Origin of the sequence: Trichocoleus sp. FACHB-40, assembly GCF_014695915.1 — a bacterium.
Classification (GTDB): Bacteria; Cyanobacteriota; Cyanobacteriia; order Cyanobacteriales; family FACHB-T130; genus Funiculus; species Funiculus sociatus.
Genome location: NZ_JACJPF010000036.1, coordinates 1 through 57,671, shown reverse-complemented (window position 1 = coordinate 57,671; position 57,671 = coordinate 1). Strand labels below are relative to the sequence as shown.

Sequence of the window (57,671 nt, the reverse complement as noted above, 5' to 3'; positions counted from 1 at the left end):
AAATGATGTGAACCTTGACTTTAACTGGCCCTTCACTTCCAATACTGAAGACACCAATCCAGCAGACACAGAAAACGGGTCAGCAGCCGACTTGGCGTGGGATACAATCGACAACCCAGTTCTATCAGAATCAACCTCAGCAGACGAAGATCCAAACAGCCAGGAATTTAATCAAACTCAGCTTGAAGATCCATTATCAGCTTTAGATAATCTGGAAATACCCAGTGAATGGGCAGCAGGCGATCCATTTGCACTCTCTGAAACCTCAGAAACAGCAACCACAACAGATGCACTGGAATTGCTTGATTTAGACAGTCCTCACCCCAGTCCCTTCAACATGGATTGGGATAGTGCAGCCGAAAGCGCGACACCAGAGGAAAATGTTAACGAATATCTAGACGAACCGCTGAACTTAGACTTCACCGAACTCAACGAAGAAACCCCCCATACACCACTGGATAACTTCTTTAGTGAAGAACCAGAAGCAACTGAAACTTCTGACTGGGATAGCAGCCTAGACTTAACGGGCTTTAACCTATCCGAAGCAAATACAGATGAGGATGCTTTTGATACTACCCAAGACGAGAATATCACTGAACTGTTTGACACAAACTTAAGTGAGTCAGCAACCCTTCCATCCTCCGATGACTTATTTAATAGAGCCGACACGTCTTTAGAATCATCAGTTTTTGATGACGCAGAAAATAGCCTGGTTGTGTTTGATACCGAACCATCTTCAAGTACAGATGCGTTGGATTGGAATGAACAAAACCTGTTATCTACTGAAACTGACCCAGACTGGGAAATTCCCTCAGCAACCGTGCCACCAATAGAAGCCGAAAACATCGAGTCGATGTTCGGTGAGGATTTGTCAGCAACTACTGAGGCACTGGAACTATCAGATGAGGATTTATTTGCCAGCGACGACATGAACGCTGAGTGGGATATGTCTTCAATGGCACCAGTCGAAGCCGAAAATCTGGACAATATGTTCGGTGAGGATTTGTCTGCAACACCAGCCGAAATGGACAATATGTTCGGTGAGGATTTATCTGGAACTACTGAGGCGTTGGAACTATCAGAGTCAGGTTTGTTTGCCAGCGATGACATGAACGCTGAGTGGGATATGTCTTTAATGGCACCAGTCGAAGCCGAAATGGACGATATGTTCGGTGAGGATATGTCTTTAATGGCACCAGTCGAAGCCGAAATGGACGATATGTTCGGTGAGGATTTGTCAGCCACACCACCAGTCGAAGCCGAAATGGACAATATGTTCGGTGAGGATTTGTCTGCAATGCCAGCAGCCGAAGCCGAAATGGACGATATGTTCGGTGAGGATTTGTCTGGAACTACTCAAGCGCTGGAACTCGACAATCTGGACGATATGTTCGGTGAGGATTTGTCAGCCACACCAGCCGAAATGGACAATATGTTCGGTGAGGATTTGTCTGCAATGCCAGCAGCCGCCGAAATGGACGATATGTTTGGTGAAGATTTGTCAGCCACACCTACCGAAATGGACAATATGTTCGGTGAGGATTTGTCTGGAACTAGTGAGGCGCTGGAACTATCAGAGTCAGGTTTGTTTGCCAGCGACGACATGAACGCTGAGTGGGATATGTCTTCAATGGCACCAGTCGAAGCCGAAATGGACAATATTTTCGGTGAGGATTTGTCAGCCACACCCACCGAAATGGACAATATGTTTGGTGAGGATTTGTCTGCAACTACTCAAGCGCTGGAACTCGACAATCTGGACAATATGTTCGGTGAGGATTTGTCAGCAATACCAGCAGCCGAAGCCGAAATGGACGATATGTTCGGTGAGAATTTGTCTGCAACTACTCAAGCCCTGGAACTCGACAATCTGGACGATATGTTCGGTGAGGATTTGTCAGCAATGCCTACCGAAATGGACAATATGTTCGGTGAGGATTTGTCTGGAACTACTGAGGCGCTGGAACTATCAGAGTCAGGTTTGTTTGCCAGCGACGACATGGACATGAACGCTGAGTGGGATATGTCTTCAATGCCAGCAGCCGCCGAAATGGACGATATGTTTGGTGAGGATTTGTCAGCCACACCAGCCGAAAATCTGGACAATATGTTCGGTGAGGATTTATCGGGAACTACTCAAGCGCTGGAACTCGAAAATCTGGACAATATGTTCGGTGAGGATTTGTCAGCCACACCAGCCGAAATGGACGATATGTTCGGTGAGGATTTGTCTGGAACTACTGAGGCGCTGGAACTATCAGAGTCAGGTTTGTTTGCCAGCGACGACATGGACATGAACGCTGAGTGGGATATGTCTTCAATGCCAGCAGCCGCCGAAATGGACAATATGTTCGGTGAGGATTTGTCAGCCACACCAGCCGAAATGGACGATATGTTCGGTGAGGATTTATCTGGAACTACTGAGGGGCTGGAACTATCAGAGTCAGGTTTGTTTGCCAGCGACGACATGAACGCTGAGTGGGATATGTCTTCAATGCCAGCAGCCGCCGAAATGGACGATATGTTCGGTGAGGATTTGTCAGCCACACCCACCCAAATGGACGATATGTTCGGTGAGGATTTGTCAGCCACACCCACCCAAATGGACGATATGTTCGGTGAGGATTTGTCAGCCACACCTCTAGTTGAAGCCGAAAATCTGGGCGATATGTTTGGTGAGGATTTGTCTGTAACTACTCAATCGCTGGAACTCGAAAATCTGGACGATATGTTCGGTGAGGATTTGTCTGGAACTACTGAAGATTTGTTTGCCAGCGACGACATGAACGCCGAGTGGGATATCTCACCAGCAGCAATGTCACCCACCGAAAGTCTGGAAGATATGTTCGGTGAGGATGTGTCTGCAACTAATGAGGCGCTGGATTTGGATGCAGACAATTTGTTGGGCAGTGAACTGGATGCAGACTGGGATATGCTGTCAGCAGCCGTGCCTGAAGATGCGGACTTGACCCAAGCGGATTTGTTAGGTGTTGAGCCAGCCGAAATCGGAGATATGCTAGATTTTGAGGAGGATCTGTTTACTGCCCAGATGCCTTCACAAGATTTAGCGATCGCTACAAATCAGCTGAATCAGATAGAAGCTCTTTGGGGCTTGACAGCAGAAGAAGAAAATGAGATTGAGACTTCTGAAACGACTGAAGGACTAAGCACCGCTGATTTTAACTCTCTGTCTTTTGAAGAAGACAAGGTATCAACCGCCGAATTTTTGGGAGCAGATGAGTTTGACGAGTTAGATTCCTTGCTGGGTGAGGATGCAATCGGGGATCAAATAACCCCTGACCTGGTACTAAACAATGAGTTTGACGAGTTAGATTCCTTGCTGGGTGAACAGGAGACGGCATCAGCAGATATACTCGATGAGTTTGCTGACCTGGAAGCCTTACTAGGAGATGAACCGCAGGCCATTACTCCCAAAGCGAAGCAGGCATCCAAGAGCGCTGCACCCGCAAGCAACACTATTGATGATGAATTTGGGGATTTGGAGATACTGCTGGGGCAAGCTGAGGAGACAATGGGCGTACCAAGGAGTGCGAAAACCAGCTCTAGTCCAGTTCGCCCGGTGAATCGTACCCGCCAAATTAAGGTGTTCGAGCAAACAATGCGGGTGCCAGTCAAACATCTGGATAACCTCAGCAACCTGGTTGGGGAATTGGTCGTGAACCGCAACACCTTGGAGCAGGATCAAGAACGCCTGCGGCAATTCTTGGATAACTTACTGCACCAGGTACAGCAACTCAGCGATGTGGGTGCGAGAATGCAGGATCGGTATGAGCGATCGCTTCTGGAAAGCTCCCTCCTCGCCAGCCGTCAGGGTAATCGGTTCAACCCACGCGGCGATCGCGATTCCCAATCCCAAGATAATACCCCCCCAAATAGCCGATTTGGTTTGGGTGAGCTAGAACTCGATTTGTTTACGCCTTTCCACACCTTATCCCAGGAAATCATTGAGCTGATTGTCCGAGTCCGAGAGTCGGCTGCTGACATCGAATTCCTGGTCGATGAAACCGATCAGGTGGCTCGGATGCTCCGGCAGATAACCTCTCAGCTGCAAGAAGGGCTGACGCGAAGTCGAATGGTGCCTTTTGCCAATACAGCCGATCGCTTACCCCGTGCCGTGCGCGACATTTCTATCCGTTGTGGCAAGCAAGCAGAACTGCACATCGAAGGTCGGGAAACCTTGCTCGACAAAGTGATCCTAGAACACCTCTCCGACCCGATGACGCACCTGATTAACAATGCCATTACCCACGGTATTGAAACCCCAGAAGTGCGTAAAGCTGCTGGTAAACCGCCCGTAGGTCGGATTACCATCCGCGCTTTCCACCAAGGCAACCAAACCGTGATTTCTGTATCTGATGATGGAGCAGGTGTTGATGCCGAAAGGGTGAAAAGCAAAGCGATTGAAAAGGGTTTGATTACCCCAGATCAAGCCACAACCATGACCCGCTTGGATGTGTACGATCTGCTGTTCCACCCCGGTTTTACTACCAAAGACAAAGAAGACGAATTCGCAGGTCGTGGTATTGGGATGAACGTAGTTCGGGAAAACTTGACCGAAATTCGCGGTGTCATTAACACAGACTCCACGTTGGGCAAGGGAACCACCTTTACCGTCCGCCTACCCCTCACCTTAAGTATCTGTAAAGCCCTCTGCTGCTTGATCGACAGAACGCGCATTGCCTTTCCAATGGATGGGGTGGAAGATATGCTGGATGTGCCTCAAGAACGCATCCAAACTAACGCTGAAGGTCAGACCTGTATCTACTGGCGCGATTCATTAATGCCCTTCCAACCTCTTAGTGAATTGCTGACATACAATCGTCACCTCAGTCGAGGCAACGTTTACGGCGGCAAACGGGACGACGATATGATTTCGGTTGTAGTGCTACGCAGTTCTGGCAACTACATTGCCGTCCAGGTCGATCAGGTGTTAGGCGAGCAGGAAATTGTAATTAAGCAACTGGAAGGCCCCGTACCCAAGCCCCTTGGCGTTGCTGGTGCTACTGTCCTGGGGGATGGTCGGATTATGCCTATTGCCGACGTTCTAGAGCTGATTGACTTAGCAACGGGACGAATCGGAAAAGACCGTGGCGTGTCTCTGTGGGATAAGAGTGGTGTTCCTGCGCCTGTGGAAGTTCCAGAGGTTAAGACCGATCCGATGGTCTTGATTGTGGATGACTCGATTACGGTGCGCGAACTGCTCTCTATGACCTTCAACAAGGCGGGATACCGCGTGGAACAAGCCCGCGACGGTCAGGAAGCCTGGGATAAGCTCCGCTCTGGTCTACCTTGCGAGATTGTCTTCTGTGACATTGAAATGCCCCGCATGGACGGTCTGGAGCTGCTCTCGCGGATTCAGAAAGACCCCACACTTAGCCATCTGCCAGTGGCAATGCTGACCTCTCGCGGCGCTAGCAAGCACCAGCAAATGGCAGCTCAATTCGGAGCTAAGGGTTACTTTACCAAGCCTTATTTGGAAGAGGTGCTTCTCGATGCAGCGCAGCGAATGATTAAAGGTGAGGTCTTGCTGAGTATCAATAGCAACGCTTAAGAAAGTATGGGCAATATGTAGAGACGTTGTATACGTCTCTACATATTGCCTGCATTTTTATATTGGTTATGAGAAAAAGGACGCGATCGCATCTTTTGGACATCAGTTAAAATCGCATCTTTTGGACATCACTTAAAAATGATGGCATTTTGGCTCAACAAAATTAACCCGTACACCTGATAAGCTTATGAGGTTGTATTGAAGTAAACAGATCGCCAATTTCTTAAAAATGAAAACTTCCAAACTCTTGTCAGCATTTGTATTATTTATACTTTCTCTATCATTCGTATTTATAGTAAATCATATTCCTCTAACTAACGCCATTCCCGTAAGTAATGCTAACGAATCAGTTTTAAATGCACTTTTTAAAGATACTGAGGGTGCTTTTGTTCTATACGATCTCAAGAATAATAAGTATATTCGATACAATGAATCGCGCTGTCGCCAAAGATTTAGCCCCCACTCGACCTTTAAGATTCCTAACGCATTAATTGCCTTAGAAACTGGTGTTGTTAAAGACGAAAATGTTATAACTCCTTACGCTAGTGACAAGCATCCATCTGAGGCATGGTGGCCTGCCGAGTGGCAACAGGATACCAACCTTCGTTCAGGAATAAAATACTCGGTTGTCTGGTACTATCAAGACATTGCTAAACAAGTAGGCAAGGAAAAATATAACAAATATCTCCAGCAATTTCAGTATGGAAATGAAGATATTTCTGGGCCAATCGACCAGTTTTGGCTTGGCAGTTCCTTGGAAATATCGCCCAATGAAGAAGTGGAATTCTTAAAGAAGTTCTACAATGAAGAATTATCTGTATCCAAGCGCACAACTGATATTGTCAAAGATATTCTGGTTTTAGAAAAAACTAATTCTTACAAATTTAGTGGGAAAACAGGTTTAAGTGGGGTAGTTAATGGAAAAGCTTTAGGTTGGTTTGTTGGTTATTTAGAAAGAGAAGACAATGTTTATTTCTTTGCTACTAACCTAGAAGCTACTTCTACAGAAGCACTCATGAAAAAACGAATCCAGCTAACTAAGCAAATTTTGACAGAATTAGGGCTGCTGTGAAACCAATAATCTAGGGCGCGTGAACATAGAGTAAATCTGACGCTAGACTGGACAGTGTTGCCTAAAGTCTAACCCTATGTCATATTCAGATAAACCCCTAGCCTACCCAACTAGCCAAAAAGTCGATCAAGTTGATGACTATCACGGTACAAAAGTAGAAGATCCTTACCGATGGCTGGAAGATCCAGACTCAGACGAAACAAAGGCTTGGGTGGAAGCACAAAACCAAGTCACTTTTGAATACTTAAATGAAATTACAGTCCGCGAAAAGATTAAGCAACGGCTAACCCAATTGTGGGATTATGAGAAATTTAGTATTCCTTTTAAAGAAGGCGATCGCGCACTTCGCTACTTCTATTTCAAAAACGATGGTTTACAAAATCAAAGCGTCTTATACACTTTAATTTCCCTCGACGCTGAACCAAAAGTTTTACTCGATCCCAATAAGCTTTCAGAAGATGGCACAGTCGCGTTGTCTGGTGTTTCCATTAGCGAAGACGCTAAACTGATGGCCTATGGTTTATCTACCTCTGGTTCCGACTGGCAAGAGTGGAAAGTACGCGACATTGAAACAGGCGAAGACATATCAGATCATCTCAAATGGATTAAATTCTCTGGCGCATCTTGGACTAAAGACAATCAAGGGTTTTTCTACAGTCGCTACGATGAACCCAACGAAGTAACAAAATTAGAAGACGTTAATTATTACCAAAAACTCTACTACCACCAGTTAGGTAAACCACAGTCAGAAGATATCCTGATCTATCATCGCCCGGATCAAAAGGAATGGGGATTCAGCGGTGGCGTAACCGAGGACGGACGTTACCTAATTATCAGCGTTTGGTTAGGAACTGACCCGAAAAATTTGATTTTCTACAAGGATTTGGCAAATCCAAATGCTGAGGTAGTAGAACTTATTAACGAGTTTGAGGCTAACTATAGCTTTATCGACAATGATGGTGATGTGTTCTGGTTCCGCACTGATCTGGATGCGCCACGCGGTCGTGTTATTGCTATTGATACCAAAAACCCAGCGCGATCGCAATGGCAAGAAATTATCCCTCAGACAGATGAAGTCCTTGAAAGTGTCGGACTGCTAAATAATCAATTTGTGGTTGATTATCTAAAAGATGCCCACACACAAGTTAAAATTTTCGACCTAAATGGCGCATTTGTCCGGGAAGTCGAATTACCGGGAATTGGTTCTGCTGGTGGTTTTAGCGGCAAGCGCTACGACACGGAAACCTTCTACAGTTTCACCAGCTTTACCACACCAGCAACTATCTATCACTACGACATGGTAAGCGGAGAAAGTACAATTTTCCGCCAACCCAAGGTTGATTTCAATCCCGCCGATTACGAGACAAATCAGGTATTTTACAGCAGCAAAGATGGCACCCAAGTGCCTATGTTTATCACCCACAAAAAAGGGTTGCAACTGGATGGAAATAACCCAACATATCTTTATGGCTACGGTGGTTTCAATGTCTCTCTAACACCAAGCTTTTCTGTTGGGAGTTTGATCTGGCTGGAAATGGGTGGAATTTATGCGATTCCCAATCTGCGCGGTGGCGGTGAATATGGTGAGGAATGGCACCAGGCAGGAACGAAGCTAAATAAACAAAATGTTTTTGATGATTTCATCACCGCAGCCGAGTGGCTGATTTCTAATAAGTACACAAAGCCTGCAAAACTAGCTATCGGCGGCGGCAGTAATGGGGGATTATTGGTGGGTGCTTGTTTGACACAACGCCCGGATTTATTTGGTGCGGCATTGCCTGCTGTCGGCGTGATGGATATGTTGCGCTTCCATAAGTTTACGATTGGCTGGGCTTGGTGTTCTGAGTATGGTTCTGCGGAAAACCCAGATGAGTTTAAGGCGCTTTATGCTTATTCGCCGCTGCACAATCTAAAAAGTGAAACGTCCTATCCAGCTACGATGATCACAACAGCCGATCACGACGATCGCGTCGTGCCTGCCCACAGTTTCAAGTTTGCTGCTGCTTTGCAAGAGGCACACGCGGGTAAAAATCCGGTGTTAATTAGAATTGAGACTAAAGCGGGACATGGTGCTGGGAAGCCAACAGCTAAAATTATTGAAGAAGTTGCAGACAAGTGGGCTTTCTTAGTGCGTTCTCTGGACATAGCAGTTGACATTTAACATAAGGTAGGGTGGGCATTGCCCACCTTACTAACTAACTAATACCTAACAAATATAGGGAGCAATACGCTGGAAAAAATAATAAAAAAAATTAGACGTATGATTTCAAAATCAGCCGGAGTTATTGAGCAATCGGGGGTAATTCCATACCGGATCAAAAACGGTAAAATCGAAGTTTTGTTAATTACTTCTTCGACAGGGAAACGTTGGGTGATTCCCAAAGGAATGATTGAGTTTATGATGTCACCGCAAGATTCGGCAGCAAAGGAAGCCTGGGAAGAAGCTGGAGTTATTGGTCAGGTACTGCCTACAACAATGGGTACTTACGACTATCAAAAGTGGGGGCGTACTTGTCGAGTTGAGACCTTTTTGTTACAAGTCGAAACGGTACTGGAAGATTGGCCGGAAGCTAAGTTAAGAAAGCGAGAGTGGCTTAGTGTTAAACAAGCAGTTAAGCACATTCAGGAAGCAGAATTAAAGCAAATTCTTATGGCTTTGCCTGATACATTATCAACTTTACAATCGCCTCCGGAATAGCTTAAGCTATTGCTGATTCTATAAGGATAGCGGTAGCGTGTTTATTGCTCACCCTACTTACCTAAATGTATCTTTTGATATCAATAGATAGACATAACTAGCTGAGTATGCCAGAGCGCAAACAACCAAATGGCTGCCGTAAAATGTTGCGGCGCACTTTCCTATTTTTAATAGGTCTAGCACTAGCAAAAGTCTTAACCGAATTCTTTTCAATTGCTCAAAATCGCAGCAAATTTATCAATTTTCTTGGTCAATTATGGGAGAAAGCGATCGCTCTCTGGGAAAAGTCTCAACAAGACGTAACTCAACAGCCTATACCCCAAGCTATTGCCACATCAGCGCCTTTACCCAGTAGTACGCCTACACCAAAACCTACTTCTACACCTAAACCAACTCCTACCCCGAATTTAAAAGGAAAACCTGTAAAAGTTACTAAAAAAACTGTCGCCGGAGTGTATTTTTATCAAACCACAATTGACCTCAGCGACCCGGAAATTTTTCTGACCATTGGGTTAGCTAATAATGCTACTTATGCTAACACTCAAACTGCAACCACTGGAGATGAACCTTTTGCAAAGCTGGTGGCGCGTCAGAAGGCCGCAGTGGTTGCTAACGGCACCTTTTTTAGTAAAAATGAAAAAAAGGTGGTTATGGGTAATATTGTAGCTGGCGGCAAGTTTCTGAAATACAGCCGTTGGGAAAATTATGGGACTACTTTGGGGATTAAAGCGGGTAATCAACTAGAAATGATTACAGCGCGATCGCAAGGTAAACCAAATTGGGATCAACACTGGTTTTCTCTTACTTGTGGGCCAAGACTAATCAGGGATGGAAAAATCTGGCTTTCCCCATTATCAGAAGGGTTCTCTGACCCCAATGTTTTAAATAAAGGCTATCGCACCGCTATTGGTTTTCCAGCCAATAGAAAACAACTATTTTTAATTAGCTTTCTGGCTAGTTTAACATTGCAACAAGAAGCCGAAATCATGAAGGCAATTGGCTGTGTTGAAGCAATGAATTTGGATGGCGGTGCTTCAGAAGCTTTAGCCCATAACGGTAAAATTTTACTTCCGGCTGGACGGAACCTCACAAATGTAATTGTCGTTTATGACACTAATTATCCTGCTCCTAGCGCTTTAAAAACATCTTGGCGACGCTTTCAAGATGGCGAACGTCCTTATATTCCCGGTTAAGTTTCATCCAATAGATAGGATTATTAACCTCTCCCCAACCCCTCTCCTTGTAGGAGAGGGGCTTTTCTCCTTCCCGATTCTGGGAAGGGGTAGGGGTTAGGTCTGTATTATTGGACAATTATTAAAGCTGTATCTGTTAAGCATTCGCTGAAAGAAGTGGAATATTTTCAGCAAGGGGATCTTTAACATCTATCCCCTGTTTTATTGCCCAATACTCGCTTAAGAAATGAATTTGTCTCAAGCCGACAATTAAATTAAAACCTGGTATAAAAATCCACCAAACCACAAGCGGTTCTTTCATTCCAGCTTGGCGATAAAGTTCGTTTACAGTTCTATAAAGCTTGAATTGCACAATGTAAATCCAGGCAATACCGACTAAGGAAAACCAACCAAACCACCCCGGAACATCAGGATCGAATATCCATAAAAGCTGCGGAATTGCTACCCCCAAGACAAAAGGCGATAAACACAACGTTCCCGACCACCCAAACCCGTTGTAGCGGCGCAACTCTTCTTGAATAATCCATTTGTACCAGCCGTAGTACAGCATCAGCGTGGCGACGGAGAAGAGTATCACTTGCCACAAGGGACGGGGTTTACCAAGGAGTTTGTCTGTCATATTTGTAGCTAGGGATAAAAGGTTTTTCTATCTTGTTTACATTTCATAATATATAACAAATCGTAGGTTTGCTTAGTGGAAACTCATCCAATATTGGTGTAAACAAGCGTGAGTTGTTGGGTTTAACGATAGTGAAACTCAACTTACAAATTACTAAATAAGTGACTTTTTAGTTTAGCTATTAAACGAGATTAATTCTCGAATTGCTATTGCGGTTGCGGGTGCGAGTAAGACACCGTTGCGATAGTGTCCGGTGGCGAGAAGGACGTTGCTGTAACCGGGGAGATGACCGATGATGGGTGCGGGGCGACCTTCAGGGCGAGGGCGCAAGCCTGACCAAGTTCTGATGATGGTGGCTGTGGATAAAGGCGGGCAAAATACTAACGCATCCTCCAAAACCTTCTCCAGCATTGCACCAGAAGCCACGACATCACCCGCATCTGGGGGAAATTCAACAGTAGCACCTACCCAATATTCTCCTGGGCCGCATGGCACTATATGAACATCATCGCCAGTAATTACGGGCTGAAAGTCTGGATTACCCAAAGGCTGCGCCAGCCGCAGATGCAACGCTTGTCCCAACACTGGTTTAATATCAATAGACTCTTTTAAAGATGCCGTGAGGGGAGTTGAACCTAAACCAGCGGCTATAATTAGCCAATCACAATCTAACTTTCCAGATGTTGTTTGAATCGGCTGGCAAACACCATTACTTGTTAATTCATTCTCCAAAACAGTGACACCAAATTTGAAGTTAACGCCGTTACGTTCTGCACCGTCAACCAAAGCTAAAGTTAAAGCAGTTGGATCGAGTTGTCGATCTTGGGGTGAATAGATAGCGCCGATAATTTTATCTTTACTCAGTTGAGGACAGTTTGACTGTAGTTTGGCAGCATCCCAAATTTCCAGATTCCAGCCTTGAGAAGAGCGAATTTCTACCAATTTTTCCCAATTAGCTAAATCTTCTCCTTCAAAACAAAGCATGATAATTCCCTGTTTATTAAAGGGAATCTGCCGTCCTGTAAGTGCCTCTAACTCTGGAATTAGAGTTTCATAGCGCTGGATGCTACTTTGCCGCATTTTCCAGGCATTGCCTTTAAGTTTGCGGCTGATAACGCCCATTAAAACGCCCAGTGCCGCTCCTGTGGAGGCTTGGGCGGGTTGTTGTTTATCCAAAACTGTCACGCTTAGCCCTGAAATTTGACTCAGTTCATAAGCGATCGCAGCCCCAACAACACCGCACCCGATTATGACTACATGACTCATTTCAATTAAGGCAAAAGGCAAAAGGCAAAAAATAAGAATTCTTTATTTTACCTTTTACCTCCCCCTTTTTAAGGGGGGCAGGGGGATCGCCTTTTGCCTTTTTTTTAGGCTTTGGGAATTAAATTCAAGAAAGCATCAAACTCCTGCAATACAGATCGGAAGTTACTCACGGCTTTCTGAGAATTCGCCTCTTTAGCAGCTTGGTCAATCCTTACGAGATCGCTATAGATATCTTTTGCTGCTTCCCGCGCCGCCTCTTTGTCCTGGGGGGACAGGTTCGCCGCCACACGGTTCATGCTTAGCCGCAATTCTCCGAGGGGCCCATGAATGAACGTACCTACATCTACCCATCGCCGTTGTTGGATCATGGTTTGCAGTTCACTCATGCGAGCGCGAAATTCCTCAAGCGCTGGAACATACTGCTGAATCTGCTCGATCTGAGCAGGGGTGTACTTGGGAGCCGTTTTTGTTGCGGCAGTTACACTACTGCAACTGATCGTGAATGTGGCTACCAGTGCCAGCATCAAAGCCAAAATAGACCGAAAACGTGCTTTTAGCATTCTTTTTGCAATCAACCTCTCAATTAAGCGTCCTTAAAAATATTAGCGGCGAAGAAAGCTTAAAAGTGCATCACTTACCTTTACTGACCAATGCTCTTGCGGATAATGCCCCACTTCTTCCATTTTCGTCAGTTTGGCATCCTGAATGGAACTGGCGAAGCTTTGCGCTTGGCTCAAGGGTAGCCAAGGATCTGCCGTTCCCCAGGCTATCAGAGTAGGCTGCGTCCAGCTACCAAAGCCGGATTCAATTTCTGCCATTGACTCCTTTAGCTGGAGATTCCGCACGGTGTAAAGAAGGCTCCGCCCCGCATCAGAACTTTTGAGGAAGGGACGGCGGTAAATGTCTAAATCTTTGTCTTCTATCCTGTAACCGCTTCCACCTTCTAGGGTTCTGTCCACTAAGAGGGGGTCTTGGGTCATCATATCACCGACCAAAGGCAAACCTAGTTGTTGGATTTTCCAGGGTAACTTGGCGGTGGTTGATACTGGCGCGTTGAGGATTGCCAAGCGTTCGATTTGCTCTGGATGACGCAAGGCATACTGTAGACCGACAGAACCCAAAAATCCCTGGACTACCAGGGAAAATTGCTCAATTTCCAGATTTTTGATAAATTCTTCTAGGGCGTTAATAAAAGCATCGGGTGTATAGGCAAAGTCTCGCTTGTCGGGTTTTGCCGAGAAGCCAAAACCAATCCAGTCGGGCGCGATCGCTCTATATCCTTTCTCTGCTAAAGCGGGCATTACCCCACTCCAACTGTAACTCTGCGACGGCAACCCGTGCAGCAGCACCACTGGCAGTCTATCCGTCCTCCCAAGCGGATTCTCTTCCCGATAAAACCACTCCAGCGAACCTACTTTAATTAATTGCTCGTTCGTTGACACTATCTTTGCCTGCACATTTTCCGGTTGGAAAGAGCTTACCGCCCAACGCGATCTACAGGCAAGTCGAATCGATGCAAGGATTTTATTTAAAATTATAAAGTTCACATATTATCCAAAATATGCGATTTTTTTCTCTCCTTTGTTTAGTATCGTGGTAATATTTATTTATACCCTATTTCTTAATAATAAAAATCTATTTGTTTTTCGAAAAAATGCACATATTTCCATTATCTAAGTATACATCCAGAGGGGGAAATCGCATAGTATAACAAGTTACCATTTTGCATCGATTTAATAATTAAACTTAAAGAAGGATGCACCAAAGGTTGCTTCCGAAGGAACATCCTGATATATTAAAACCCCAAAACAACACAGAGAACTAAGTGAACGCAGCTGAACAAGCCACAAATATACAAGTCGCTAGTAAGATTGCTGCTGTTGTCAATCTGTATAAGTCTGAGTTTCCTGATGCTAAGGCAGACTTAAAACCGTGGGCAAATGATCCGGATACTAGAGAATTAGTAGATCCGGATTCCATCGATATCGGCTTTCATTTTCCAGGTAGAAGTCGATTATTTCAAAGTCGCAGCATTCTAGTGCAGATTCGTTTTTACGAAGATCCCCTAACCGGAGATCGCCGGGTCATCGGCGTAGAAGCGGCGGGATTTGACCATAAAGGCAAACAGTGGCGACTTTCCACCGTTGAGGAGTGGCAGTTTGTCGGGGAAACCCAGCCAGCAGCTGAGGTGGGAGAAAAGCTAAAACACTTTTGCCGACAGATATTTGAATTGTTCAACGGCGGCGAGACAGATTAAGAGCAACTACCCGTACAAGCAGCCGGATAAGAAGAGTGATAGGTAGAAGCACGCTTACCAAAGATAGTGTAACGGTTGTCGCGCATTTGTTCGTAAGTGCGATCGCCCATCCATTTCACCCCAGGTAAAGCGCGATAAGCATCCACGAACGCGCTACCCATCGGTAACAAACGCCCAATCTCTTCAGCTGCATCGCTTCCCTGCCATCGTCTCTCACTTTGCTCACCATCAATCAAAATCATCCCCATTTCGCAGTCTTGGGGTGTAATTCCAAAGTGACTCAAAGCCTCTTTGTCTTGCATCGGGATGTATTGAAACAACTGTCCCTTGTCTAAGTTTTCCAGAAATTGCACCAGAGTAACGCAGAGATTGCAATTGCCGTCATAGATTACGTTGTAAGTCATTGCGATCGCTTTCTTTTTTAGGATTAGCAGTATATTTCTATTTTGAAGCCTCTGGCTGCGAGGAGGGGAAAGTTACATCTTCGTATATATCTGCGATCGCGCACCGAAAATCTACACTTGCCAAATGAACCTCTGCGCCTTCGTCATAGGGATAAAGCACCCACAAACCCTCTGCATTGCGGCGAAAGCATTCCACCCGCATCCGAGTTTGACTAATCAGCACATATTCCTGAAGCGACTCCATTTGCCGGTAATCACTAAATTTATCGCCTCGGTCAAATGCTTCTGTCGTGGAAGATAGCACCTCGACAATTAAGCAAGGATAACGCAAAAAGTTATTAAATTCCCTATCCCGGCGATCGCAACTCACCATCACATCAGGATAATAATAAGTATCAATTGACTCAATATGAGCCTTGGTGTCTGCTATGTAAGTTTGGCATCCCCTCCCGCGCACATGATTTCTGAGCATCGCAAACAAGTTTCCGGCAATAATTACATGGACATTGCTTGCGCCTGCCATTGCATAAACTTGCCCATTTCTGTACTCATGCTTGATAGGGCTAAGTTCTTCTGCTTCTAGATATTCCTCTGGGGAGATGTGGTTATAACTTGGATTTGCAATCATCTGCAACTACCTCGCTTTCAGGGTTATATCCAGTTTAAGCAACCGAAGAAAAGCTTTAAATACGCGATCGCGCTTTACTTAACTCAAAACTTCTATAAGGCGGTGTATTCAGCTACAGTCCTCAACAGCAGTAGTAAGTCACAATATGCAGTTGCACGATTAGAAGGCAGCGATCTGGTTGATGAAACCTCAAATCATCGTCTGTGGCTTGGGTTCTACTGGGTATAAAATATTTTGTTTACTAAGACAGCAAGGTGCAAGCGTCGTGGGCATCAATGCCGCGCCTGTACCTGGTGAAGAATATGATGTCGTAATTGGAGAATTACGAGCAGCTTCTACTTTAAAAGCAGCCGGGATTCAAAAAGCACATACATTAGTGCTATCTGGGGAAGACGAGGCGCTGAATTTAGCAATTCTCACCCAAGCCAGAATTCTCAATCCTCGGATTCGGATTATCAATAGATTGTTTAATACTAGCTTGGGCGATCGCTTAGACCATACGCTCCCCGAACACGTCACCATGAGCGTTGCGGCCCTTGCTGCACCCGTCTTTGCCTTTGCCGCCTTGGGAAATCTAGCGATTGGACAGTTACGGCTGTTTAACCAAACTTGGCCAATCCACGAAGAGTATATTCATGAAAATCACCCTTGGCTAGGTCGCCGATTGAGCGATTTATGGGAGGATCGCGCCCGGATGCTAATCTACTATTTGCCAGTAAATAGTCAGATGGATCTGGTTTCTGCGGTAGTGTATGGGCAAGAATTAGAAGTAGGCGATCGCTTAATCGTTGGCACCCAGCCCAACGTCGCTAGAGAACGCAAACTGGCGCTGCCAAAACTGCTCAAAGTCTTTACCAACCTGCGACAGTTTCAGCAACACGCTCAGCCAGTTTTAATGATGACTCTCGTCCTACTAATCACAATTTTCATCGCCACCCTTACCTTCATCTGTTTCGAGCGACACCATTCTGTTGTTGATTCCCTTTATTTCTCCGTCGGTATGATTACTGGCGCAGGTGGACAAGAGAAAGTAGCAGAAAATGCTCCCGACAGCATAAAAGTCTTCACAGCCATAATGATGCTAGTGGGCGCTGGTGTAATTGGGATTTGCTATGCCCTTCTCAACGATTTTGTTTTAGGAAGCCGTTTCAAACAATTTTGGGATGCCGCACGAGTTCCCCAGAAAAATCATTACATCATCTGCGGACTCGGCGGCATTGGTGTAAAAATAGCCCAGCAACTCCATACCCACGGACATGAGGTTGTCGTAATCGAACGCGACTCCGACAATCGATTTCTCAACACCGTCCGGGCCTTGGGAGTACCAGTAGTTCATGGAGATGCCAGCTTATCTGCCACCCTGGCTGCTGCCAATATCCACAAAGCAAATGCCCTCTTAGCCGTCACCAGCGACGACATGGCAAATTTAGAAATTGCCTTAAGCGCCAAAGGCATTGCTCCCAAGTTGCAAGTTGTCGTGCGTACTCAAGACCCGCAGTTTGCTTCCCAAGCGCAACAAGTATTTGAATTTGAGGCTGTGCTGAGTCCGACAGAATTAGCAGCGCCTTCCTTCGCGGCGGCGGCTTTGGGAGGGCGAGTTTTAGGCAATGGCATGACTGGCGATAGTCTTTGGGTTGCCTTAGCCACGATGATTACACCCGGACATCCCTTTTGTGGTAAGCGCGTTAAAGAGTCCGCAATGGATGCAGATTTCGTGCCTTTGTACATCGAAACCAACTGCCAAACCATCCACGGCTGGAATGTTTTGGAAACTGGACTCGGTGCTGGTGATATTTTATATTTGACTATGCCAGCAAATCGGTTAGAGCAGTTATGGCGCGTGACACCCTCTCAACTTATAGCCACGTAATTTGGTAATTGGTAGTTAAATCAAAACTTTCAATTTGCTTCCATCCAAGCGATACACTGCTGCATCTGCTGGTGCATTGTCTTTGCGTCCGCATGATATCTGCGTCCATGACCAGGTAAGACCCACTCGAAGGAGTAGTTCGCCAGTTTTCGCATGGATTTAATCTGTTCTTGCCAAGAGTACCAACACACATCCCGGAAAGCAATCAGCTGATTGAGTCGGGAAGACCAAGCGAGATGATCTCCGGTGTACAAGAATAAATTCTTGTACAGCAAAACTGTGTGACCTTTGCTGTGACCGGGAACTGGGATAATCAATAGATCCGGTGTCAGCTGATAAGGCTCAGTACCAGTTAGCTGAATTTCCATATCACGAGTACCAGAAGTGATATCGTCGGTGTGGAGAATGCGCTGACACCCAAAATGCTCTCTATACTTTTTATGATCCGCCACATCATCTCTGTGGGTCAGGTACATATAACGAATTCCCCCCATCTCCTTTAACCGCTTAACTAAAGGTGGCGTAAACCGGGGAGAATCAACCAAAACATTACCTTCTGGCAGCACAATCAAGTAACTTGCCGCACCATAGGAATCTTCCGAATGATAGCCGCAATGGTAGACATTTTCTGCAACTAAAATTGGAAAACTCTGCTGCGCTTCTTTGATATCCTTTGGCTTCTCGATTGTACCAATGGAAGCGGTAGGACAAGCGAGGAGAGCTTGGAGACTACGCAATCTTTCTGCCTCATTTTCTGGCTGATGATAAACCGCTGACTGCTCATCAATGCGAGAAAATACTTCTGGAACCATCCAGCGGCACGTATCGCAATCAATACAAGTGCTATCGACGTAAAAATCGCCGTTCACATTTTGGGGACGGCTTTGAGTTAAATGAGCCATAATTATACCTAACGGTGATGACAGGCAAGAAGCCTATCACTTCTATTGTGCTACTGAGCTTACCAAGGTATGGGTTGGCGATCGCGCCAAAAACCACTTGTCGCACCATCATCAGGTAACGTAGCCAGCCAGACAATTGTATCAACGCCTTGCTCTAAAGTTCTCGGAGCATTCGAGCCGCCCATATCAGTTTTCACCCAGCCTGGACACACGGCATTTACTAAAATATTTGTGTCTTTCAACTCATTGGCAAAAAGCCGCGTTAGTGCATTCAGGGCAGTTTTGGAAATTCGATATGCAGGGTATCCTGTGTTCATCTCCGACAATTGTCCCGCACCCGATGATACATTAACAACTCGTCCATAATTATGCTTTTTCATCAGGGGAATTAAAGCCTGAGAAAGCAGCAATGGCCCGTATAAATTTGTCTCGATTGTTTCCTGTAAAGTATTAATTTTGGTATTAAATATGCTATTTTCTGCATCCGTAAAATCTCTAGCTATTCCCGCATTGTTTACCAAAATATCCAGTCTCCCAAACTGATTGCGAATAAACTGCGCCAAATGCTCGATACTTTCTGCATTAGTGACATCAAGCGGATGATAAACAACATCCAATCCCTCAGCTTGCAGCTTTTCAACCGCTGCTTTGCCATTAGTTTCGTCACGACTGGTAAGAACAACTTGGATATCTTTTGAAGCCAGTTGTCGGCAAGTTTCAAAACCGAGTCCCCGATTGGCACCTGTGACAATTGCTATTTTTTTCATTTTTATTCCCTGGCTTACATTTATAATTTTAGTTAAAAATATTTTTAGGTTGGGCCCGTGCGACTAAGCAAAACCTAATAAATGCTTGAAATGGTAGGTTGGGCGATTAGTACCAACCTACGCTCTAACTGGGGAGACGGGTGCGTTACGCTTACGCACCCTACGCATCTAGAAAAGTTTATTAAGTAACAATAGTTATTTCTCCAGCATCTAGATCGTAACGACAGCCGACAATTTTTAGTTTGCCTTCTTGGATCAGTTGAGCCAGCATCACAGAAGTTTCCTGCAACAATTCAACTTGATATTGAACATTGGCTACGACTGCATTCTCAACTGGATCGCCCGATTTGCCTTTTACCTTTGCTAAGGCTGGTTTGATGTCCTCAACAAAAGTGCCAATTCTACCAGGGAGTGGATCGCCTTTGACCGCCGCCGCTACTGCACCGCATCTTTCATGTCCCATTACCACGATCAGCTGAGCGCCTAATACCGCTGTAGCGAATTCTAGGCTACCTAAAGATGTAGGACTTACGACATTTCCAGCTAGGCGAACAACAAACAAATCCCCAAGCCCTTGATCAAACACAATTTCTGAAGGAACTCGTGAATCAGCACAGCTAAGCATGGCTGCAAACGGGTACTGGCCTTTAGCAACTAATTGCAAACGTGCTATTGATTGGTTGGGGTTTTGACGCCTTTCCTGCACAAACCGTTTGTTCCCCTCCACCAATCTTTTCAAAGCTTCGTCAGGACTAACTGGTTTAGGATTGCTTTGATATTCAGCAGCAGCAGCTTGTGGAGAAATCGCTTCCTGTGCAGTCCAGAGGACACCGCCAGCAGCAGTAGCAGCAAGACCAGCTCCTCCCGCGCCTACGAGTTTCAATAAATCGCGCCGTCCCACAAACCCATCAATTCGACTCATTCTAATACCTCAAGAAAACGTTATTTCCCGATCCCAAAAATGGATGTGTATCTCATTGAAGTATATTTTTGGATAGAAAAATTTTTTTTTTTAGTGGAACAGAAATAGAGGATAATGTATAGTGCCTCGGCGCGAAGAATGTGGCTGCGTGCCGCATCCAAAGATCGCGATCGCATTCATTAAGCTGTCATACATTTAATTTACAGATAGCTATAAGCACCCAAAGGTAAAAGTAACAATTGAGTTTTACAATTTTTAATTTTTAATTACTTGGTACCGCCAAAAAATCAGCTCAATAGCCCCGATTAATGCCTCTTGGTTTGATAAACTTGTATGGGACGGTCAATGCCTTTGAAACGAAACTCTCCCATTGCGGACAAGCCTTTTGTTCGCTTCAGCATTGAATAGGTTTTTTCACTGATAACAAATTCACCAGGCGGACAAATTCCTTCCATACGAGAAGCAAGATTAATCGTTGTTCCTAACACGGTATAATCTACCCTCTGAGAGCTTCCAACATCTCCAACTACGGCTTTACCGCTATTGATGGCAATCCGCAATTGCAGGGGTTCTGGAAAGAAGCGACAAGCATTGAGACGATCTAAACGCTCCAGCATTCCCCAGGCGGAGGCTACAGCTCTCTCGGCATGATCTGGCTGCGGTTCGGGAGCGCCAAAAAATGCCATAATGCAATCGCCAATAAATTTATCTAACGTCCCTCCAGCATGAAAAATTTCTTGCAACATTTCCTCGAAGAAGTTATTAAGCAAATGGGCAATTTGTGTGGGAGTTAACTTTTCCGAAAGGGCAGTAAAGCCAACAATATCAGCAAAGAGAATGCTAATTTCACCTTCTGAGGGAACCAGACGACCGTCTTCTAATGCCCCTTGTGTCATGATGTGTTGCACAACTGAAGGCGAGTGATAGCGTTCTAGTCTGTGGCGAATATTTGCTTCGCTTCTGAGTTTCTGTGTTAATAACCAACGTTGCACAGCTGATGCTACTAGATTGGCTAAAGCTGAAAAAAAGCTGAGGTCTTCTTCTCCGCCTTTAGCATAATGGTTAAAAGAAAGATTGGCATCGCCATAAAGAACGCCTACCACATGATGTTCATCCCAGAGAGGAACAGCTAAGGCACTACGAATGCCTTTGGCTAAAATACTTTGTTCGCCTACAAAGCGTTCATCCCTTTGAGCATCAGCGGTTTTTACAGCTAATTTATCAGTAAATACTTTTTGACAGATGGTGCGGCTAATCCAACTGTCATCGGCTGTTATATTTTCCTGTTGAGAGATATCTCTGGCGGCTGCATCAAGTAATTCAAGTTTGCCCGAATCATTAATATCAACTAATAGTGCCAAACGTTCGATACTTTTTAAATTGCGAAAAACGATTTCCTGCACCTGAGCAAAAATCGCTTCTATAGATTCAGCAGAATTTAGACTTTTAGCTATATCCACCATGTCTTTGAGACGATCGATTGCTTTTTGGTGGTTTGAGGAGCGATCGCCATTATCATCAGCCTGTATCCACTGCTGTTGCAGTTCTTCGGCACTGCGAAAGATAGTCATTGCCTCATCAGCCAGCGGATATGTTACTGGCTTCTGGGGTTGAGGAGGATCGGTGAAAATAACATTTAGGCAAATATGCCCTAGCTGAATAACATCGCCGTGATTGACTTTTTGAGGGGAGGTCAAAAGACGTTCATTTAACCGGGTACCGTTGGTGCTGTGCATATCCTCAATCAACCACCCCCGATCAGGCGCTTTCACCAAGCGGGCATGGTAGCGAGAAATCTCAAAGTATGGTAAGTACAAATCGCATTCTGGCAACCGCCCAATAGTAAATTCCTCTTTTTCTACTGTGATGTAGCTTTCGGTCTTGCCTTCAATTTGTTGGCGCAGCTTTAGTTCAGCCATGACTTCAAACCTCCTTGCACCACAGCGAACAAGAGGTGCTAAAAATCTCTTGCAAAGCAATATTCAAATAGCGCACCGACAAAAGCAATGGCATTTCCCCAGCGATAGCGTAAGCAGTAGTGCTTTTGAGCGCATCGCTGCAACCATCTTAACCTTGAGAAAATCCTTCTACCGACGATTAGCAATGTTGAAATTGGCGGTGACGCTAGAAAAATCGCACCTTTGGCATTAGGAGAGAGCAAGCGATCGCTTTGTCCCATTTTTCTTTTGATACTACACGCAGCTCCCCCTGATTAAAGGGGCTTTGTCGGATCTGCGTCTAGCCTCAAGAAACTGGTTTGGTACCATCCCTCTTGGTCTGATAAACCTTTATTGGGCGGTCAATGCCTTTGAAACGGTACTCTCCCATCTCCTCCAAGCCTTGCGTCCCCAAGGGAAGGCCCTTTTGGGGGGTTCGCGTCAGCATTGAATAGGTGGCTTCGCTGACGACACATTCACCGGGAGGACAAATTCCTTCCATGCGGGAGGCAAGATTAATTGTTGCTCCTAACGCAGTATAATCTACCCTTTGAGAACTGCCGACATCTCCAATTACTGCCCTACCGCTGTTAATAGCAATCCTGATTTGCAGCGGTTCTGCCAATACTTGATTGGCATTGAGATTTTCTAGACGAGTCAGCATTCCCATAGCCGCAGCAACAGCCTTGTCAGCATGATCGATTTGCGGTTCCGGAGCGCCAAAGAATGCCATAATGCAATCTCCAATATATTTATCCAGCGTTCCTCCAACGGCAAAAACTTCCTGTAACATTTCCTCGAAGAAAGCATTTAGCAAGTGGGCAATTTGTGCCGGACGCAATCTTTCTGAAAGTGCAGTAAAGCCGACAATATCAGCGAAGAGAATGCTGATATCAACTTCGGCGGGAACCAGACGACCATCTTCTAATGCCCCTTGGGCCATAATGTGCTGCACAACGGAAGGGGAGTGATAGCGCTCTAGTCTATTCCTAATTGTTTCTTCGTTTCTGAGTTTGAGTGTTAAGAGCCACCGTTGTACAGCTGAGGCGACGAGATTGGCTAAGGCTGAAAAAAAACTGAGGTCTTCTTCTCCGCCTTTAGTCCAATGGCTAGAAGGAAGTTGAGCATCGGCATAAAGTACGCCGACTACTTTATTTTCATCCCACAGAGGAACAGCGATCGCGCTCTTGATGCCTTTGACGAAAATACTTTGTTCGCCTTCAAACCGTTTATCCATCTGAGCATCGGCGGTTTGAATTGCTACTTTTTCATCAAATACTTTTTGACAAATGCTGCGGCTAATCCAACTACCCGACTCGGTGAGATTTTGAGAGACATCTCTGGTTGCGGCATTGAGCAATTCAAGTTTACCTAAACCGTTGACATCAACTAACAATGCTAAGCGTTCAATACTTTTGAGGCTGCGGAAAACAACTTCCTGCACCTGTTCAAAAATGGCTTCTATTGATTCAGCAGCACTCAGAGCCTTAGCGATATCTACCAAATCTTTCAGGCGAGCGATCGCTTTCTCCTTATTATCGCTGGAATCTTTCGCCCCATCCGCTTGTATCCATTGCTGTTGCAGTTCTTTGACATTGCGAAGGATAGTAGTACCTTCAGGCGGTACGTCTAACAAATCGGGTTTTACAGGAGCAGTTAAAACAACAACTACACCAACATCTCCCAGCCAAATAACGTCACCGTCATTTATCTGTTGAGGCGAGGTTACAGGACGTTCGTTCAATCGTGTCCCGTTTTTGCTACCCATATCCTCAATTGTCCAGTCTCCGGTCGCTGTCTTCAAAAATTGGACATGGTAGCGGGAAATTCCCCCAAATGGCAAGCACAAGTCACATTCTGGCAAACGCCCGATAGTAAATTCATCCTGATTTACCGTAACCGTTCTTTCCGTATCTTCTTCTTTTAGGCGTAGTTTAAGTTCAGCCATGACTTAATACCTTTTTGAAGCAAAGCCAACAAAGGAGGCACAATTCCCCAGCCCGTAGTCTAAGTATAAATTTATGCAATTTAGATGCACAAAACATTATTAGATCCAATGCGATCGCGCCCTTTCTATGAAAAATTGAGGGGTATGACCCCTCATCCCTAGAACAACAGTATCATAGTATGGCTGGTTTCCCATACCGGGTCGAGGTTGTAGCTATACAACTGCAAAAGACACTGGAAATAAACCAGCGAATCAGAGCAGAAATTGATTTTGTTAAAAATCCGGAAGATACTACTTATTTTTGGAAAAAAATCTATTATGTCAAACGGTTTACCTCCCAGCAGCGAAACAATGATAGGCACTTTACTAGACCAGCGTTATCAGGTGGTTCAAGTGCTAGGTCAAGGCGGATTTGGTCATACATACATCGCCCAAGACACTCGCCGGCCAGGAAACCCCACCTGTGTCGTCAAACATCTTAAACCCGCTATTAGCAACCCAGAATTTTTGCAAACAGCTAGACGCTTGTTTAATAGCGAAGCGGAAACCCTAGAAAAGTTAGGAAATCATGACCAAATTCCCCGGCTGTTAGCTTACTTTGAGGAAAACCAAGAGTTTTATCTGGTACAGGAGTTTATCGACGGACATACTCTAAGTGTAGAACTTCCACCGGGTCAGCGGTGGAGCGAAACTCAGGCGATACAACTGCTGGCTGAAGTTTTACCTATTCTAGAATTTGTCCACGGTAACGGGGTGATCCATCGGGATATCAAGCCGGATAATTTAATCCGCCGTTCCTCAGACAACAAGTTAGTTTTGGTTGACTTTGGTGCTGTTAAGCAAGTGCAGATGCAGTCAGTCCTTGCGCCTGAAGGTGTAAACGAGACTGTAGCAATTGGCACCCCAGGCTATATGCCCAGCGAACAGGGACAAGGCAGACCCCGCCCCAGTAGCGATATTTATGCTCTCGGCACCATCGGTATCCAAGCCTTGACTGGGTTAAATCCCAGACAATTATCAGAAGATCCTGAGACTGGGGAAATTCTCTGGCGACATCAGGCTCAAGTCAGCGACTCTTTGGCAGATGTTCTAGACAAGATGGTGCGCCACTACTTTAAATACCGCTACCAGTCAGCAACTGAGGCGCTGCAAGCACTCGCCTCATTAACCAATCCTTCCACTCCGGGGGCTTTGGCGGCAGTCTTCAGCCGGAAGATGCGCGGCTACTTCAAAGATGGCTCTGAGTCTGCTAAAGAGGCATTGCGTAGGTTCTCCGCCGAGACGAAGCCCCACACCTTGTCAGATGACGCAACTGCCCCTGTATCTACGCCCCAGCCAGCCATCCCCCCGACGCAGAACACAGTAACAATTGCTACTGGTAATCCCCCGACACAGAACACTGTGACAGTTGCTCCGGGAAGAGTAGAGATCGCGCCAGAGACTTCACAATCTAAATCCCCCCAGAAATTGCCGTTGCTAATCGGGGTAGGCACCGCTATTTTTGTAGTTACAATCGGTGCAATTTCTGCAAATCGTTCCCCGTCGCCTAATCCGGTGACGGCTAAAAACCAAATTGAAACAACAGCTAAACCTGCACCAAAACCAAGTTGTATTGTTGTTACTAGCTCATCAAATGTCCGCTCTTTGGATGGGCGTAAGAAAACTGGGGATGTTGTGAAATCAGGAACTAAAGTATCTGTTACTGGAAAAGAAGAAAGTGGCTGGATAGAGATTAATGCTCCCGTGTCAGGTTGGATTTGGAAAGGTCGGACAAAAAATACTTGTCCTTCTAAATAGAAAAACTGGGTTTTTCAGGGTGCATAGAAAAAAGTCTGAGGCGAAGCGATCGCACTTTTTTTTACCCTATACTGGTGAGCAATTTGGGAAGATTTACTGCTTCAATCGTCTTCAAATCGAGTTTTTCTGAAGCGCGATCAATATCTATGCCAACAATATTACCGTCAGCATCAAAGTCTACTACCAACCCCTCGGCAATTTCCTGTGAGTCTTCACTCTTGCTGTTGTTTAAATCAATATAAAGTGAGTCGGTTTCTGGATAATAATGTAGTTTCATAAATCTTCCTGTTAACTTTCATCTGGCATCACAAAATTTCGGTCTGGAAAGGCGTTGTGAATAGTTTCTCCATCCGCAAGTGTTACCACCCTTAGCACCCTACCAAATTCTGGTACTCTACCCCAAAAACGAATACGTCCATCTAACTGAATCTCGGTTCTTAACGGATTAGCTACCACCTGCTGGCACCACTCCCGCCGGAGGTAGGGACGTTTGCGTAGTACCTGCTCTTCAAAGTAGCGCGTGGTCTTCATCCAAGGTTAACAGTCTTGATAATAAAGTGGTACGTGTTTGTTGCAGTAAAATTCTATTTCCTAGCGTGTATTTGGCGGCAACTCTAGGGGAATAGCACCTAATAAACCTGTGCGAAAATCATTTAATATCTGCCGTGCTGTGCGTTCTACATCACCTTTATGACGGTGATTTGCCACAGCGTGTATATATTCTTCACCCGTTAGGGGTACTGGATCTATTCCGTAGCGAGACTCTAAAGACTTTACCAAAAATAAATCGGCATCTGGGCTGTTTAAATTTTTCAGAAAATCTACCAAAGCAGCTGCCACTCGTTGATTATCATAAGACGCATCACCGATATCATCGCAGATAGCTAATTTGAGGGCAGCAGATTGATTTTCTAACCTGGAAGGTAAAACGCCGGGAGCATCTAAAAGTTCAATTTGATCGGAAATGCGTATCCAGCGCAGTTGACGAGTCACGCCAGCACGACGCGCACTTTCTACCACTCTTTTTCCCAACAAGCGATTAATTAAAGCTGATTTGCCGACATTAGGAAAGCCAATCACAACGGCGCGGACTGGGCGAGGAAGCATCCCGCGATCGCTTCTTCGTTGATTCATCTGTTCCCCAGCTGCTTGCGCCGCTTTTGCCACTGCTACTATACCTTTACCATGCTGAGCATCAGTGAAGTATGGCGTTTCCCCTCGTTCCCTAAACCACTCTGTCCACATCTGTCGCACAGAGGGAGTAATCATATCCATGCGGTTAAGTACCAACACCCTCGCCTTGGTACCCACCCACTCTGGCACTTGGGGATGGTGCGTAGAGAGAGGAATGCGGGTGTCTCGCACTTCCAACACCACATCCACACGCTTAAGCTGTTCTTTGAGAGACTTTTCAGCTTTGGCAATGTGTCCGGGATACCAATTAATATCGGGAGTAGTCATAGAATTTTAGATTTTAGATTTTAAATTTTAGATTTTAGATTTAATCCAAAATCATCGGAAGCTTAGCAACTCCTTCGCCCCCGCAAAATCACGCCATATTTTGGGAAGAACGGGAGGTTGGGGGAAGAACCAGTAATGGTTCAACTCCCTCATCAATCTCCCCAAAAATCGCTTCAAAATCCAAAATTGATTAGGGAACAACCAAAACTGGGCAAGGGGCAAGGTTAATCACCCGGTTAGTGACACTTTCGGAAACGCCTTCCTCAGTCAAACCCAGTCCGCGACACCCCATCACAATTAAATCGGCATCTATTTCATCAGCAACGTCGCAAATTGTAAAAGCCACCTTACCTGTTTGCTCAATGATCTCAGCTTGGATGCCTAACTCAGCAAATAGATTTTGTGCAGTTTTAAGCAATTCGGCAACGGCTTGTGGTGAGTTCATCGCATCTGGACGAGGCGATTCCTCTACTGCTGGTTCTTCTACCACCGACAGCAACACTAAGCGGCTACCATACTTTTGCACAATATTGGCAACAACATCAGCCGCTTCGCGGGCTTCTCGACTTTGATCGACAGGAAACAGAACAGTCTTGAACATGGCACGCACCTGTAGGAACCCCTACTCCTGTAAAATGTGGACGGCGCTGGCTAGAAAAAACTTAACTTGCGATCGCACTTTGGTTTATCTAGCTTTTGAGGGAAAAAGGTCAAACGACCATTAACACGCTACTGGTGGCGAAATTTTTAACTAAGACGCAATTAGGAGGTTCACGCTGTGTCCAAGAAAACTGTAGCAAATTTAGCGGCATCTGATTTATCCGGTAAACGGGTACTGGTACGGGCGGATTTTAACGTACCTTTAGACAATGGCAGCATCACTGACGATACGCGCATTCGGGCAGCTCTGCCAACAATTCAGGATTTAACTTCTAAAGGCGCTAAGGTGATTCTCTCCAGCCACTTTGGTCGTCCAAAGGGCGTAGATAACAAATACCGCCTGACTCCCGTCGCCCATCGCCTCTCAGAGTTACTGGGTAAGCAAGTCGTCAAGTGCGATGACTGCATCGGCGAAGATGTCGCAGCCAAGGTGGCGGCGATGCAAAATGGCGACGTACTACTGCTGGAGAATGTCCGCTTCTACCCAGAGGAGGAGAAAAACGACTCGGAATTCGCGAAAAAATTGGCTGCAAATGCCGATTTGTATGTGAATGATGCCTTTGGCACCGCTCACCGCGCTCATGCTTCCACTGAGGGCGTTACTAAGTATCTTAGTCCATCTGTGGCTGGATACTTAATTGAGAAGGAATTGCAATATTTGCAAAGTGCGATTGAAAGTCCCCAGCGTCCTCTGGCTGCAATTATCGGCGGTTCCAAGGTTTCCAGTAAAATTGGTGTCATCGAAACGCTGCTGGATAAGTGCGATAAGCTGATCCTGGGCGGCGGCATGATTTTCACCTTTTACAAGGCTCGCGGGCTGAATGTGGGTAAGTCGTTGGTGGAAGAAGATAAGCTGGAATTGGCGAAGTCTTTGGAAGCTAAGGCGAAAGAGCGCGGCGTTCAATTGCTATTGCCGACAGATGTCATCCTTGCAGATAATTTTGCTGCTGATGCCAACTCTCAAACGGTCAGCATTGATTCTATTCCCGATGGTTGGATGGGCTTGGATATTGGCCCCGACTCGGTGAAGACGTTCCAAGATGCGCTTGCAGATTGCAAGACGGTGATTTGGAATGGCCCGATGGGCGTGTTTGAGTTCCCGCAATTCGCCAAAGGGACGGAAGCGATCGCGCGTACTCTTGCCGATCTCACTAAGACTGGCGCTACCACGATTATCGGCGGTGGCGACTCGGTGGCTGCGGTGGAACAGTTGAATTTGGGCGAACAAATGAGCCACATCTCCACTGGCGGCGGCGCAAGTCTGGAGTTGTTGGAAGGTAAGGAACTTCCTGGGATTGCAGCGTTGGATGAGGCGTAACGACTAAAGTCGCCTTGAGCAAACTTAGCCCGCGCAGGCGGGCTAATATAGAGACGCGAAATTTCGCGTCTCTACGTTTGTGTAAATATATTGTCAGGTTTCAAAAATAGCGATCGCATTTGTTAGTTGAGAGAAGGCGATCGCTGTAGTTAACAATGAGTGTAGCAATCTACACTCAGGGTAAATCCCCAAGAAAATCTATGAGTAAGCTGCAAGGTAGCGCTATACGCGATCGCTAGTTAAATTGGAGTAGATACAGCGAGTCGTGAATCCTTTCTCCAAATGCTGCAAGCACAACTATTGCAGGGGCGTTACCAACTCCAAGAGCAGTTAGGACACAATGCTGGGCGACAAACCTGGCTTGCAACTGATGTCAGTGTGTCGCCGCCAGAATTGGTCATCGTCAAACTGCTAGCCTTTAACCCGCAGATGCAGTGGGATGATTTTAAACTCTTTGAGCGCGAAGCTCAAGTTTTAAAAAATCTTAATTATCCCCGAATTCCCAAATATCGAGATTATTTTTCCCTAGACAAAACTATCGGCGCTGGTTTGTGCTGGTTTGGCTTAGTCCAAGAATACATTCCGGGGAACACTCTACAACAACTTTTGCATCAAGGCAAACGTTTTACGGAAAATCAAGTACGTCAAATTGCCACAGATATTCTAAATATACTAATTTACCTGCACGAATTAAGTCCGCCGCTACTGCACCGCGATATCAAACCTAGTAACTTGATTTGGGGAGAAGATGAGCAGATTTATCTAGTTGATTTCGGTGCAGTTCAAGATTCTGCGGCTGCTGAAGGTGTCACCTTTACGGTAGTCGGAACTACGGGATATGCACCACTGGAACAATTTTGGGGAAAAGCTGTACCAGCATCCGATTTATATGCGCTGGGGGCAACTTTAATTCACTTATTAACTGGCACTTCTCCAGCAGATTTGCCCCAGAAGAATTTGCAGATTCAATTTTCCCATCTTATAAGCGTTAATCCCACTTTTATTGGTTGGATTCAATCTCTCACAGAACCTGATTTAAGCCAACGTTATAGCACAGCCAGACTCGCCCTAAAAGACCTGAAAGCAGAACGCTATCTCAACACCCCTCTGCAAAAAGTTCGTCAGCCAACTGGTAGTCGGATTCAGATGTGGAAGTCTCCTACCGAATTGAAAATTAAATTTTCTGGAAGAGGGTTATTATTTCTTGTAGATGTCCTGGGATTTGGAGGAAAATGGCTACTAGCAGCAGGCTCGATAATGTCTCTATTATCGCTACTTTTTATGCTATGTTGTCTGCTTTTATTCGTAGCCATTGGTGTTGTGTCATTATTTTACTATAAGTTTTTTATTCTGATTTCCTTAATGTTGGCTGGAGTGTTAATTGTTGGAAACATTTGGTTGGGAAATAATGTACAATCTGAACTGGTAAAAATGTTATCAAAACTGCATTTAAACAACCTCAACTCCCTGGGCGATAATTACCTTTATTTAGACCAAGAAAGTTTTGTAATTGAAAAAAAACTTTTTGGCTTCTGCTATATTCGTCATCAAGGGCAAACTTCAGAAATTAAAAAGGTATATAAAATCGGTTCAAAGCGGCTAAACATTCAAACTAATAGCTGTAACTATTCCTTGGGGCGTAATTTCACTGAGAACGAGTGTAATTGGTTAGCTCAACATATACAAGATTGGCTTAAATAAGGGCAAAGCTACGTATAAGAATTTACGACTCATCGAAATTGCAAGGCGAATGCTTCGCCTCTAATGACAACAGATAACTTACACCTAACAAATAAATCATGCTGCAAACACAACAGGTATTACAAGGACGTTATCAGCTAGAACGGCAATTAGGGCAAAATGCGGGGCGACAAACTTGGCTAGCAACAGATTTATCAGCAGAACCCAACCAACAAGTAATTGTTAAATTGCTGGCTTTTAATCCGCAGATGCAATGGGAAGAATTGAAACTATTTGAACGTGAGGCGCAAGTTTTAAAAAATCTTAGCCATCCCAAAATTCCGAAATATCGCGATTATTTTTCATTGGATAAGGAGACTGGTGGCGGTTTACCTTGGTTTGGATTAGTTCAAGATTACATTCCTGGTAAATCCTTACGGCAAATGTTAGATGAACGAAAGAATTTAACAGAAAGCTTGGTGCAAAGAATTACCACAGAGGTGCTGAAGATTCTGATTTATCTGCACGAATTGAGTCCGCCAGTTTTGCACCGCGATATCAAACCCAGTAATTTGATTTTCGGAGAAAACAGACAAGTTTATCTGGTAGATTTTGGTGCGGTTACTGACCGCGCTAAGGCTGAAGGAGTAACCTTTACAGTAGTGGGAACCAGTGGCTATGCACCGCCCGAACAACTATGGGGACGTGCAGTTCCAGCCTCAGATTTGTATGCACTGGGAGCAACACTCATTCATTTGTTAACTGGAACACCACCAGCTGAATTACCGCAGCATCAAATGCGAATTCAATTTGCAGATAAAGTTAATCTGAACCCCAGTTTTACCAACTGGATAGAAAAGCTTATAGAACCCGCTCCCGAAAAAAGATTCACTACAGCACGGGAAGCACTTGAGGCAATGGTAGCAGCTACTTCCCCCAGTTATATTAAAACAAATCCTCAAGAAAATGAAAATTCAGTTCGTTATGGCCGGCTAGCGTTTTTAGCTTCGATACCACTAATAATTCTCGGTTTAGGTGTCACTGCTATGCCAGATTTGTTGGATTCATCAACTAAAGCCAAGCAATCTGAAGCGAAACAATATGTTAGTGCAATGAACCGCGCCCAGCAAGCTTATATTTTAGAAAATAATCATTTTTCTAATTCCGTTACAGAACTAGGGCTTGGTATCCGCACTCAGACAGAAAACTACCAGTATTCAACTTGGGGGCCAGACAAAGCTGCATTTAACTATGGAATAACCCGAAATCCTAAGCTTAAAAGCTATGTTGGCGGTGCTTTCTTAGTACCTGTAAACGACGTTGGGGCTGCTAAGGGTGAAATGACAACGTTGGCAATTATGTGCGAATCTAAGGCGACCGGAATAAGTGTAATTCCAAATCCAATCATTATAAATGGTCAACCAGCCTGTGGTGTTGGCACAACTAAAATAGGTAAGTAAAAGTGTTAGTAGACACAAAAGGCTGGAAATTCGGTAATTGGTAATGGTAATACGAATTGCTAATGACTAATACCTAATGACTAAGGACTAAAAATGCTGCAAGCAGAACAGGTATTACAAGGACGCTATAAACTAAAACAAAAACTAGGACAAAATTCTGGGCGACAAACTTGGTTAGCGACGGATATCGAAACTGAAGAAAAAGAGTTGGTAGTTGTCAAACTCCTAGCTTTTGGTGGCGAGGTGCAGTGGGACGATCTCAAGCTGTTTGAAAGAGAAGCACAGGTACTTAAACAGTTGAATCATTCTCAGATTCCCCAGTACCGAGATTATTTTTGTATGGATGAGCGATCGCTCTGGTTTGCTATAGTCCAAGAATACATCCCCGGCGACTCTCTGAAGGAGTTGCTGAACTCTGGCAAAAAGTATACCGAAACAGAAATTCGCAAAATTGCCTCTGATGTTCTCAAAGTTCTGATTTATCTCCACGAACTCAGTCCAACGGTACTGCACCGAGACATCAAACCGAGTAATTTAATCTGGGGTGAAGATGGCAAGATATATTTAGTTGATTTTGGCGCAGTGCAAGATAAAGCGGCAAAAGAAGGAGCCACATTTACCGTTGTGGGGACTTATGGTTATGCGCCAATGGAACAGTTTGGCGGTAGGGCTGTACCAGCATCAGACTTGTATTCATTGGGAGCAACTTTGATTCATTTGTTAACAGGAACTGCGCCAGCGGATCTACCTTCTCGTAACTTGCGAATTCAATTTGAGCAGCAGGTGAGCATCAGTCCCCCAACTATTAGCTGGATTCAAAAGTTGACAGAACCAGCCCCAGAGGAACGGTTTAGCAGTGCAAAATATGCTCTAAAAGCGCTGAAAGAAGGCACTCTAATCAACACTTCTACGGGTATCCAGCCGTTAAAGCAAGCAGTCCCGTTTAATAATAATTCTGGGCAAGGCAGATTATTTGATTCTTCGGTGGAGGTGCCTGAAGAAATTAAGGGTTGGAATTGGGGTGCATTTCTGTTGCCTTATATGTGGCCTTTCACAAATAATGTTTGGATTGGGCTTATATGTTTGATACCAAATGTTGGTTGGTTGATGGCGATCGCGCTCGGTTCTAGGGGCAATGAATGGGCGTGGAAAAGTAGAAAATGGCGTAGTATTGAACAATTCAAAGCGCATCAAAGAGGCTGGGCGATCGCTGGGCTGTTTATTGGGGTACCGATGGCTTGGCTATATATCGGTTTAATCCGCTTTATGCTGTTTGGCATTGGTCTCTAAACTGGGTAGGAGTAAAACGCCAAACCCTTACACCTGAATCTTGACAAGTGATTGAAATGGTGAACGGCTTATCCTGCATTCCCTCTAAAAACACCCCATCTTCTGGTTCCCAGCCTGGGACTAGGAACGAGAAAATAGCGTTTCTAACTCATTGCATCAGGATTCACAGGAACCGAAGCATTTACTAAAGGCAACAGGGGGCCGCTTTGTTCCTGCCCATTTGTCGCCAATTCGCTGTGACACAGATAAACTCGCTCCCCCACGCGCCCTAGTAAATCTAGTAAAATTCGCCGCAGCCTTTGCTCATCAGCTACTTGCGTATCTTGTTCCCTAATTGGCTCTCCTGACCAATCCTTGAGAAACAAAGGCGCACCAAATAGGGTAGCAGCACCGCCCTTTGACCACAGGGGAGAACCCGCATCTAGCCAAAATTGCCAGCGGTGGAACCGTCGAGAAGCTCGGTATTGAAAGATTGTAGCCAAAGTAACAGCGCGACTACTCAGACCTAGCCGACGAACTGGGTAAGGGTTGGCGGTGACGGTACCGCGACGCAACAGGCAAATGAAGCGTTCAATGGTGTCGCGATCGCTATCGCCTCCTCCGCTTTTTTGTCGCAGTCGTCCCTCGACTTCCCAGTAATGTTGCGCGGTTTCCATCAGTTCGCGTAAGGCTGCTAGTTGGTCGTAGGGGAGATTGCTACCTTTCCACAAAAACTGCTGAATTGCCCGGTCAAGCAGGGCGACGTAGTTGGGAATTAGACGCTGTTGTTGCTGACTTTGCTGTTGCTCTATCCACCCCAAAATCTGCTCGTAGGCTTTACAGGCAGAGTGTCCCAGCCGATCCCATCGCGGGAAATTTGTCACAGGTAGCAAACGGGGTTGCTCTGGATCTGGGGAATAGCAGTAATCTGCCAATAAACCTGCCCGTACTGGATCGATGGCTGGGGATTGGTGATTAGAGATTGGTGAAGAGGCAAATTCTTCCCCCACTCCCCAGTCAAGAGTCAACAATCCCCAGTCCCTAGTTGGACTAAGTACGACTAACATTTCTGCCACGGCATCCCGGTTTACCAATCGCCCCAAGCCTGGATAAATTAGAGCTAAGAGTGTCAGCAACGCCCGGATTGTGGGGGAACTAATTAGGGGGCGCTGGTCGTTAAGGGACTCTACCGGGATACCTTTGCTTGTGAGAATTTCGACTAGGGTATAGCGGGCGATCGCATCCAAACCAGGCGCAATTACTGCCACATCGGAAGGCTGCACTTGTCCACTTTGTACAGCTTCGGCGATCGCTTCCCCAGTTTGCCGCAACAACTGAGCGCGGGACGTGGTTTGAATCAACTGTACCGACTCTGGTAAGCTCAACATATACATCGGATCGCGCACCGTCTCTACGATTGGCTCTCCGTAAACTGCCCCTATATTCTCAGCGCGATCGCTCAAAATTTCTACCCGACAGCGCGAAGCTAGACGAGCCAGGTAATTCGGATCGGCATTCAAACCCAATCGCACCGCTCCATCCGGATTATAAGTAAACGCTCCAACCGCTCCGTTATCCAAAAGAAAATTAAATAAATCGCCAGCTATAGCTGGGTAATCATCCACATCATCCGCCAACACCCCTTGATAGCGGCGAATTAAATGCTGCTGATAAGTTTCATCTGGCAGCAGATACCGCCAATAAAGTTCGCATATAATCCCATAAGTCAGCAAACCCCTCTCCAGACACCATCCCCGCCAGCCAAGCAGTAAATTTCCTACATCAGTCCAATTAATAGCTGAATCTTCAACGCTTTCCCCATCCTCCTCCCTCTGTGTTAATGGGAGTAAGATACCTTGTTCAAGAATAGAGGGAATGTCCTCAAGTGGTGTCCCACTAATAGCCGCTAGCTGCAACAAGTCCAGAATCCGACGCACCACACGATACTCGCTTACTCCCAGCATCTGTAAGCTGCCTTTATCCAACTCAGAACGCCACAGCCGAGTAGCTAACTCCTGCTCAGTTTCCGGGCGTAGCCGGACTGGAAATTGCGCCCTTAAATTCAATCGCCCAATTAGCAAAGGCCAAAACAGTATAATTTCATCCTGAAAAAACCCTAAAGGTGTCTTAGATTGAATTGGATACCGCCCGTCTGTCGCAGCAGCCAAACGGTCAGCTAATTCGCTCCGGTTATCATCATTAGCAGCAAACACCAAAATCGATCTTTCCGAGTCCCGTCGCCTCCTCCTCCCCTGAGTTGACGGCGAAAGTCGGTTCTGTTGCGATCGCACCTCCACCCACTGACAAAACTGATTCACCAGGCGAGTTGTCTTACCACTTCGGGTTGATCCTCTGATCCAGTTTGGCTGAGATTGGGTTAACATTGCTAAACGCTGGGGATACTTTTAATTTAATACTCTGTTTCTGTTATGAAACTACCTTTCTTTACACAGCTCCGCTCGTCCTTAGACGCTGCCAGCCAGTGGTACATCCGGACACCAGAAAGGGCCTTGGAGCGGGCATACAAAGCAGCTTTAATGATTAAAGCAATTGAAGACGAACATTTTGACGGCAACAAAATATCTTCTGACTCCAAAAAATACCGCGAAAATGCCCTGTCTTATTTCATAATTAAGCTTAATAAGTATTTAAAGGATGCTAGGTTAAGTTTGTCAGAATTTCATTCTAGCACTTCAATTGTTAGCCTAGCAAATCAAAATAGAACCAGATCCACACTCGATGGCTCGGAATACAGAAACGTTGCCGAACTGGAAAATAGAGAAACTCAATCAATAACTTTAGAAAAACTCAAGTTTATTGACGATGTGATATCTAAATACCAGTCTCAACCAAAACGTTCTTCATCGCCATCACCATCGTCATCGTCAGCCTTGATGCCAGTTTCTCAATCTAAACTTGTAGAAGCCAACCTTGATAAAGGAGAATTATATAATCAGCCAGTTTACTTTGATAAAAGCAAAGTAATCGGAGAAGCTGAGACAATGACTGATACAACAAGTTTTGTCCCCAGGTCAATCTTGAGTACCTTGGATCGGCTTAAAAGAGACTTCAACCCAAAATCAGAAGAGGAAGTTGTTAAAAACTTTCGGATATCTCAAACAAAAACAATAATTTCTATTAGGTTCATTTTAGTTTTGATTTTAGTTCCTCTGTTGACTCAGCAGGTAACTAAAACCTTTCTAGTAGCACCTCTTGTTGAGCGCGTCAGAGATGAAAACAAAACTGAAATTTTCTTAAATGTTGATTTGGAAGAAGAAGCTTTTCACGATTTGCAAAGATTTGAGCAACTATTAAAGTTTAGAACTTTGGTAGGTCTAGCTCCGAAGTTGTCACCGGAAGAAATGGAAGAGGAAGTCAAAGAAAAGGCATTTGAACTGACTGAAGAATACCGTCACAAAAGCGCTAATGCCATAAAAAATGTTTTTGCTGATATATTTGCGGCTGGGGCTTTTTACGTTTTACTGATTAACAGTCGTAGGGAAATTGAGATTTTTAAAGGTTTTATAGATGATGTTGTTTATGGACTGAGTGACAGTGCTAAAGCTTTTATTATTATTTTGTTTACTGATGTCTTCGTAGGATTTCACTCCCCTCACGGCTGGGAAGTGATTTTAGAAGGAATATCAAGGCACTTAGGCTTGCCGGAAAACAGAGACTTCAACTATTTATTTATCGCCACTTTTCCAGTGATTCTGGACACGATTTTTAAGTATTGGATTTTCCGTTACTTAAACCGAATTTCACCTTCAGCAGTTGCTACTTATCGGAATATGAATGAATGAAGGGACTGGGGATTGGGGATTGGGAATGCGTCCTCAAGGGACTGGAGATTTCTCGTTACTAGATAGTCCCCTGGGAAAGAGGTAATTTTTAATTTTTAATTTCTCTTTGATAGTGGGGACGGCAAGGTGTACCCCAGCAAACCTGCTGCGGTGGAATGTTGCCAAAAACGCTGCTGCGCGCGCCTATTACCGAATATGCACCGATTTCCACCCCAGGGGCAATGAAGCAATCGGTGGCAATCCAAGCACCGTTGCCAATGGTAATGCCGGATGTTATTAGGTTGAAAGTTGGATCGTGGATGTCGTGACTGCCAGTGCAGAGGTAGCTTTTTTGGGAAACTACACAGTGCTGACCAATGCGAATCTGGTCAAGGCTGTAGAAAACGACATCATCGCCAATCCAACTGTAATCGCCAATTTCCACTTTCCAGGGAAAGGTGAAGCGGGCGGTGGGGCGGATAATGACACCTTTGCCGATTTTGGCACCAAACAGCCGCAGTAGGGAGCAGCGTAAGCTGTTGACGGGATGGGGAGTCAAGGGGAATGCGATCGCTTGCACCAACCACCAGAGCAGCACAAACCAGCCTGGTCTTCCCCTGTCAAACCAAGATTGGTCGTAGCGGCGTAAATCTACCAATATCTCGTCTAAAGCTGGCTTTGGCTCCCCTGGTTCCAACACTCTAGACGCTCCCTGTTAACGAATCCGGCTCTTTTACAGGCTGGGGAGGCGCTTTCGGTGTCGCCGCTGCTACGTTCAACTGACCGCCAAACTGCATCAATTCATACAGCTTGATGCCAATTTGATACTCGTACTGACTCATCAGCCGCGCATATATATATCCTGGTTTGCCATCCAAAAAGCCAAGCTGAATAAAGTAAATCAAAATAAACCGGATAAACGGTTTAAAAGGTAGCCGTACCCAGACTTTTTTCAGAAAACGCTTGCGCTGCACCGCGTCGCCAAATAAATTAGCACCAATGGTACCGCTTTCGTCTTTTCCTGTGAGGATATTGAGATAAACGCGGGCTTCCCAGTTAGAGTAGCGATTATGCCTTTCCAGCCAGTGAAATACGTCCCGAAAGTCGATGTGCAGCATATCGTTTTTCAGATAGCCGACTGAACCTGGTAGCACAACGTGTTCGTGAACTTCGTTGTCGCCAGTGTTGCGAATTTCTTCTGTCCCCAAGTTTTCGTAGCGCCCGTTTTTGTGCTTAAACAAGCGTAAATTCCAGTCGGGATATCTACCCCCGTGCTGAATCCATTTGCCAAGAAAAAAGACTTTGCGGTTGAGGTAGTAACCCTCGTATTCGGGATTCTGAATCGCAGTAGCAATTTCGTCCCAGAGTTCCGGAGTAATGCGTTCGTCACAATCGACAATTAATACCCAATCGTTGCGGAAAGGCAGATTGTCTAATGCCCAGTTTTTCTTTTTCGGCCAGCGACCGTTGAAGTGAAATTGGACGACGTTCGCGCCGTAACTTTCAGAAATTTCTATAGAGCGATCGCTACTTTGGGAATCCACCACAAATACTTCATCAGCCCTGGCAACGCTTTCCAGGCAAGCCGGTAGATTTGCTTGTTCGTTTTTAGCGGGAATCAGAACCGATACGGGGAGTTTGGAGGCATTCATAAGAAAAGGCAACAGGTAATAGGTAAAACGCAAAAATGTAAAGGTAAATATTTCCCGCAGGATTAATTAAAGATTAAGTTTTAATCTTTTTTACAGGTGTAGAAATCATACCTTTAATCGCCGCTATCAAATAACCAATTTGACCGTAGGCATACACCAGACTGTCGAAGCGTTGGGCAGGATCGTCAAAGTTTTTTACGGAATTATATAAACCGCGCATTATTCGGTCGCTTCCTCTTAATAGCTGGGCTGGCCCGGCTTGACCGGAAAGTTGTTCGCGGTAACATTCACTAATGCCTTGCCACCAGCCTCGACTGAAAAACCAGGCTCGTTGAAGGCGTTCGGGGGAAACATTATGGGCAACTAAGGCATCAGGCAGATAGGCAACTTGCCAACCGAGTTTTAGCGCCCGTTCTGTCATGTGTAATTCTTCATTTGATAGCAGATTTTTACCGACCCGACCCAGATTAAGATCGAAACCACCAATTTCTTCTAGAAAGGTGCGCCGGATTGAGTAATTTAAGCCTCTGGGGGTCATACCGGGCTGTTTGATATAAATGACGCTCGCTCCTAGGTCGTATGCTCCCAGGTTGCCAGATAAGCCGGAGGAAAGCCACTGAGGGGGTTTTATGCCATCAGGCCAGAGTAAGGTAACTTTGCCCCCAGCAATGGCTAATTTTTCATTGTTTTGATAGGCATCATAGAGTGTCTTCAGCCAAAGCGAACTGGCAACAGCATCATCATCGAGATAGGCGAGAATATCGCTTTTGGCAACGCGCGCGCCAGTGTTCCGGGCGACGGATAGACCTGTGATGGGTTCGTAAACGTATGTCACGCCAACTCGTGCTTCTACGATTTCGCGAGTGCGATCGCTTGAGGCATTATCCACCACTACTACTTCAAAATCCGGGAAATCTTGCCCTAAACAGCTATCAATGGCGGCACCTAAATACTGCTCTCGATTGTGGGTACAGATAATCGCAGAAATTTTGGGTTTAGTCATTGCTCATTAGTCGGTGGTCAAAAAGTTAGCGGTCATGGGTCATTTATAACAAACAAATGACTAATGGCTACTAATGACATACGGACACAGGCGAGATGATGCTAAGAACTTGGGTCTTGTAGATGACCGTGCAGAACGATGAGAGTTTCCGCCAATTGGCTAAGGCGGGTTTCTAAGTCTTGTTTGCGAACCAGCAATTGCCGCAGTTTTTGATAACGCGCGATCGCTACACTTACAGTAGGAACCTGTTCTGGCGGACAGGGACGCGACCACAATTGACCATCCCCGTCCAAACCTACTAAGCGGTATCCGGTACGGGGAGATTCACACGTCACATTGCCATCCGGTTGATTGCATTCTTCTACGTAGTCCATCAACTGGTGTACAGATGCCGCATGGCCCGTTTCTACTGCCTCGCGCAACACTTCAACGCCTACTTCCGGTTCGCGGGCATGAGACTCTAACCAACCGTCTACAATTGGCCCTTCCAGGTAGAGGTCTTGAATTTGCCGCAAAATTTGATGTAGTTCTTTCTGCCAACCACCGACAATTACTTCGATTTCTTGCAGTAGGGTTGTCGCTAGGGCAGGATTGGCAGCATTACGATGGTTGGTGAAGCTGGGAGTTTTTAATTTCGGCAGCACTGGCGTTTTACCAGATTGCTTTTGGTCTGTCCAAGATTCTACGGTCATCGAAATCGATGGTGCGACATCTGGTGTCTGGGAACGCCACCCCATCCCGTCAGGCTGATTGCCTATTTCAGGATTTTTATCCGATAGCTGGTGTAGTGTCGTCTCAATCCGTTTTAATTCTGGTTTCATGGTTATTTCACGCCTAGTAGTAGAAATTAAAACCCGCTCTTGTGCCGCTTTCCAGCTTTGGTTACTCGCTTAATTTTCTATTTTATTTGTATTATTGTTGTCTGGTCTTGAACGACAAAAGAAAAATTTTACATTCACTCTTAACGAATAGAGTACCTTGGACACTCTAGTGGTGGATAAAATATATTTTTTGGGCTGTTAAATTTAACTTTGATGCAGAACCCGCCTGAAATCAGTAAAACAGCCTTTGTGACACGAGTTGATTCTACTTCTAATAGGCATCTAATCTTGGTGACTGGCCCGGCGCGGTCTGGCAAAAGCGAGTGGGCGGAAACTCTAGCAATGCGTTCGGGTAAGTCTGTTGTTTACGTGGCAACGGCTCAAGTTGATCCAGATGATTTGGAATGGCGATCGCGTATTGAACAACACCAGCAGCGACGACCGTGCGAATGGCAAACGCTGCAAGTTCCTATAACTCTAGCAGCAACGATTCAAGATTCTGTTCAGTCTACTTGTCTGTTGGTTGATTCTCTGGGAACGTGGGTGGCGAATTTCTTAGACCAAGACGATGAAGCTTGGGAGATTACCTCTGTGGAGTTGCTAGAGAGTCTTTTAAACTGTCCTGCTGATGTAATTTTGGTGGCGGAGGAAACTGGTTGGGGGGTTGTCCCCGCCTATCCCATCGGTCGGAAGTTCCGCGATCGCTTGGGAACTCTGTGTCGTCGTGTTGGCGCGATCGCTAATCCCGTTTTTCTGGTCACTGGCGGTCATGTTCTTAATCTTAGTCTCCTCGGTTCCCCTTTACCAGATTCTTAGTATACCTATTTGGTACTTTTGTCACCTATAATAAAGTAAATTTTTATCAAAATTTTAGAAGATGTAAATCGAGGCAATAACAAAAGAGGGTAGAAGCCGCTACGGTGGAAATACCTGCTTTTTTAGCGTAGAGTTACCCAACTTGTAAGGTTAGAATTGTCAGAGAAGATTAATTATTTTGTCTGACGCACAATCAACCCAGAGCAAGAAATGCTGAAGAAAACGATCGCCTAGATTAGAAGTAAGCTTTCCGAGGGAGCAGTTCGCCTATTTCCTAGTGTTAACTAGGAGTCAAATTCAGCTTATGGCATCCAAACACCAAGTCAGACAATATATTGCCTATTGGTTTCAGTTAGGCAAAAAGGTTTTAATTCACAATGGCAAAGAAGCGCTGCTGCCGCAACCTGTAATCCAGGGCGATCGCTACAGTGAAGAATTTGAAAGCTGCTGGCAGAAAATTATCTCACCAGAGTCAGGAGATTGTTATCTCGAAGGCACCCAGGAAACAATTGCCCAACTGCTGACACCAGGGTGGGACGTTTCACCTTGTGGGCGTTGCCAAATGCCCGTACCCATCAAGACAGTGGGAATGCCGCCAGAGTTGTGTCCCTGTAATGATTTGCCCAATTGGCCTAACACAGAAGTTCCACAACCGCGATCGCCTGTTAGCAGCCAATCTCGCTTAATTGAAATACGCGATCGCCTTCAGAGAGCCAGCGGCCAGTAAGACTTTTGCGGAGCCGGAGACGCTCCGCCTCCGGAGTTATGAATTATTAACTTCTAACTCCTAATTCCTATTCCTTTGTACCTCATAAGTCATAAAGTCATATGCCAATTTCGTGTTCGGGAAAATGGCACGAGCTTCAGTTAGCAAATCATCTAACACAATGGCATTACCAGGAGCATAGCGAGGGCTGAAATGGGTCATAATCAGCTGGTTGACACCCGCAGCATAAGCCACTTGCGCCGCCATCGTTGAGGTAGAATGCAAGCGATCGAAAGCTAACTGGGCATCTTGATGAGCAAAGGTGGCTTCGTGAATTAACACATCTGCATCCCGCGACAATTCCACCGCCTCGTCACAATAAACCGTGTCTGTACAGTAAACAATTTTGCGCCCGATCTCTGTCTCGCCACACAAATCGGTTCCGCTAATTTGCCGTCCATCTAGCAGCGTTACTGTTTCGCCACGCTTGAGTTGCCCATAGACGCGGCCAGGTGGAATTCCCATTTGGGCTGCTTTTTCCACATTGAAGCGCCCTGGACGGTCTTTTTCAGTTACTCGGTAGCCAAAAGCAGTCACCCGATGTTTTAGAGGAAGACAACTGACGATATATTCTTCATCTTCATACACTATCCCTGGTTGTACGGCGTGAACTTGGACGGGGTAAGAAAAATGAGTTGAAGAGTATTGTCTAGAAGCACGCAGGTATTCATTAAGACCAGCAGGGCCATAGATATCCATGCGTTGAGTATTGCCAGCCAAACCACAGCTTGCTAAAAGACCCATTAAGCCGAAGATATGGTCTCCGTGCATATGAGTGATAAAAATGCGGTCTAGTTGACCCATTTTCAGGTCACTCCGCAAGAGTTGGTGTTGGGTGCCTTCGCCGCAGTCAAATAGCCAGAATTTTCCCCTCTGGGGTAGACGGAGAGCCACGCTGGAAACGTTGCGCGATCGCGTTGGCACACCTGAGCTTGTCCCTAAAAAAGTAATCTGCATTCTGTTCTAGACAACGATCACAAAGTCTGAAAATAATCCAACTATAACTATCAGCATACAATTTCAAAACAATGGGTGACACTGAAGTGGCAAACGTGATAAATATATCTACTTTATAGAAGATGTACCCGGTTGCATATACCAAACCAAGCGGATATGCTCTGGGGTGTTTTGAATTAAAGACTTTATTGTTGCTCTCAATGCGGCTCAGGTTTAACGATCGCCATAACTAGAACGACCTTTATGTATAGTGTGAGGAAATTTCTCAGATGATAAGTCAACGTCTGCAATTGCTCTTTCAAAGACTACTCCATCCTTCTTCATCCGGGCTGACTATCTTATTGTGGATTGCCCTAGTTGCCCCTGCTCAAGCTGCGATGGAATTGCGCGTAGCAATTCAACAAGGTGTTAGCAAGATTACCATAGGCAGTTCTACCAAAGCTGTAATCCGCGACGGTGCTGGTCGAGTTGTGGGAGAAATGGCACCAATGGATGGCAAAGAAGCCCGTTCATCTGGCGGTAGCGTGGCGATGGATGGACGAAAAGCCACGGATCTATTGATTGAGCCGACCAGTGGCGGATATGTTTGGATAGGCGATCGCTGGTATCGGGGTCGCGCCCGCATCGTTCCCTCAGGCAAAGGACTCACCGCCGTTAACCAAGTCGATTTAGAACAATATCTCTACAGCGTCTTAGGGGCAGAAATGGGCGGCAACTGGCCCTTGGAAGCCCTGAAGGCGCAAGCTGTCGCCGCCCGCACCTACGCCCTTTATAAACGTCAAACTTCAGGTAATGGCGTTTACGATCTTGGCGACACCCAAAGTTCCCAGGTATACAAAGGTCTTGATACCGAAACTACAGGGACGCATCAAGCTGTAAATGCCACAGCAGGGCAAGTGCTAACTTACAACAACCAGCTGATTCTCGCCGTCTTCCATTCCTCCTCTGGAGGACACACGGAAAATGTGGAAAATGTTTGGACACAACCGCTTCCGTATTTGCGCGGTGTCGCAGACTACGACCAGGGAGCGCCCCCCTACCAGTGGCAGAAAACTTTCTCCAAGAGCGAACTCAGTCGCCTTCTCGGTGTGAGCAATATCAAAACCCTAGTCCCAGAGCGCACAACGCCTACGGGACGCATAATGACTATGAAAGTAGTGGGTAATGGGAGTACGCGGCGGATGAGCGGTAGTCAGTTGCGTAGCGCATTGGGACTTAAGAGTACCTGGTTCACTGTTAGTTCTTCCTCAACAGGTTTTCAGATCAATGGTCGCGGTTTCGGTCATGGTCTTGGTTTGAGCCAGTGGGGAGCTCATAATTTAGCTCAACAGGGAGTAAACTATCAGCAAATTTTGGGACACTATTATCAGAACACGTCCCTTACTAGCCTTCAAATTAAGTAAAAGTTAGGACGCGATGCAACTCAAAGAATCGCTGTGCAAAAGTGGGTATACATCTTTGTTCGATTTGACTACAGCAATTCAAGGGTTGGGCGCGATACTGTAGGGACATGGCAATGCCCATCGGTGTCAATTTAAGCCCCGGCGAATGAATTCGCGGCTACAAAAACCAAGTCCGCCTGCGCGGACTAACGGATCAAGATTCTTATAACCCGCGCAGGCGGGTTTTGTTTGTATAGCTGCGGTTTCAACCGCCAAGCTAACGTTAAGTTGACACCAATGGGCAATGCCATGTCCCTAACCTTGGTAGCTCTAACCTCAGAACCGCGATATATTCCACCGAACTGAGAAACGCTACATGCAAACGTCCGACCACAAAGCGTCAACGAAAAAGACTTGCGAGACAAAAAAAAGAAATCCCTCCTCTCTATGAATTCTCTAATCAACTAGGAGAGGAGGGTTGGGAAGTAGTAGGTTTGAATTACACCCCCTGTTATGGATATGGGTTCTTATTCAGACACCCAAAAGAATTGTTATGAACCGCTTTGATTGAGGCGGCGCTGCCATTCTGCATCAATTTTGTCAGATTGCTCAATTTCCTGTTCTATCAAGTCGTTTTCGGTGGTGTAAGCTAAATCATCACGACCGAGGACAGTTTTAGCAGCAAACTGTTGGGCATAGATGATTTTTTTCTGCAAGGCAGAATTGGCTTGATTTAACAAGATGGCACGATCTTGCCGCTTTTGATTCCTGCTTTCTACCCTTTTATTTTTGAATTGAATCCAGAAATAGCGAATTAAGGGGATGGCTAAGAAAGCTGTGCCGTAGCCTAATAAAATCCAGTAAATCGACTGTACGAAGGCGATCAGTCCGCCGGATTGTGCTAACTGCACTCCAACCTCACCCCGCAATAGGGAACCCAGAACTAAAGCACCGACGATATTCACCGCACCTAGTCCAGCTGAGAGCATATTCTGTCCGCTAGTGGCTTGACTAAAGCGCCAAGGACGCTCTCGCAGATAAGCACCCACTGCTTCGGAATTTCGCTCTTGGGCTGTAATTTGCAAGTCTGGGAAGTGATAAACTATGTCTCCGTCAGGGCTAACTTCCGGTTTCCCGTTAAATTTGGTTAGCACTGGCAGCATATAGTCTTCGTATTCTTTAGCCCATCCTGAGCCAGTTTCGTCAAGATAGGGGGCGATTTGTTCTGCTGTTACAGCACCGCCGTTGTTGCGAATTACGGTAGCGATCGCACTCCAGCGACGTTCTTCTAAATCGGCGTTAGGATTACCATCGCCAAACAGAAACGAGAAGACACCTTCTAGGAAGTTCATCTGTTTCTTTTCTGGAGATGCTACCCGCCGCCGTTCATAGCGATCGCCATAGTCTGGATAGAAAAACCACCAGATGTCTGGCCCAAACCAGAAGCGAGGCATGAAGATCATACCGCCGCCGCCGGAGTCATGGCTACCAGAATCGTCGTCACGGCTGGCAGAAGCCGCAATCATGATGGCAGCGATCGCTACAAATATCAGCACAATCGACGCTATCAAGATAATCCCGAAGGAAATCCGGATCAGGTAAAACAAAACCTTCCAGATTTTTTCCCACCATTCCTTCAGCCGCAGCCGCAAAAACTTGTTGTTGAGAATTGACCGAAAATTTTTCGGGAACAGGTAGACAATTTCACCTGTTTCTGCTACCTGCAAATGTCCCCCGGCATCGGAGGCTAAAGCGAGTAATCCAGCCTCCGTCATGTTGACGTTTAATCCAGCCTGAGTTGCCACGTCGCCAACGGTAACGCGGTAGCCCAGATGTTCAACTGCTCGCATGATGGTGGGATTTGGAGCCATGTCCGTCCCTCAATAAAAAAACTATTTGTCAATAATCTAAGTATAGAATTTTGGCTAAATAGACCAAGGGTAGGAATGACACCATTAATTGTAGCGATCGCTCTCTTGTCGTTTGTAGCGTTAGCAACACCAGCCACAGCAGCAAATCCAGAACACGTTCAACAATTGCTGAACACCAAACAATGTCCGGGGTGCGACTTAAGCGGTGCCGAATTGCGCGATGTTGATTTAAAGGCTGCTGATTTGCGCGGTGCTAATCTCGCTGGTGCTAATCTCAGCGCTGCGAATTTAAGCGGTGCTAATCTCGTTGGTGCCAATTTGGGGGGTGCCAGCTTGATTAATACCAACCTCAGTGGTGCAAATTTGAACGGTGTAAATCTTAACTATGCCGGACTAATCAAAGCTAATCTTGCTGGTGCTAACCTTGCTGGTGCTGGGTTGGTAGCGGCAAAATTACCAGGTGCCGATCTTAGCAATGCTGATTTGAGGCAAACTAATCTCACCAGTGCTGACTTGAGTAATGCAATTCTCAAAGCCGCAGATTTGCGGGGTGCTGACTTGCGAAATGCCGATTTGGAATATGCGATTTTGGATGGCGTTCAGCTAGACAGTGCTATTTTACCTGATGGCACTTTGTACTATTAAGTATTATTTGAACTGCTATAGCCATCTGACTTGATTTGTGAAACTTACCTTGGCATGATAACGAACCACGGAGGGCAAAAAATACACAGAGAGAAGTTATAGGAGAGACGGAGAATTTTTCTATAGCAATCCTTGCGGGGGCTGTAAAATTCTCTCTTTTCTTTCTGAATCGCCCTAGAGCGGTTCGTTGTTTCACGAATAAAATAGAACTGCTATATAAAATGTTACTGTTACAACTTTGGATACAAACTACTGGCTGTCGAAATAAACCGTTAAGGTAAAGGCACTTTGACAAGCAATTATAAATAGAACAGTTATGGCACAGATTTCTCGTCGCCAGTTCTTCCTATTCGCTGGATCTACTCTGGGAACGTTAGGATTAAGCCAGCTTAATATTCAACGACAGGCAGATCGGTATGGCAAAGTTCTGGCACAAAGTACCCCTCGCAAACTTGCCTTACTCGTCGGCATCAATAATTATCCCGATAAACCTCCAATTCAACCTTTGCGGGGGTGTGTCAATGATGTAGCGTTGCAGCGTCATCTGCTGATCCACCGCTTTGGTTTTAATCCCAAAGATATCTACACTCTGACTGATACACAAGCAACTCGCCAAGGAATTCTAGAGGCATTTGAAGAACATCTGATTAAGCAAGCCAAGCCTGGAGATGTGGTAGTGTATCACTACTCAGGACACGGTTCTCGCGTTTCCGATCCAGATCCAATTGTTGTTGAGCCAGGTAGTAAGAGTGGATTAAACGGCACTTTCGTTCCGGTTGATGCCACACTACCCACCGGATACCCAGAAAAAGGCGGTGTCGTCAAGGACATTATGGGACACACATTGTTCCTGCTGATGTCAGCATTGCAAACTGAAAATTTCACCGCTGTTCTAGATAGTTGTTACTCTGGTGGTGCTACCAGGGATCGTCGGGTGCGATCGCGAGATGGAGGCATGAAACTACAGATTTCTCCTGAAGAAAAAGCGTATCAACAAAGGTGGCTGTCAAAACTGAAGCTTTCGCGCGAAGAATTTGTCAAGCGGTATCGGGCGGGAGTTGCCAAAGGAGTTGTACTCGCTGCAACAGATCCTTCTCAAACGGCGGCAGATGCACGTTTTAATGGCTTCCATGCGGGAGCATTTACCTATTTACTGACACAGTATCTCTGGCAGGAAACGGGTACGCCGGAGAGTGCGATCGCCCACGTAACTAAACATATACTGGACGCAGATAACCAAACTCCCCGTTATGAAGTTAAAGTTGGCAGGGGATATGAAAACCAACCTATCTATTTCATCAACACCCCAAGTTCGGTAGCAAATGCAGTCATTACCGAAGTTAAAGGAAATAAGGCAACGTTGTGGTTGGGTGGTTTAGACCTGGCAACTATTGAAAATGGCACGGTGTTTACTATTATCGGTGCTAAGGGAGGTAGTGGAGGTAAAGTGACCCTCCAATCGCGTGAGGGCTTAATTGGAATAGCGACAGTTGAGGAGGTTGTTAAACCAGGGACACTGTTGCGGAAGGTAGATTAATTCTGTGTTATCTGTCTTCCCTAGATCCGCTAGAAAATGAATTCCCTGGCGAGTGAGTGGGGAAGCGAAAAATACCCACTATTTCGGTTTACCAACTGGTTGATGGCGAGTATATCTTTAATCAGTTTAGAGAAAATGACCGGATTGAATCGCCCACATTCCCAGAGTTGAACTTAACGGCTGAACAGATTTTTAAAGTTGGGCAAGAAATTTAGGTATATCTCCATCCCTACCTGCATAACCTCCAGCCTCCCAGAGATATATTGCAGCAGTAGGAACTAAATCAGACGCAACAGAGGGCAGGTGCAGTTATGGCTCAATTCCTGAAACGCAGCTCTATGCAGAAGAAATCGCCCAAAACATTACATAGGCTAGTATTGCTCTCAGATATAGTCCATCGGAGTTTGGCTCTATTTATCGGTGTTCTCTTATTGTCAGAATCCGTCGCTGCCATACCAGCAGGGATAGGGGTAAGAATAAGCCAACAGCCAGCCGCTACTGAGGAAGACGCAACCCGCGCCGCAGCCGGGCGAGCCTATAAGGAAGGAGATCAGCTATATCAGCAAGGAACAGCCGAATCTCTGCGACAGGCAATTGCCAAATTGAACGAGGCACTCCCCCTTTATCAAGCAGTCGGCGACAAAAAAGGGGAAGCCGTCACCCTCTTGGGCATCGGCAAAATCTACGACGCATTAGGAGAAAAGCAAAAAGCCCTGGAATTCTACAACCAATCCTTGCCCTTGAGACGGGCGACTGGGGACAAAGTAGGGGAAGGCGTTACTCTCAACAACATCGGTCGAGTCTACTCCGATTTAGGAGAAAAGCAAAAAGCCCTGGAATTCTACAACCAATCCTTGCCCTTGAGACGGGCTACTGGGGACAAAGTAGGGGAAGGCGCTACTCTCAACAACATCGGTCTAGTCTACGACGATTTAGGAGAAAAGCAAAAAGCCCTGGAATTCTACAACCAATCCTTGCCCTTGAGACGGGCGACTGGGGACAAAGTAGGGGAAGCCCGTACCCTCAACAACATCGGTCGAGTCTACTCCGATTTAGGAGAAAAGCAAAAAGCCCTGGAATTCTACAACCAATCCTTACCCTTGAGACGGGCTACTGGGGACAAAGTAGGGGAAGGCGTTACTCTCAACAACATCGGTCGAGTCTACTCCGATTTAGGAGAAAAGCAAAAAGCCCTGGAATTCTACAACCAATCCTTGCCCTTGAGACGGGCGACTGGGGACAAAGTAGGGGAAGGCGTTACTCTCAACAACATCGGTGGAGTTTACGACGCATTAGGAGAAAAGCAAAAAGCCCTGGAATTCTACAACCAATCCTTACCCTTGAGACGGGCTACTGGGGACAAGGCAGTGGAAGCCCGTACCCTCAACAACATCGGTGGAGTTTACGACGCATTAGGAGAAAAGCAAAAAGCCCTGGAATTCTACAACCAATCCTTGCCCTTGAGTCGGGCTACTGGGGACAAGGCAGTGGAAGCCCGTACCCTCAACAACATCGGTGGAGTTTACGACGCATTAGGAGAAAAGCAAAAAGCCCTGGAATTCTACAACCAATCCTTGCCCTTGAGTCGGGCTACTGGGGACAAGGCAGTGGAAGGCGTTACTCTCTATAATGTTGCCTACCTAGAACGCAACAGAGGCAATCTCAACGAAGCTTTCATTCAGATGGAGGCTGCCATTGAAATTTTTGAAAAACTCCGCACCAACGTTGCTAGCCAGCAACTCCGCGCCTCATACTTCGCTACAGTGCAGAATTATTACAAGTTCTACATTGACCTGCTGATGCAGTTGCACAAACAGCAACCCTCCAAAGGGTTCGACGCTCTAGCCCTAAATGCCAGCGAACGCGCCAAGGCACGCAATCTCTTAGAACTCCTCACCGAAGCAAACGTTAACATTCGCTCTCGTGGAGACTCTGAATTAATTAAACAAGAGCGCACCTTCCAACAGCAACTCAACGCCGCCGAACAAAGCCGGGTAAAACTCCTCGAAGGTTCTTATAACAACAAACAGTTAGCCGAGATAAAAAAACAAATTGAATCCCTCCTCACCGAACTAGATCGAGTCCAAGCGCAAGTCCGCGTGAAAAACCCCGCCTACGCAGCCATCTCTCAACCGGGAGCCTTCACCCTCAACCTGCAACAAATTCAACAACAGGTACTTGACGACAACACCCTGCTATTGGAATATTCTCTAGGTGAAGAACGCAGCTATCTTTGGGCAGTCACCAAAACAGGCATCACCAGCTACGAACTCCCTAAACGCGCCGACATCGAAGCCACAGCCAAGGAATTCTACAATCAACTTAAATCGGAAACAGGTAGCCTAGAATCTGGCATGAAATTGAGCCAGATTCTACTCTCCCCCATAGCAAATCAACTAAGTAACAAACGCTTACTCATCGTCAGTGACGGCGCATTGCAATCAATTCCCTTCGCCGCACTGCCGATAAAGAAAACCTCTCCCCCAACCCCTCCCCTGCAAGGGGAGGGGAGTAATCATGCACCCCCTTCCCTGCAAGGGAAGGGGGCTGGGGGGTTAGGTTTCACTCCCCTACTCGTCCAAAACGAAATCGTCTCTCTCCCCTCCGCCTCAACCCTCGGCGTATTACGAAGTCAACTCAAAGGACGCGCACCTGCTGCAAAAACCGTCGCCGTCTTAGCAGATCCCATCTTCACCTCCGACGACAAGCGGTTGACATCCCAACCCCAGCAAAGCAACACTACAATTGCCAGGGACGCGAAACGATCTGCCGAAGAAGCCTGTCGCACCTCCGATCTCGAACGGCTTGAGTACAGCAGTAAAGAAGCTGAACAGATTCTCAAACTTGTACCTGCTTCTCAACACCTACAAGCCTTGGGTTCTAAAGCTTCTCACGCTACAGCCACCAGTCCCGACTTAGCTCAGTATCGCATGGTGCATTTCGCCACTCACGGCTGCGTCAACGAAGAGCAACCACAATTATCCGGCTTGGTGCTATCCCTGTTTGATGACAAAGGCAATCCGACAAATAATGGTTTCCTGCGTCTCCACGACATCTACAACCTCAATCTCCCCGCCGAACTCGTCGTCCTCAGCGCCTGCGAAACTGGACTAGGTAAAGATGTCAAGGGAGAAGGACTCATTGGGTTGACACGCGGCTTTATGTATGCAGGTGCGAAGCGAGTCGCTGTGAGTTTGTGGCGCGTCAATGATGTGGCAACGTCAAAGCTGATGGAGAAATACTACCAACAGATGCTGGACAAAGGGCTAAATCCGGTAGCAGCCCTGAGAGCAGCACAGATAGAAATGTGGCAAACTGAGCAATGGAAAGCCCCCTACTACTGGGCGGCTTTTGTGGTGCAAGGCGAGTGGAGATAATTAACACGCGATTAAATTTAGCACTACCAAGTGGGTTGATTAAGAAAAAGATGCGATCGCATCTCTTCATCTCAACCCAAATGACCAACCAAAGCGCGTTAAATTAGCTTAAAGAGCATTATTGAACGATACACTGACAGGCTACACTTTCGCATTAGCGCAGAATTACAGAGACAGATATGCCAAGAACTCAACGCAACGACAACTTTATTGACAAAAGCTTCACGGTAATGGCGGATATAATCCTGAAGATCCTGCCAACCGATAAAAAGGCAAAAGAAGCCTTCGCCTACTACCGCGATGGTATGTCAGCGCAGGCGGATGGAGAATACGCCGAAGCCTTGGACAATTACAGGGAAGCTTTAACATTAGAGGAAGACCCTTACGACCGCAGCTATATCCTCTACAATATGGGGCTGATATACGCCAGCAATGGCGAACTTGAGCAGGCTTTGGAATACTACTATGAGGCGATTGAACTCAACCCGCGTATTCCCCAAGCCTTGAATAATATTGCCGTGATTTTCCATTACCAAGGAGAAAGGGCAAAAGAAGCTGGGGACATGGACAGCGCAGAAGCTTTATATGACAAAGCAGCCGAGTATTGGAAACAAGCAATAAGCATGGCTCCCAATAACTACATCGAAGCCCAAAACTGGCTCAAAACTACTGGGCGCTCTAAGATCGATGTATTCTTCTAGCTATTAGCTATAGCAGTCCTATTTGATTTGTGAAAAAAACGAACCGCCCAGACACAGAGGAAGAGAAGAGAGAGAAGTTTACACCTCATTTAGGATTGCTATATTAGCTATTAGCTACTAACCAATGACCACTAACAACTAAAGAAATCTGATGATTGACCGCGAACAAGTTCGTAAAGTTGCCCATCTTGCTCGTCTGGATATGAAACCTGAAGAAGAGGAGCAATTTACTACTCAATTGGGTAGTATTTTAGAATATTTTGAACAACTGAGCGAACTAGATGTCAGCAATGTGGAGCCAACAACCCGGGCAATTGATGTCAGCAATGTGACGCGACCCGATGAAATGGAAGCCTATCCCAATCGGGAAGCTATCCTTACTGGTGCGCCAGATCGGGAAGAGGATTTCTTTAAGGTGCCGCAAATTTTAAGTGCTGAATAAGCAGAAGTTTATAAAGTGGGTAATACCCACTTTATAAACTTTATTTTTAGTTTTTTGATAGGTGCAAGCTGTCAAAGGAGAAAATTATGGGTTTGGGTGTTCTTGTTGATGGAAAATGGGTCAGCGAACGGGAACAAGAAGACTCCCAAGGGAAATTTATTCGCCCCTCGACGACCTTCCGCAACAAAATTACAGCCGATGGTTCTAGTGGTTTTAAGGCTGAAGCTGGGCGCTATCATCTGTATATTTCTTGGGCTTGTCCTTGGGCGCAGCGAACCGCGATTATGCGAAAATTGAAGGGGCTGGAGGATGTTATCAGCCTCTCAGCTGTTGGCGCGGTTATCGATCAAAATAGTTGGGAATTTACTGATGAGCCGGGTGGGATTCCCGATACTGTGAACGGCAAGAATTATCTTTGGGAAGTCTATCTGGAAGCAAATAAAAATTACAGCGGTCGCGTAACGGTTCCTGTGCTTTGGGATAAAGAAACTGCGACGATTGTAAATAATGAATCTCGCGAAATTATCCGGATGTTGGATACGGAATTCGAGAATTTCGCTAAGCCAGATGTAAATTTTTATCCGTCAGATTTACAGGAGGCGGTTGATAAGACTATCGATGCTATTTATCAACCAATTAATAATGGTGTTTATCGGGCGGGATTTGCTACTAGCCAAGCAGCGTATGAGGAAGGCGTAACAGACTTATTCGATGCTCTCGATTATTGGGAAAAGGTGTTAGATAGGCAACGCTACCTTTGTGGCGATCGCATAACTGAGGCAGACTGGTGTATTTTCACAACGCTGTTGCGCTTCGATGCGGTATACTATGTCCATTTCAAATGCAACTTGCGCCGCATTGTTGACTATCCCAATCTGTGGAACTACCTCAAAGACCTTCATCAACAGCCAGGGGTGAAGGAAACTTGCAATCTAGACCACATCAAACGGCACTACTACAAAAGTCACCCAAAAGTCAACCCGACTCGAATTGTGCCTAAAGGGCCGTTAATTGATTTTGACACACCCCACAACCGCGAACAGCGATCGCATACGCCTGCGGCGATCGCCTGAGACTCGCTGCTGTCAAAGTATGATTTTTTCAACAGAAGAGACGCGATTAATCGCGTCTCTTTATCTTTGTGGTTCCTTAAAAAAGGGGCAAAGAGCTTTTAACCGCAGATTTGTTGCAGTGTAGGCGTAAAGTCAGGGTAGGAAATAGCCGCTGCTTCAGCACGGTTAATTGTGGTAGTCCCAGAGGCGTTGAGGGCGGCAATGGCGAGACTCATGGCTATCCGGTGGTCGGTATGACTATCAACATCGATGCCTGTGAGGGGAGTACCGCCAGTAATTTCTAGCCCATCGGGTAGTTCTGTAACCCTGGCTCCCATACGATTGAGTTGAGATGCCATGACAGCAATGCGATCGCTTTCTTTAACCCGCAACTCAGCTGCATCCCGAATTACGGTAGTTCCTTGGGCAAAAACAGCCGCCACTGCCAAAATCGGTATTTCATCAATCAGACGGGGAATCAAATCGCCAGCAATTTCGCACGCCTTAAGGGAACTAGAACGCACCCGTAAATCTGCCACAGGTTCGCCAGCAACAACCCGCTGATTTTCCATCTTAATATCTGCTCCCATCATCTCCAGAGCCTCCAAAATGCCGGTGCGGGTAGGATTAACACCGACATTTTCAACCCATACCTCAGAACCCGGTACAATCGCCCCAGCGACCAGCCAAAAGGCAGCTGAACTGATATCGCCGGGAACAATAACATTTTGTCCTGTAAGTTGGGCTGGCCCAGTAATGGTGGCGCTGTTGGTTTCCGGGTCTAGCTTGATTTCTGCGCCAAAGGCTCGTAGCATTCTTTCGCTGTGATCGCGGGACAGCGCGGGTTCGGTAACAGTGGTTTGTCCCTCGGTCATCAACCCAGCTAGAAGGATGCAGGATTTGACTTGTGCTGACGCTATAGGCGACTGATAGTGGATTGGTGAGAGCTGCTGCCCTTGAATCGCCAGTGGTGCTAGAGAACTCCCCTGACGCCCCCAAATTTGTGCGCCCATTTGTTGTAATGGTTTGACAACGCGGGACATAGGACGCGATCGCAGGGAACTATCACCCGTAACTGTAAAAAAACGCCCTGGATGAGAAGCTAGAAGTCCCAGCATTAGCCGCATGGTGGTGCCTGAGTTTCCAGCATTCAAAATATCAACGGGTTCTTGGAGTAACCCCAGTCCGATGCCCCGAACCCGCACCAGTTCTATGTTGAGTTCGGAAATCTCAGCCCCCATAGCCCGGAAACAGCTAGCGGTGCTGCGAGGGTCTTCTCCTAAGAGTAGTCCCTGAATTTGGGTTTCTCCTTGCGCGATCGCTCCCAACATCAGGGCGCGGTGAGAAATCGACTTATCCCCCGGCACCCGGATATGTCCTTGTAAGGATAGCCCGGATGCGGGTCTTTGCACGATTAAGTTATCCCGATCTTCAGTAGTTTTCAGCGTAACAACTGCGGTAGGCATAGGGATGGACTGGGATAAGGTTGCAAATAGTGATTCTACCAAGGCAATGACATAGAGCGATCGCCCACTACTTCCAAAGCCCAATAACTACCGCTGAAAGCCCATCCCAAGTTTCTTTTTACCCTTGCCCTTAGGCTTTGATTTATTGACTTCTGCCAGAGCTTCTTGAAACAGATTATGTAAGTGCAGTGGGACACTGGCAATTTCTGGTAAATATGGCTCTAGCGGCTTATTGTATTCTTGCAGGAGAGCATCCAAATCCCTAATCTTAAACTCGGGACGCTGTAATACTGTTTGCAATAGCTTTTCCAACTGGTTTGGGTACGCTTTAGCTAACCGATGCCAGATGAAGACGTTAATCGCTGGGTCTTCTAGATATTGGCAAACCAGTTTTTCTGCACCTTCGATGTTTTGCCAGTCTTCTGCTTCTAGCATTGCCTTAAAACGGCTGTAAGTTGGCAGAAAAATCTGACCCCAGCGGGGATGGGTGAGGGCTGTTAACTGTTCAGCTTTCTTCAAAGAAGCAGGTAACTCAACTTTGGGTGTCACCATTTTAGTTGGGTTTTTACTGTCAAACATTTGCGCGATCTCTTTTGAGTCAGCCCCCGCTTCTTCTGCCGCTGCTTTCATTTCCTCTTGTGTCATCCCAGCTTCTTCGGCTAACTCGGAGAGGGATTTGTTTTCATCAATGCCTGCTGCTGCGAAGCGCCGTTTAGTAAGTATCTCCTGAAATTCTTCAATTTTCTTATTCAGTTGATATCCCGGTAGGGTTACTTCGTCGTTACCAAAAAATTCCAGAAAATCTTGGTGATATTGCTCTACTGACTGCCAGGCTAGCTCTAGCAGTTCTGGAGCGTCGCTGTAAAGGGCGTTCTTGTAGTTGTCCTTAAAGTTGCCAATTGCCACTGCCAGCTTTGGTTTACCCAATCGACCCATTGGTATACAAGGGCCAGAGAACATCCAGTAGGTATCTGTTATCGGAGCAATGCGACTCAGTAAAATTTCCCCCTCCTTAAACCGCGTCATTTCTTCTAATGTCAGGGGATTGTTTGGCTTGACGATGTAGTGCTTTGCAGTTAGCCAATTCATCAGCTCAAAGCCATCCGGTAGCACTTGGATTACAGAAAATAGAGCAATGAAGCTCCGCCGCCAGTTGCTAACTAAGTTGCGATCGCTTGGTGACAAATCTGGCTGGTTTTCCAGAAAAATATCTAAAGTTTCTCTATCACCAACTTTTCCTTCTGTCAAGAAGGTATCAATTATCAAGTCTCTTTGAGCAATATCCTGACGCTCAGGGCGGGACTTTTGTGCCGCATAAGTTTCTAAGGATTCCGCCAGTTCTCCTTCTGCTTCCATAACAAACTCAATTAAAGCTTGTTTAAGAAAGTACGATCGCTCCAGTATTGCATCCACAGCTCAATCTCTCTGTTCAACAATTCTAGATTAAAGGTTATTCGAGAAATCGCACCTTTCTCTGAAGGTTGAATTGAAGTGACTATATTCAAATTCAATTCAGTTTCAATTCATCAGTATAAAAATAAAAATAATAAAGCCCTCATCCTTAGCAGGAGAGGGCTTTATGTTAAGAATAACCTGGCACTGAGCTATTTTCCCAGGCAGTCACCCACCAAGTATCTTCGCCGCAGCCGCGTTTCACCTCCGAGTTCGGGATGGAGTCGGTGTGGTTCCACAGCGCTAATA

48 protein-coding genes, 1 rRNA gene and 1 pseudogene (1 of these 50 running past the window's edge) are annotated in these 57,671 nt (G+C 45.9%); 25 read left to right on the top strand and 25 right to left on the bottom strand.

The genetic code is table 11. The annotated features are described in order from the left end of the window. From H6F63_RS29255 to H6F63_RS04815, 5 genes are all read left to right on the top strand, one after another. On the top strand, positions 1-5,572 hold the 3' portion of the coding sequence (locus tag H6F63_RS29255) for a response regulator (protein ID WP_199297685.1). The gene continues 2,318 nt to the left of window position 1, outside the view; only the last 5,572 of its 7,890 coding nucleotides appear in the window; the start codon falls outside the window, past its left edge; it ends in the stop codon at positions 5,570-5,572. Between the two features lie 229 nt (positions 5,573-5,801). Continuing rightward, positions 5,802-6,644, top strand: a complete 843-nt coding sequence (gene blaOXA / locus H6F63_RS04830) for a class D beta-lactamase (RefSeq protein ID WP_190635344.1) — start codon at positions 5,802-5,804, stop codon at positions 6,642-6,644. Between the two features lie 76 nt (positions 6,645-6,720). Then, a complete protein-coding gene (locus H6F63_RS04825; RefSeq protein WP_190635342.1) occupies positions 6,721-8,805 on the top strand; it encodes a prolyl oligopeptidase family serine peptidase in 2,085 nt (694 codons plus the stop codon). Between the two features lie 99 nt (positions 8,806-8,904). Next, positions 8,905-9,342, top strand: coding sequence for an NUDIX hydrolase (locus tag H6F63_RS04820; protein WP_190635340.1), 438 nt, complete (start codon positions 8,905-8,907; stop codon positions 9,340-9,342). A gap of 107 nt (positions 9,343-9,449) precedes the next feature. Continuing rightward, complete coding sequence (locus H6F63_RS04815; protein WP_190635338.1) at positions 9,450-10,535, top strand: phosphodiester glycosidase family protein; 1,086 nt, start codon at positions 9,450-9,452, stop codon at positions 10,533-10,535. 136 nt (positions 10,536-10,671) lie between these two features. Here the strand turns inward: H6F63_RS04815 and H6F63_RS04810 are convergent, their stop codons facing one another. The 4 genes from H6F63_RS04810 to H6F63_RS04795 form a co-directional block, all read right to left on the bottom strand. Further along, positions 10,672-11,154, bottom strand: coding sequence for a hypothetical protein (locus H6F63_RS04810; RefSeq protein ID WP_190635337.1), 483 nt, complete (start codon positions 11,152-11,154; stop codon positions 10,672-10,674). Between the two features lie 174 nt (positions 11,155-11,328). Beyond that, positions 11,329-12,420: an FAD-dependent oxidoreductase gene (locus H6F63_RS04805; RefSeq protein ID WP_190635335.1), complete on the bottom strand. Its 1,092-nt coding sequence runs from the start codon at positions 12,418-12,420 to the stop codon at positions 11,329-11,331. Between the two features lie 104 nt (positions 12,421-12,524). Then, positions 12,525-12,980, bottom strand: a complete 456-nt coding sequence (gene psbQ / locus H6F63_RS04800) for a photosystem II protein PsbQ (RefSeq protein WP_190635333.1) — start codon at positions 12,978-12,980, stop codon at positions 12,525-12,527. Positions 12,981-13,022: 42 nt separating this feature from the next. Further along, positions 13,023-13,862 carry an alpha/beta fold hydrolase gene (locus tag H6F63_RS04795; RefSeq protein WP_190635599.1) on the bottom strand — a complete coding sequence of 280 codons (840 nt, stop codon included), beginning with the start codon at positions 13,860-13,862 and terminating at the stop codon, positions 13,023-13,025. Between the two features lie 383 nt (positions 13,863-14,245). Here H6F63_RS04795 and H6F63_RS04790 point away from each other — a divergent pair, with 383 nt between their 5' ends. Then, positions 14,246-14,677, top strand: a complete 432-nt coding sequence (locus tag H6F63_RS04790; protein ID WP_190420632.1) for a hypothetical protein — start codon at positions 14,246-14,248, stop codon at positions 14,675-14,677. On the opposite strand, the gene H6F63_RS04785 is transcribed toward H6F63_RS04790, so the two are convergent. Beyond that, entirely contained in the window at positions 14,674-15,081 is a 408-nt protein-coding gene (locus tag H6F63_RS04785) for a DCC1-like thiol-disulfide oxidoreductase family protein (protein ID WP_190635331.1), read from the bottom strand. The genes H6F63_RS04790 and H6F63_RS04785 overlap by 4 nt on opposite strands. Positions 15,082-15,118: 37 nt before the next feature. Continuing rightward, positions 15,119-15,709 (bottom strand): Uma2 family endonuclease, encoded by a 591-nt coding sequence (locus tag H6F63_RS04780; protein WP_190635329.1) that lies wholly within the window; start codon positions 15,707-15,709, stop codon positions 15,119-15,121. On the opposite strand from H6F63_RS04780, the gene H6F63_RS04775 reads away from it, so the two are divergent. After that, the gene (locus H6F63_RS04775) at positions 15,683-15,937 is read left to right on the top strand and encodes a hypothetical protein (protein ID WP_190635327.1); all 255 of its coding nucleotides are present in this window, start codon (positions 15,683-15,685) and stop codon (positions 15,935-15,937) included. The genes H6F63_RS04780 and H6F63_RS04775 overlap by 27 nt on opposite strands. Further along, a complete protein-coding gene (locus tag H6F63_RS04770) occupies positions 15,891-17,579 on the top strand; it encodes an NAD-binding protein (protein WP_190635325.1) in 1,689 nt (562 codons plus the stop codon). Before H6F63_RS04775 ends, H6F63_RS04770 begins: the two co-directional genes overlap by 47 nt. Before the next feature lie 29 nt (positions 17,580-17,608). On the opposite strand, the gene H6F63_RS04765 is transcribed toward H6F63_RS04770, so the two are convergent. From H6F63_RS04765 to H6F63_RS04750, 4 genes are all read right to left on the bottom strand, one after another. Continuing rightward, a complete protein-coding gene (locus tag H6F63_RS04765; RefSeq protein ID WP_190635323.1) occupies positions 17,609-18,481 on the bottom strand; it encodes an MBL fold metallo-hydrolase in 873 nt (290 codons plus the stop codon). A 59-nt stretch (positions 18,482-18,540) separates the two neighbouring features. Then, entirely contained in the window at positions 18,541-19,248 is a 708-nt protein-coding gene (locus H6F63_RS04760) for an SDR family oxidoreductase (RefSeq protein WP_190635321.1), read from the bottom strand. 181 nt (positions 19,249-19,429) lie between these two features. After that, a complete protein-coding gene (locus tag H6F63_RS04755; RefSeq protein WP_190452384.1) occupies positions 19,430-20,170 on the bottom strand; it encodes a carbonic anhydrase in 741 nt (246 codons plus the stop codon). A 305-nt stretch (positions 20,171-20,475) separates the two neighbouring features. Further along, positions 20,476-22,089: an adenylate/guanylate cyclase domain-containing protein gene (locus tag H6F63_RS04750; RefSeq protein ID WP_190635318.1), complete on the bottom strand. Its 1,614-nt coding sequence runs from the start codon at positions 22,087-22,089 to the stop codon at positions 20,476-20,478. Between H6F63_RS04750 and H6F63_RS04745 the strand changes: the two genes are divergently transcribed. Next, positions 22,088-22,321 (top strand): hypothetical protein, encoded by a 234-nt coding sequence (locus tag H6F63_RS04745; RefSeq protein WP_190635316.1) that lies wholly within the window; start codon positions 22,088-22,090, stop codon positions 22,319-22,321. The two genes, H6F63_RS04750 and H6F63_RS04745, sit on opposite strands and share 2 nt — an antisense overlap. 93 nt (positions 22,322-22,414) lie before the next feature. On the opposite strand, the gene H6F63_RS04740 is transcribed toward H6F63_RS04745, so the two are convergent. Further along, positions 22,415-24,055: an adenylate/guanylate cyclase domain-containing protein gene (locus H6F63_RS04740; protein ID WP_190635314.1), complete on the bottom strand. Its 1,641-nt coding sequence runs from the start codon at positions 24,053-24,055 to the stop codon at positions 22,415-22,417. Positions 24,056-24,406: 351 nt separating this feature from the next. On the opposite strand from H6F63_RS04740, the gene H6F63_RS04735 reads away from it, so the two are divergent. Next, positions 24,407-25,852, top strand: a complete 1,446-nt coding sequence (locus H6F63_RS04735; protein ID WP_190635597.1) for a serine/threonine-protein kinase — start codon at positions 24,407-24,409, stop codon at positions 25,850-25,852. A gap of 61 nt (positions 25,853-25,913) precedes the next feature. Here H6F63_RS04735 and H6F63_RS04730 read toward each other — a convergent pair whose 3' ends face one another. The 4 genes from H6F63_RS04730 to H6F63_RS04715 all read right to left on the bottom strand — a co-directional run bounded on the left by H6F63_RS04730 (position 25,914) and on the right by H6F63_RS04715 (position 27,914). Beyond that, entirely contained in the window at positions 25,914-26,129 is a 216-nt protein-coding gene (locus tag H6F63_RS04730) for a DUF2283 domain-containing protein (protein WP_190635312.1), read from the bottom strand. A gap of 11 nt (positions 26,130-26,140) precedes the next feature. Further along, entirely contained in the window at positions 26,141-26,383 is a 243-nt protein-coding gene (locus H6F63_RS04725; protein WP_190635310.1) for a hypothetical protein, read from the bottom strand. Positions 26,384-26,443: 60 nt separating this feature from the next. Then, positions 26,444-27,313: a ribosome biogenesis GTPase YlqF gene (gene ylqF / locus H6F63_RS04720; protein WP_190635308.1), complete on the bottom strand. Its 870-nt coding sequence runs from the start codon at positions 27,311-27,313 to the stop codon at positions 26,444-26,446. Positions 27,314-27,503: 190 nt separating this feature from the next. Beyond that, entirely contained in the window at positions 27,504-27,914 is a 411-nt protein-coding gene (locus H6F63_RS04715; protein WP_190635306.1) for a universal stress protein, read from the bottom strand. A gap of 177 nt (positions 27,915-28,091) precedes the next feature. On the opposite strand from H6F63_RS04715, the gene H6F63_RS04710 reads away from it, so the two are divergent. The 4 genes from H6F63_RS04710 (at position 28,092) to H6F63_RS04695 (ending at position 33,721) form a co-directional block, all read left to right on the top strand. Continuing rightward, positions 28,092-29,291 carry a phosphoglycerate kinase gene (locus tag H6F63_RS04710; RefSeq protein WP_190443365.1) on the top strand — a complete coding sequence of 400 codons (1,200 nt, stop codon included), beginning with the start codon at positions 28,092-28,094 and terminating at the stop codon, positions 29,289-29,291. A gap of 282 nt (positions 29,292-29,573) precedes the next feature. Further along, complete coding sequence (locus H6F63_RS04705) at positions 29,574-30,992, top strand: serine/threonine-protein kinase (protein ID WP_190635305.1); 1,419 nt, start codon at positions 29,574-29,576, stop codon at positions 30,990-30,992. A 98-nt stretch (positions 30,993-31,090) separates the two neighbouring features. Beyond that, positions 31,091-32,431, top strand: a complete 1,341-nt coding sequence (locus H6F63_RS04700; protein WP_190635303.1) for a type IV pilin-like G/H family protein — start codon at positions 31,091-31,093, stop codon at positions 32,429-32,431. Positions 32,432-32,524: 93 nt separating this feature from the next. After that, positions 32,525-33,721: a serine/threonine-protein kinase gene (locus H6F63_RS04695; RefSeq protein WP_190635301.1), complete on the top strand. Its 1,197-nt coding sequence runs from the start codon at positions 32,525-32,527 to the stop codon at positions 33,719-33,721. A 143-nt stretch (positions 33,722-33,864) separates the two neighbouring features. On the opposite strand, the gene H6F63_RS04690 is transcribed toward H6F63_RS04695, so the two are convergent. After that, the gene (locus tag H6F63_RS04690) at positions 33,865-36,084 is read right to left on the bottom strand and encodes a recombinase family protein (RefSeq protein ID WP_190635299.1); all 2,220 of its coding nucleotides are present in this window, start codon (positions 36,082-36,084) and stop codon (positions 33,865-33,867) included. A gap of 45 nt (positions 36,085-36,129) precedes the next feature. On the opposite strand from H6F63_RS04690, the gene H6F63_RS04685 reads away from it, so the two are divergent. After that, positions 36,130-37,503 (top strand): proton extrusion protein PcxA, encoded by a 1,374-nt coding sequence (locus H6F63_RS04685; protein WP_190635298.1) that lies wholly within the window; start codon positions 36,130-36,132, stop codon positions 37,501-37,503. An 88-nt stretch (positions 37,504-37,591) separates the two neighbouring features. Here H6F63_RS04685 and hpsU read toward each other — a convergent pair whose 3' ends face one another. The 4 genes from hpsU to H6F63_RS04665 all read right to left on the bottom strand — a co-directional run bounded on the left by hpsU (position 37,592) and on the right by H6F63_RS04665 (position 40,958). Further along, positions 37,592-38,182, bottom strand: coding sequence for a hormogonium polysaccharide biosynthesis acetyltransferase HpsU (gene hpsU, locus H6F63_RS04680; RefSeq protein ID WP_347276772.1), 591 nt, complete (start codon positions 38,180-38,182; stop codon positions 37,592-37,594). A gap of 1 nt (position 38,183) precedes the next feature. Next, on the bottom strand, positions 38,184-39,134 hold the full coding sequence (locus H6F63_RS04675; protein ID WP_190452396.1) for a glycosyltransferase family 2 protein: 951 nt from the start codon (positions 39,132-39,134) through the stop codon (positions 38,184-38,186). Positions 39,135-39,207: 73 nt separating this feature from the next. After that, the gene (locus H6F63_RS04670) at positions 39,208-40,137 is read right to left on the bottom strand and encodes a glycosyltransferase family 2 protein (protein WP_190635296.1); all 930 of its coding nucleotides are present in this window, start codon (positions 40,135-40,137) and stop codon (positions 39,208-39,210) included. Between the two features lie 101 nt (positions 40,138-40,238). Next, positions 40,239-40,958, bottom strand: coding sequence for a hypothetical protein (locus H6F63_RS04665; RefSeq protein ID WP_190635294.1), 720 nt, complete (start codon positions 40,956-40,958; stop codon positions 40,239-40,241). 213 nt (positions 40,959-41,171) lie between these two features. Here H6F63_RS04665 and cobU point away from each other — a divergent pair, with 213 nt between their 5' ends. Then, a complete protein-coding gene (gene cobU / locus H6F63_RS04660) occupies positions 41,172-41,774 on the top strand; it encodes a bifunctional adenosylcobinamide kinase/adenosylcobinamide-phosphate guanylyltransferase (protein WP_190635292.1) in 603 nt (200 codons plus the stop codon). Positions 41,775-42,078: 304 nt separating this feature from the next. After that, entirely contained in the window at positions 42,079-42,501 is a 423-nt protein-coding gene (locus tag H6F63_RS04655) for a hypothetical protein (RefSeq protein WP_190452400.1), read from the top strand. 60 nt (positions 42,502-42,561) lie between these two features. Here the strand turns inward: H6F63_RS04655 and H6F63_RS04650 are convergent, their stop codons facing one another. Beyond that, positions 42,562-43,497, bottom strand: coding sequence for a ribonuclease Z (locus H6F63_RS04650; RefSeq protein WP_190423226.1), 936 nt, complete (start codon positions 43,495-43,497; stop codon positions 42,562-42,564). Positions 43,498-43,766: 269 nt separating this feature from the next. Between H6F63_RS04650 and H6F63_RS04645 the strand changes: the two genes are divergently transcribed. After that, complete coding sequence (locus H6F63_RS04645; protein WP_190635291.1) at positions 43,767-44,900, top strand: SpoIID/LytB domain-containing protein; 1,134 nt, start codon at positions 43,767-43,769, stop codon at positions 44,898-44,900. A 530-nt stretch (positions 44,901-45,430) separates the two neighbouring features. Here H6F63_RS04645 and H6F63_RS04640 read toward each other — a convergent pair. Continuing rightward, on the bottom strand, positions 45,431-46,750 hold the full coding sequence (locus tag H6F63_RS04640; RefSeq protein ID WP_190423229.1) for a hypothetical protein: 1,320 nt from the start codon (positions 46,748-46,750) through the stop codon (positions 45,431-45,433). A gap of 75 nt (positions 46,751-46,825) precedes the next feature. On the opposite strand from H6F63_RS04640, the gene H6F63_RS04635 reads away from it, so the two are divergent. The 7 genes and pseudogenes from H6F63_RS04635 to H6F63_RS04605 all read left to right on the top strand — a co-directional run bounded on the left by H6F63_RS04635 (position 46,826) and on the right by H6F63_RS04605 (position 54,525). Continuing rightward, complete coding sequence (locus H6F63_RS04635; protein ID WP_190635289.1) at positions 46,826-47,395, top strand: pentapeptide repeat-containing protein; 570 nt, start codon at positions 46,826-46,828, stop codon at positions 47,393-47,395. Positions 47,396-47,711: 316 nt separating this feature from the next. Further along, a complete protein-coding gene (locus H6F63_RS04630) occupies positions 47,712-48,932 on the top strand; it encodes a caspase family protein (protein ID WP_190635287.1) in 1,221 nt (406 codons plus the stop codon). A 56-nt stretch (positions 48,933-48,988) separates the two neighbouring features. Further along, positions 48,989-49,147, top strand: a pseudogene (locus tag H6F63_RS04625) (Uma2 family endonuclease); the annotation flags it as partial. A gap of 96 nt (positions 49,148-49,243) precedes the next feature. After that, positions 49,244-52,309, top strand: coding sequence for a CHAT domain-containing tetratricopeptide repeat protein (locus H6F63_RS04620; protein ID WP_190635284.1), 3,066 nt, complete (start codon positions 49,244-49,246; stop codon positions 52,307-52,309). Positions 52,310-52,488: 179 nt separating this feature from the next. Continuing rightward, entirely contained in the window at positions 52,489-53,010 is a 522-nt protein-coding gene (locus H6F63_RS04615; RefSeq protein ID WP_190453730.1) for a photosystem I assembly protein Ycf3, read from the top strand. A gap of 151 nt (positions 53,011-53,161) precedes the next feature. After that, entirely contained in the window at positions 53,162-53,452 is a 291-nt protein-coding gene (gene gatC, locus H6F63_RS04610; protein WP_190635282.1) for an Asp-tRNA(Asn)/Glu-tRNA(Gln) amidotransferase subunit GatC, read from the top strand. A gap of 86 nt (positions 53,453-53,538) precedes the next feature. Then, positions 53,539-54,525, top strand: a complete 987-nt coding sequence (locus H6F63_RS04605) for a glutathione S-transferase family protein (protein WP_190635280.1) — start codon at positions 53,539-53,541, stop codon at positions 54,523-54,525. Positions 54,526-54,623: 98 nt separating this feature from the next. On the opposite strand, the gene aroA is transcribed toward H6F63_RS04605, so the two are convergent. From aroA to rrf, 3 genes are all read right to left on the bottom strand, one after another. Further along, positions 54,624-55,970, bottom strand: a complete 1,347-nt coding sequence (aroA, locus tag H6F63_RS04600; RefSeq protein ID WP_190635595.1) for a 3-phosphoshikimate 1-carboxyvinyltransferase — start codon at positions 55,968-55,970, stop codon at positions 54,624-54,626. Between the two features lie 87 nt (positions 55,971-56,057). Further along, the gene (locus tag H6F63_RS04595; RefSeq protein WP_190635279.1) at positions 56,058-57,383 is read right to left on the bottom strand and encodes a hypothetical protein; all 1,326 of its coding nucleotides are present in this window, start codon (positions 57,381-57,383) and stop codon (positions 56,058-56,060) included. 178 nt (positions 57,384-57,561) lie between these two features. Further along, positions 57,562-57,671 (bottom strand): 5S ribosomal RNA (gene rrf / locus H6F63_RS04590); the annotation flags it as partial.

What these genes read in the sequence shown, in the direction of transcription:
- blaOXA (WP_190635344.1), top strand. Translation starts at nt 5,802, where the DNA reads ATGAAAACTTCCAAACTCTTGTCAGCATTTGTATTATTTATACTTTCT.
- H6F63_RS04825 (WP_190635342.1), top strand. Translation starts at nt 6,721, where the DNA reads ATGTCATATTCAGATAAACCCCTAGCCTACCCAACTAGCCAAAAAGTC.
- H6F63_RS04820 (WP_190635340.1), top strand. Translation starts at nt 8,905, where the DNA reads ATGATTTCAAAATCAGCCGGAGTTATTGAGCAATCGGGGGTAATTCCA.
- H6F63_RS04815 (WP_190635338.1), top strand. Translation starts at nt 9,450, where the DNA reads ATGCCAGAGCGCAAACAACCAAATGGCTGCCGTAAAATGTTGCGGCGC.
- H6F63_RS04810 (WP_190635337.1), bottom strand. Translation starts at nt 11,154, where the DNA reads ATGACAGACAAACTCCTTGGTAAACCCCGTCCCTTGTGGCAAGTGATA.
- H6F63_RS04805 (WP_190635335.1), bottom strand. Translation starts at nt 12,420, where the DNA reads ATGAGTCATGTAGTCATAATCGGGTGCGGTGTTGTTGGGGCTGCGATC.
- psbQ (WP_190635333.1), bottom strand. Translation starts at nt 12,980, where the DNA reads ATGCTAAAAGCACGTTTTCGGTCTATTTTGGCTTTGATGCTGGCACTG.
- H6F63_RS04785 (WP_190635331.1), bottom strand. Translation starts at nt 15,081, where the DNA reads ATGACTTACAACGTAATCTATGACGGCAATTGCAATCTCTGCGTTACT.
- H6F63_RS04780 (WP_190635329.1), bottom strand. Translation starts at nt 15,709, where the DNA reads ATGATTGCAAATCCAAGTTATAACCACATCTCCCCAGAGGAATATCTA.
- H6F63_RS04770 (WP_190635325.1), top strand. Translation starts at nt 15,891, where the DNA reads ATGAAACCTCAAATCATCGTCTGTGGCTTGGGTTCTACTGGGTATAAA.
- H6F63_RS04765 (WP_190635323.1), bottom strand. Translation starts at nt 18,481, where the DNA reads ATGGCTCATTTAACTCAAAGCCGTCCCCAAAATGTGAACGGCGATTTT.
- H6F63_RS04760 (WP_190635321.1), bottom strand. Translation starts at nt 19,248, where the DNA reads ATGAAAAAAATAGCAATTGTCACAGGTGCCAATCGGGGACTCGGTTTT.
- H6F63_RS04755 (WP_190452384.1), bottom strand. Translation starts at nt 20,170, where the DNA reads ATGAGTCGAATTGATGGGTTTGTGGGACGGCGCGATTTATTGAAACTC.
- H6F63_RS04745 (WP_190635316.1), top strand. Translation starts at nt 22,088, where the DNA reads ATGACTTCAAACCTCCTTGCACCACAGCGAACAAGAGGTGCTAAAAAT.
- H6F63_RS04750 (WP_190635318.1), bottom strand. Translation starts at nt 22,089, where the DNA reads ATGGCTGAACTAAAGCTGCGCCAACAAATTGAAGGCAAGACCGAAAGC.
- H6F63_RS04740 (WP_190635314.1), bottom strand. Translation starts at nt 24,055, where the DNA reads ATGGCTGAACTTAAACTACGCCTAAAAGAAGAAGATACGGAAAGAACG.
- H6F63_RS04735 (WP_190635597.1), top strand. Translation starts at nt 24,407, where the DNA reads ATGATAGGCACTTTACTAGACCAGCGTTATCAGGTGGTTCAAGTGCTA.
- H6F63_RS04730 (WP_190635312.1), bottom strand. Translation starts at nt 26,129, where the DNA reads ATGAAACTACATTATTATCCAGAAACCGACTCACTTTATATTGATTTA.
- H6F63_RS04725 (WP_190635310.1), bottom strand. Translation starts at nt 26,383, where the DNA reads ATGAAGACCACGCGCTACTTTGAAGAGCAGGTACTACGCAAACGTCCC.
- ylqF (WP_190635308.1), bottom strand. Translation starts at nt 27,313, where the DNA reads ATGACTACTCCCGATATTAATTGGTATCCCGGACACATTGCCAAAGCT.
- H6F63_RS04715 (WP_190635306.1), bottom strand. Translation starts at nt 27,914, where the DNA reads ATGTTCAAGACTGTTCTGTTTCCTGTCGATCAAAGTCGAGAAGCCCGC.
- H6F63_RS04705 (WP_190635305.1), top strand. Translation starts at nt 29,574, where the DNA reads ATGCTGCAAGCACAACTATTGCAGGGGCGTTACCAACTCCAAGAGCAG.
- H6F63_RS04700 (WP_190635303.1), top strand. Translation starts at nt 31,091, where the DNA reads ATGCTGCAAACACAACAGGTATTACAAGGACGTTATCAGCTAGAACGG.
- H6F63_RS04695 (WP_190635301.1), top strand. Translation starts at nt 32,525, where the DNA reads ATGCTGCAAGCAGAACAGGTATTACAAGGACGCTATAAACTAAAACAA.
- H6F63_RS04690 (WP_190635299.1), bottom strand. Translation starts at nt 36,084, where the DNA reads ATGTTAACCCAATCTCAGCCAAACTGGATCAGAGGATCAACCCGAAGT.
- H6F63_RS04685 (WP_190635298.1), top strand. Translation starts at nt 36,130, where the DNA reads ATGAAACTACCTTTCTTTACACAGCTCCGCTCGTCCTTAGACGCTGCC.
- H6F63_RS04675 (WP_190452396.1), bottom strand. Translation starts at nt 39,134, where the DNA reads ATGAATGCCTCCAAACTCCCCGTATCGGTTCTGATTCCCGCTAAAAAC.
- H6F63_RS04670 (WP_190635296.1), bottom strand. Translation starts at nt 40,137, where the DNA reads ATGACTAAACCCAAAATTTCTGCGATTATCTGTACCCACAATCGAGAG.
- H6F63_RS04665 (WP_190635294.1), bottom strand. Translation starts at nt 40,958, where the DNA reads ATGAAACCAGAATTAAAACGGATTGAGACGACACTACACCAGCTATCG.
- cobU (WP_190635292.1), top strand. Translation starts at nt 41,172, where the DNA reads ATGCAGAACCCGCCTGAAATCAGTAAAACAGCCTTTGTGACACGAGTT.
- H6F63_RS04655 (WP_190452400.1), top strand. Translation starts at nt 42,079, where the DNA reads ATGGCATCCAAACACCAAGTCAGACAATATATTGCCTATTGGTTTCAG.
- H6F63_RS04650 (WP_190423226.1), bottom strand. Translation starts at nt 43,497, where the DNA reads ATGCAGATTACTTTTTTAGGGACAAGCTCAGGTGTGCCAACGCGATCG.
- H6F63_RS04645 (WP_190635291.1), top strand. Translation starts at nt 43,767, where the DNA reads ATGATAAGTCAACGTCTGCAATTGCTCTTTCAAAGACTACTCCATCCT.
- H6F63_RS04640 (WP_190423229.1), bottom strand. Translation starts at nt 46,750, where the DNA reads ATGGCTCCAAATCCCACCATCATGCGAGCAGTTGAACATCTGGGCTAC.
- H6F63_RS04635 (WP_190635289.1), top strand. Translation starts at nt 46,826, where the DNA reads ATGACACCATTAATTGTAGCGATCGCTCTCTTGTCGTTTGTAGCGTTA.
- H6F63_RS04630 (WP_190635287.1), top strand. Translation starts at nt 47,712, where the DNA reads ATGGCACAGATTTCTCGTCGCCAGTTCTTCCTATTCGCTGGATCTACT.
- H6F63_RS04620 (WP_190635284.1), top strand. Translation starts at nt 49,244, where the DNA reads ATGGCTCAATTCCTGAAACGCAGCTCTATGCAGAAGAAATCGCCCAAA.
- H6F63_RS04615 (WP_190453730.1), top strand. Translation starts at nt 52,489, where the DNA reads ATGCCAAGAACTCAACGCAACGACAACTTTATTGACAAAAGCTTCACG.
- gatC (WP_190635282.1), top strand. Translation starts at nt 53,162, where the DNA reads ATGATTGACCGCGAACAAGTTCGTAAAGTTGCCCATCTTGCTCGTCTG.
- H6F63_RS04605 (WP_190635280.1), top strand. Translation starts at nt 53,539, where the DNA reads ATGGGTTTGGGTGTTCTTGTTGATGGAAAATGGGTCAGCGAACGGGAA.
- aroA (WP_190635595.1), bottom strand. Translation starts at nt 55,970, where the DNA reads ATGCCTACCGCAGTTGTTACGCTGAAAACTACTGAAGATCGGGATAAC.